52 protein-coding genes and 1 tRNA gene (2 of these 53 only partly in view) are annotated in these 56240 nt (G+C 69.5%); 31 read left to right on the plus strand and 22 right to left on the minus strand.

Annotated features, from left to right (window positions below; translation table 11 throughout):
* The 5 genes from ACX12L_RS04945 to ACX12L_RS04965 form a co-directional block, all read left to right on the plus strand.
* Positions 1-667: the 3' portion of an AzlC family ABC transporter permease gene (locus ACX12L_RS04945; protein WP_459261573.1), read on the plus strand. Its footprint begins 83 nt before the window's first position; the window shows 667 of its 750 coding nt (coding positions 84-750); its start codon lies off the left edge, out of view; its stop codon occupies positions 665-667.
* Entirely contained in the window at positions 664-999 is a 336-nt protein-coding gene (locus tag ACX12L_RS04950) for an AzlD domain-containing protein (RefSeq protein WP_459261574.1), read from the plus strand. The genes ACX12L_RS04945 and ACX12L_RS04950 overlap by 4 nt, the downstream gene beginning before the upstream one ends.
* A 233-nt stretch (positions 1000-1232) precedes the next feature.
* Positions 1233-2426 (plus strand): phosphoglycerate kinase, encoded by a 1194-nt coding sequence (locus ACX12L_RS04955; RefSeq protein WP_459261575.1) that lies wholly within the window; start codon positions 1233-1235, stop codon positions 2424-2426.
* A 155-nt stretch (positions 2427-2581) separates the two neighbouring features.
* Positions 2582-3268 (plus strand): hypothetical protein, encoded by a 687-nt coding sequence (locus ACX12L_RS04960; protein ID WP_459261576.1) that lies wholly within the window; start codon positions 2582-2584, stop codon positions 3266-3268.
* A complete protein-coding gene (locus ACX12L_RS04965; protein ID WP_013521019.1) occupies positions 3265-3819 on the plus strand; it encodes a FlgO family outer membrane protein in 555 nt (184 codons plus the stop codon). The genes ACX12L_RS04960 and ACX12L_RS04965 overlap by 4 nt, the downstream gene beginning before the upstream one ends.
* 91 nt (positions 3820-3910) lie before the next feature.
* On the opposite strand, the gene ACX12L_RS04970 is transcribed toward ACX12L_RS04965, so the two are convergent.
* Entirely contained in the window at positions 3911-4792 is an 882-nt protein-coding gene (locus tag ACX12L_RS04970; protein ID WP_459261577.1) for a DMT family transporter, read from the minus strand.
* Between the two features lie 49 nt (positions 4793-4841).
* Between ACX12L_RS04970 and pyrF the strand changes: the two genes are divergently transcribed.
* The 5 genes from pyrF to ACX12L_RS04995 all read left to right on the plus strand — a co-directional run bounded on the left by pyrF (position 4842) and on the right by ACX12L_RS04995 (position 10755).
* Positions 4842-5666, plus strand: a complete 825-nt coding sequence (gene pyrF, locus ACX12L_RS04975) for an orotidine-5'-phosphate decarboxylase (protein ID WP_459261578.1) — start codon at positions 4842-4844, stop codon at positions 5664-5666.
* Positions 5667-5682: 16 nt separating this feature from the next.
* Positions 5683-6576 (plus strand): LysR family transcriptional regulator, encoded by an 894-nt coding sequence (locus ACX12L_RS04980; protein ID WP_459261579.1) that lies wholly within the window; start codon positions 5683-5685, stop codon positions 6574-6576.
* Between the two features lie 119 nt (positions 6577-6695).
* Complete coding sequence (locus ACX12L_RS04985) at positions 6696-7688, plus strand: Bug family tripartite tricarboxylate transporter substrate binding protein (protein ID WP_459261580.1); 993 nt, start codon at positions 6696-6698, stop codon at positions 7686-7688.
* Entirely contained in the window at positions 7685-8659 is a 975-nt protein-coding gene (locus tag ACX12L_RS04990) for a M14 family metallopeptidase (RefSeq protein ID WP_459261581.1), read from the plus strand. The genes ACX12L_RS04985 and ACX12L_RS04990 overlap by 4 nt, the downstream gene beginning before the upstream one ends.
* 128 nt (positions 8660-8787) lie before the next feature.
* Positions 8788-10755 (plus strand): methyl-accepting chemotaxis protein, encoded by a 1968-nt coding sequence (locus ACX12L_RS04995; RefSeq protein WP_459261582.1) that lies wholly within the window; start codon positions 8788-8790, stop codon positions 10753-10755.
* Between the two features lie 40 nt (positions 10756-10795).
* Here ACX12L_RS04995 and uvrA read toward each other — a convergent pair whose 3' ends face one another.
* Positions 10796-13858 carry an excinuclease ABC subunit UvrA gene (uvrA, locus tag ACX12L_RS05000; RefSeq protein ID WP_459261583.1) on the minus strand — a complete coding sequence of 1021 codons (3063 nt, stop codon included), beginning with the start codon at positions 13856-13858 and terminating at the stop codon, positions 10796-10798.
* A 183-nt stretch (positions 13859-14041) separates the two neighbouring features.
* Here uvrA and ACX12L_RS05005 point away from each other — a divergent pair, with 183 nt between their 5' ends.
* The 8 genes from ACX12L_RS05005 (at position 14042) to ACX12L_RS05040 (ending at position 24662) form a co-directional block, all read left to right on the plus strand.
* Complete coding sequence (locus ACX12L_RS05005) at positions 14042-15247, plus strand: MFS transporter (RefSeq protein ID WP_459261706.1); 1206 nt, start codon at positions 14042-14044, stop codon at positions 15245-15247.
* A 145-nt stretch (positions 15248-15392) separates the two neighbouring features.
* On the plus strand, positions 15393-18473 hold the full coding sequence (gene fdnG / locus ACX12L_RS05010; protein WP_459261584.1) for a formate dehydrogenase-N subunit alpha: 3081 nt from the start codon (positions 15393-15395) through the stop codon (positions 18471-18473).
* Between the two features lie 3 nt (positions 18474-18476).
* Positions 18477-19385: a formate dehydrogenase subunit beta gene (fdxH, locus tag ACX12L_RS05015; protein WP_459261585.1), complete on the plus strand. Its 909-nt coding sequence runs from the start codon at positions 18477-18479 to the stop codon at positions 19383-19385.
* A complete protein-coding gene (locus tag ACX12L_RS05020) occupies positions 19382-20026 on the plus strand; it encodes a formate dehydrogenase subunit gamma (RefSeq protein WP_459261586.1) in 645 nt (214 codons plus the stop codon). The genes fdxH and ACX12L_RS05020 overlap by 4 nt, the downstream gene beginning before the upstream one ends.
* Positions 20027-20109: 83 nt before the next feature.
* Complete coding sequence (gene fdhE, locus ACX12L_RS05025) at positions 20110-21108, plus strand: formate dehydrogenase accessory protein FdhE (protein ID WP_459261587.1); 999 nt, start codon at positions 20110-20112, stop codon at positions 21106-21108.
* Entirely contained in the window at positions 21108-22565 is a 1458-nt protein-coding gene (gene selA / locus ACX12L_RS05030) for an L-seryl-tRNA(Sec) selenium transferase (RefSeq protein ID WP_459261588.1), read from the plus strand. The genes fdhE and selA overlap by 1 nt, the downstream gene beginning before the upstream one ends.
* A gap of 23 nt (positions 22566-22588) precedes the next feature.
* Positions 22589-24541 (plus strand): selenocysteine-specific translation elongation factor, encoded by a 1953-nt coding sequence (gene selB, locus ACX12L_RS05035; RefSeq protein WP_459261589.1) that lies wholly within the window; start codon positions 22589-22591, stop codon positions 24539-24541.
* Between the two features lie 25 nt (positions 24542-24566).
* Positions 24567-24662, plus strand: a tRNA-Sec gene (locus tag ACX12L_RS05040).
* Positions 24663-24667: 5 nt separating this feature from the next.
* Here the strand turns inward: ACX12L_RS05040 and ACX12L_RS05045 are convergent.
* Both ACX12L_RS05045 and ACX12L_RS05050 read right to left on the minus strand, forming a co-directional pair.
* Positions 24668-25060 (minus strand): DsrE family protein, encoded by a 393-nt coding sequence (locus tag ACX12L_RS05045; protein WP_459261590.1) that lies wholly within the window; start codon positions 25058-25060, stop codon positions 24668-24670.
* On the minus strand, positions 25057-25518 hold the full coding sequence (locus ACX12L_RS05050) for a glycine cleavage system protein H (RefSeq protein WP_459261591.1): 462 nt from the start codon (positions 25516-25518) through the stop codon (positions 25057-25059). Before ACX12L_RS05050 ends, ACX12L_RS05045 begins: the two co-directional genes overlap by 4 nt.
* 188 nt (positions 25519-25706) lie before the next feature.
* Here ACX12L_RS05050 and ssb point away from each other — a divergent pair, with 188 nt between their 5' ends.
* Together ssb and ACX12L_RS05060 are read left to right on the plus strand one after the other, a co-directional pair.
* Complete coding sequence (gene ssb, locus ACX12L_RS05055; RefSeq protein WP_459261592.1) at positions 25707-26237, plus strand: single-stranded DNA-binding protein; 531 nt, start codon at positions 25707-25709, stop codon at positions 26235-26237.
* Positions 26238-26464: 227 nt separating this feature from the next.
* Positions 26465-27220 (plus strand): IclR family transcriptional regulator, encoded by a 756-nt coding sequence (locus ACX12L_RS05060; RefSeq protein ID WP_459261593.1) that lies wholly within the window; start codon positions 26465-26467, stop codon positions 27218-27220.
* Positions 27221-27334: 114 nt separating this feature from the next.
* On the opposite strand, the gene ACX12L_RS05065 is transcribed toward ACX12L_RS05060, so the two are convergent.
* Genes ACX12L_RS05065 through ACX12L_RS05100 form a run of 8 tightly spaced genes read right to left on the minus strand, consistent with a single transcriptional unit; the run spans position 27335 to position 34713 of the window.
* Positions 27335-28516: a CaiB/BaiF CoA transferase family protein gene (locus tag ACX12L_RS05065; protein ID WP_459261594.1), complete on the minus strand. Its 1182-nt coding sequence runs from the start codon at positions 28514-28516 to the stop codon at positions 27335-27337.
* Between the two features lie 10 nt (positions 28517-28526).
* A complete protein-coding gene (locus tag ACX12L_RS05070) occupies positions 28527-29510 on the minus strand; it encodes a Bug family tripartite tricarboxylate transporter substrate binding protein (protein WP_459261595.1) in 984 nt (327 codons plus the stop codon).
* Positions 29511-29544: 34 nt separating this feature from the next.
* Positions 29545-29988 carry a PaaI family thioesterase gene (locus tag ACX12L_RS05075; RefSeq protein ID WP_459261596.1) on the minus strand — a complete coding sequence of 148 codons (444 nt, stop codon included), beginning with the start codon at positions 29986-29988 and terminating at the stop codon, positions 29545-29547.
* 15 nt (positions 29989-30003) lie between these two features.
* The gene (locus ACX12L_RS05080; protein ID WP_459261597.1) at positions 30004-30981 is read right to left on the minus strand and encodes a tripartite tricarboxylate transporter substrate binding protein; all 978 of its coding nucleotides are present in this window, start codon (positions 30979-30981) and stop codon (positions 30004-30006) included.
* Between the two features lie 31 nt (positions 30982-31012).
* Positions 31013-31780 (minus strand): glucose 1-dehydrogenase, encoded by a 768-nt coding sequence (locus ACX12L_RS05085; protein ID WP_459261598.1) that lies wholly within the window; start codon positions 31778-31780, stop codon positions 31013-31015.
* 29 nt (positions 31781-31809) lie between these two features.
* Positions 31810-32292, minus strand: a complete 483-nt coding sequence (locus ACX12L_RS05090; protein WP_459261599.1) for a MaoC family dehydratase — start codon at positions 32290-32292, stop codon at positions 31810-31812.
* A gap of 20 nt (positions 32293-32312) precedes the next feature.
* Positions 32313-33461 carry an acyl-CoA dehydrogenase family protein gene (locus tag ACX12L_RS05095; protein ID WP_013521036.1) on the minus strand — a complete coding sequence of 383 codons (1149 nt, stop codon included), beginning with the start codon at positions 33459-33461 and terminating at the stop codon, positions 32313-32315.
* Between the two features lie 7 nt (positions 33462-33468).
* On the minus strand, positions 33469-34713 hold the full coding sequence (locus ACX12L_RS05100; protein ID WP_459261600.1) for a CaiB/BaiF CoA transferase family protein: 1245 nt from the start codon (positions 34711-34713) through the stop codon (positions 33469-33471).
* A 204-nt stretch (positions 34714-34917) separates the two neighbouring features.
* On the opposite strand from ACX12L_RS05100, the gene badI reads away from it, so the two are divergent.
* Complete coding sequence (gene badI, locus ACX12L_RS05105) at positions 34918-35700, plus strand: 2-ketocyclohexanecarboxyl-CoA hydrolase (protein ID WP_459261601.1); 783 nt, start codon at positions 34918-34920, stop codon at positions 35698-35700.
* A 166-nt stretch (positions 35701-35866) separates the two neighbouring features.
* Here badI and ACX12L_RS05110 read toward each other — a convergent pair whose 3' ends face one another.
* The 4 genes from ACX12L_RS05110 to ACX12L_RS05125 form a co-directional block, all read right to left on the minus strand.
* Positions 35867-37528 (minus strand): L-lactate permease, encoded by a 1662-nt coding sequence (locus tag ACX12L_RS05110; protein ID WP_459261602.1) that lies wholly within the window; start codon positions 37526-37528, stop codon positions 35867-35869.
* A 242-nt stretch (positions 37529-37770) separates the two neighbouring features.
* On the minus strand, positions 37771-38892 hold the full coding sequence (gene mnmA / locus ACX12L_RS05115; RefSeq protein WP_459261603.1) for a tRNA 2-thiouridine(34) synthase MnmA: 1122 nt from the start codon (positions 38890-38892) through the stop codon (positions 37771-37773).
* Positions 38889-39167 carry a hypothetical protein gene (locus tag ACX12L_RS05120; RefSeq protein WP_459261604.1) on the minus strand — a complete coding sequence of 93 codons (279 nt, stop codon included), beginning with the start codon at positions 39165-39167 and terminating at the stop codon, positions 38889-38891. Before ACX12L_RS05120 ends, mnmA begins: the two co-directional genes overlap by 4 nt.
* A gap of 15 nt (positions 39168-39182) precedes the next feature.
* Positions 39183-40166, minus strand: a complete 984-nt coding sequence (locus ACX12L_RS05125) for a Bug family tripartite tricarboxylate transporter substrate binding protein (protein WP_459261605.1) — start codon at positions 40164-40166, stop codon at positions 39183-39185.
* Between the two features lie 1061 nt (positions 40167-41227).
* Here ACX12L_RS05125 and ACX12L_RS05130 point away from each other — a divergent pair.
* The 8 genes from ACX12L_RS05130 (at position 41228) to ACX12L_RS05165 (ending at position 48468) form a co-directional block, all read left to right on the plus strand.
* A complete protein-coding gene (locus tag ACX12L_RS05130) occupies positions 41228-42184 on the plus strand; it encodes a LysR substrate-binding domain-containing protein (RefSeq protein WP_459261606.1) in 957 nt (318 codons plus the stop codon).
* A gap of 132 nt (positions 42185-42316) precedes the next feature.
* Positions 42317-43756: an FAD-dependent tricarballylate dehydrogenase TcuA gene (gene tcuA / locus ACX12L_RS05135; protein WP_459261607.1), complete on the plus strand. Its 1440-nt coding sequence runs from the start codon at positions 42317-42319 to the stop codon at positions 43754-43756.
* Positions 43743-44930 carry a tricarballylate utilization 4Fe-4S protein TcuB gene (tcuB, locus tag ACX12L_RS05140; protein ID WP_459261608.1) on the plus strand — a complete coding sequence of 396 codons (1188 nt, stop codon included), beginning with the start codon at positions 43743-43745 and terminating at the stop codon, positions 44928-44930. Before tcuA ends, tcuB begins: the two co-directional genes overlap by 14 nt.
* Positions 44931-45015: 85 nt before the next feature.
* Entirely contained in the window at positions 45016-45993 is a 978-nt protein-coding gene (locus ACX12L_RS05145) for a Bug family tripartite tricarboxylate transporter substrate binding protein (protein ID WP_459261609.1), read from the plus strand.
* Positions 45994-46173: 180 nt separating this feature from the next.
* Complete coding sequence (locus ACX12L_RS05150) at positions 46174-46710, plus strand: superoxide dismutase family protein (protein ID WP_459261610.1); 537 nt, start codon at positions 46174-46176, stop codon at positions 46708-46710.
* Positions 46711-46870: 160 nt separating this feature from the next.
* Positions 46871-47242 carry a VOC family protein gene (locus ACX12L_RS05155; RefSeq protein ID WP_459261611.1) on the plus strand — a complete coding sequence of 124 codons (372 nt, stop codon included), beginning with the start codon at positions 46871-46873 and terminating at the stop codon, positions 47240-47242.
* Positions 47243-47255: 13 nt separating this feature from the next.
* Entirely contained in the window at positions 47256-47681 is a 426-nt protein-coding gene (locus ACX12L_RS05160) for a PaaI family thioesterase (RefSeq protein WP_459261612.1), read from the plus strand.
* A gap of 70 nt (positions 47682-47751) precedes the next feature.
* Positions 47752-48468: a helix-turn-helix transcriptional regulator gene (locus tag ACX12L_RS05165; protein ID WP_459261613.1), complete on the plus strand. Its 717-nt coding sequence runs from the start codon at positions 47752-47754 to the stop codon at positions 48466-48468.
* An 86-nt stretch (positions 48469-48554) separates the two neighbouring features.
* On the opposite strand, the gene ACX12L_RS05170 is transcribed toward ACX12L_RS05165, so the two are convergent.
* Positions 48555-49040: an NUDIX hydrolase gene (locus ACX12L_RS05170; RefSeq protein ID WP_459261614.1), complete on the minus strand. Its 486-nt coding sequence runs from the start codon at positions 49038-49040 to the stop codon at positions 48555-48557.
* A gap of 291 nt (positions 49041-49331) precedes the next feature.
* Between ACX12L_RS05170 and ACX12L_RS05175 the strand changes: the two genes are divergently transcribed.
* Positions 49332-49760 (plus strand): PaaI family thioesterase, encoded by a 429-nt coding sequence (locus ACX12L_RS05175; protein ID WP_459261615.1) that lies wholly within the window; start codon positions 49332-49334, stop codon positions 49758-49760.
* 49 nt (positions 49761-49809) lie between these two features.
* A complete protein-coding gene (locus tag ACX12L_RS05180; RefSeq protein WP_459261616.1) occupies positions 49810-50688 on the plus strand; it encodes an IclR family transcriptional regulator in 879 nt (292 codons plus the stop codon).
* Between the two features lie 33 nt (positions 50689-50721).
* Here the strand turns inward: ACX12L_RS05180 and ACX12L_RS05185 are convergent, their stop codons facing one another.
* The 5 genes from ACX12L_RS05185 to ACX12L_RS05205 all read right to left on the minus strand — a co-directional run.
* Positions 50722-51699 (minus strand): Bug family tripartite tricarboxylate transporter substrate binding protein, encoded by a 978-nt coding sequence (locus ACX12L_RS05185; protein WP_459261617.1) that lies wholly within the window; start codon positions 51697-51699, stop codon positions 50722-50724.
* A gap of 39 nt (positions 51700-51738) precedes the next feature.
* A complete protein-coding gene (locus ACX12L_RS05190; protein WP_459261618.1) occupies positions 51739-52932 on the minus strand; it encodes a CaiB/BaiF CoA transferase family protein in 1194 nt (397 codons plus the stop codon).
* Between the two features lie 5 nt (positions 52933-52937).
* Positions 52938-54074 (minus strand): FAS1-like dehydratase domain-containing protein, encoded by a 1137-nt coding sequence (locus ACX12L_RS05195; RefSeq protein ID WP_459261619.1) that lies wholly within the window; start codon positions 54072-54074, stop codon positions 52938-52940.
* A 42-nt stretch (positions 54075-54116) separates the two neighbouring features.
* Positions 54117-55676: an acyl-CoA synthetase gene (locus tag ACX12L_RS05200; protein ID WP_459261620.1), complete on the minus strand. Its 1560-nt coding sequence runs from the start codon at positions 55674-55676 to the stop codon at positions 54117-54119.
* A gap of 246 nt (positions 55677-55922) precedes the next feature.
* On the minus strand, positions 55923-56240 hold the final stretch of the coding sequence (locus ACX12L_RS05205; protein ID WP_459261621.1) for a riboflavin synthase subunit alpha. The gene runs 390 nt beyond the window's last position; only the last 318 of its 708 coding nucleotides appear in the window; its start codon lies off the right edge, out of view; its stop codon occupies positions 55923-55925.

Raw genomic sequence — 56240 nt, forward strand, 5'->3', positions numbered from 1 at the left:
CATAGGCGCCTGGGGCCTGGTCACGGGCGTGGCCATGGTCAAGGGCGGAATGTCCACGCCGCTGGCGCTGTTCATGTCGCTCACGGTGTACGCGGGCAGCGCGCAGCTGGCCGTGCTGCCGCTCATGGTGGCGGGCGCACCGCTGTGGGTGGTGTGGCTCACGGCCACCTGCGTGAACCTGCGCTTCGTGATCTTCAGCAGCATGTGGCGCAGCTACTTCGCGCACCTGCCGCGCCGCCAGCGGCTGCTGCTTGGCTACTTCAGCGGCGACGTGATCTTCGTGGGCTTCATGAAGCGCTTCCCCAAGCCCCGGCCCGAGCCCGCGCAGCTGCCCTACTTCTGGGGCGCGGCCACGACCAACTGGCTGGCCTGGCAGGTCCCGTCGGTGACCGGCATCATCCTGGCCAACGCCATCCCGCTGTCCTGGGGCCTGGGCTTTGCCGGGGTGCTGGCGCTGCTGGGCATCCTGCTGTCCATGCTGGCGGACCGCGCGAGCTGGCTGGCCACGGCCGTGGCCTGCACCGCGGCGGTGGCCACGTTCGCGCTGCCGCTCAAGCTCAACATCCTGGTGGCCATCGCCGCGGCCGTGACGGCCGGGCTGGCGATGGAGGCGGGCGAGCGCGCGCTGCGGCGGGCGCGCGCCCGCGCCGCGGGAGGCGGCACATGAACGGCGCCTGGCTGGAGCCCACCGTCGCCATCCTGGGGCTGGTGGCCATCACCGTGGTCACGCGCGCGTTCTTCATGATTCCCGAACGCGACCTGCCCATGCCCGACTGGCTGCGCCGGGGCCTGAAGTACGCGCCGCTGGCGGCGCTGGCGGCCGTGATAGCGCCCGAGCTGCTCATGGCGCAGGGCGCGCTGATCCAGACCCTGGCCGACGCGCGCCTGCCCGCCGTGGCCGCCGCCACCGTCTACTACTTCTGGCGCCGCGGCATCCTGGGCACCATCGTCGTGGGCATGGCCGTGTACCTGCCGCTGCACATGGGGCTGGGCTGGTGAGAGCGTGTTCAATGTCTTTTCATGGTGCCCGTTGCCCCTCAAAAACAGTGGATGCAAGACGCAAACCGCAGCCGGGCTGGTGGCCCGGCGAGGATTTGCAACGCCGCAGACGCTGCTTTTGAGGGGCAACGGGCACCATGAAAAGACATTGAACACGCTCTGGGCCGGTTACGGCGCGGTTACCACGGCGCCTACAATGCGGCGCGATTTCCATCCCCCCAAAGACCCGCCACATGCACATTCTTCGCTTCTCCGACCTCTGCGCCCAGGGCAAGGCCCGCGGCCAACGCGTGTTCATCCGCGCCGACCTGAACGTGCCGCAGGACGACGCCGGCCGCATCACCGAGGACACGCGCATCCGCGCGTCCGTGCCCTGCATCCGCATGGCTCTGGACGCTGGCGCCGCCGTCATGGTGACCAGCCACCTGGGCCGCCCGACCGAGGGCGAGTTCAAGCCTGGGGACTCCCTGGCGCCCGTCGCCCGCCGCCTGTCCGAGCTGCTGGGCCGCGAGGTGCCGCTCGTCGCCGGCTGGGTCGATGGCGTCCAGGTGCAGCCCGGCCAGGTCGTGCTGCTGGAGAACTGCCGCGTGAACAAGGGCGAGAAGAAGAACAGCCCCGAACTCGCGCGGAAGATGGCCGCCCTGTGCGATATCTACGTGAACGACGCCTTCGGCACCGCGCACCGCGCCGAGGGCACGACCTACGGCATCGCCGAGTACGCCAAGGTGGCCTGTGCCGGCCCGCTGCTGGCCGCCGAGATCGACGCCATCACCAAGGCCCTGGCCAACCCGAAGCGCCCGCTGGTGGCCATCGTGGCCGGCAGCAAGGTGAGTACCAAGCTCACCATCCTGCAGAGCCTCTCGAAGAACGTGGACGGGCTGGTCGTGGGCGGCGGCATCGCCAACACCTTCATGCTGGCCGCGGGCCTGCCGATCGGCAAGAGCCTGGCCGAGCCCGACCTGCTGGGCGAGGCCAAGGCCGTGATCGCCGCCATGGCCGCGCGCGGCGCCGAAGTGCCCATCCCCACCGACGTGGTCGTCGCCAAGGCCTTCGCCGCCGACGCGCCCGCCACCGTGAAGAAGGCCGCCGACGTGGCCGAGGACGACATGATCCTGGACATCGGCCCCGAGACCGCCGCGCGCCTGGCCGCGCAGCTCAAGGCTGCCGGCACCATCGTCTGGAACGGCCCCGTGGGTGTGTTCGAGTTCGACCAGTTCGCCGGCGGCACCCAGGCGATCGCCCAGGCCATCGCCGAATCGAGCGCCTTCAGCATCGCCGGCGGCGGCGACACGCTGGCGGCCATCGCCAAGTACGGCATCGAGGACCGGGTCGGCTACATCTCCACGGGCGGCGGCGCCTTTCTGGAGGTGCTGGAGGGCAAGACGCTGCCGGCGTTCGAGATCCTGCAAAAACGCGCCGCCGGCTAAAGCGCTTGCGGGCAAAACAACACATCGCGCCCCGCGAGGGCGGCCAAAACCGGCATCCCCCTTGTTTTTGGCCGCCGCACCGCTCAGAATCGTTCCCAAATGTGTAAGACATGAGTATTCGTGTTTCGCGCAAATCACCAATTCAGGAGGGAACCATGTCTTTCACCAAGGCACTCGGGTGGACCGTGGCGGCAGGCGCCGCATTCATGCTGGCAGGCTGCGGCAGCGCTCCGATACCGCTGTCCAAGAACTTCGAACTGACCAGCCAGTACAAGGTGCGCTCGGCCGGCCACTGGGAACTGCTGTCGCGCGACGTTGTGGCGCAAACCCGCGCCACGCTGGAAAAGGCCGGCTATGCCCCCAATACGCCCCTGCATGTGGCGGCCCCGGCGCAGCCGAGCGCGTTCGACCTGGGCTTTCGCGACTTCCTGATCACCGAGTTCGTGCAGGAAGGGGCCACCGTGCAGCAGGGCCCCGGCGCCGCGCTGGAGGTGAGCTACAACACCCAGGTGGTGCGCCACAACAGCGACCGCCCGCACTTCATCCCCGGCCAGTTCACCATGCTCGCCGCCGGCGTGATGGCCGCCTACGGCCTGCGCCACGAACACCTCGACACCAAGCTGCTGGCCACGCTGGGCCTGACGACGGCCGCCGACTATGCGAGCAGCATCAATTCCGGCGGCCCGACGAATACCGAGCTGATCCTCACCACCACCGTCTCGCGCGCCGGCCAGTACGTGGCCCGCAAGACCGACGTGTATTACCTCGAGAACGCAGACACGCCCCTGTTCCTGCGCCCCGCGCACTACCGCGCCGTCAACATGAAGGTGGTCTCGCAATGAAGCGCACACTCGCACTGGCCCTCGTGTCCGCCCTGTTCGCGGCAGGCTGCGCCCAGAAGGCGCCGCAGCTGCGCGTGGAGCCCACCTACCAGGAAGCGGCCAACGCCCCCCTGCTGCAGAACAGCCGCGAGGCGGTCGGCCGCCTGGTGGCCGGCCTGGACGTGGCGGCCACAGGCCCCGGCCCGGTACTGGTGGCCACGGTGGTCAACGTGAACGACCTGAGCCGCTCCGCCCCGCTGGGGCGCACGCTGTCCGAGCAATACGCCAACAACATGGCCGCCATCGGCTTCGACGTCAAGGAGATCAAGCTGCGTGGCGACGTCTTCGTCAAGGAAGGCGCCGGCGAGCTGCTGCTGTCGCGCGAGATCAAGGACATCGCGCGCCATCACAATGCCTCCATGGTGCTCGTGGGCACCTACTCGCCCGCCGCCAACTTCACCTATGTGAGCATGAAGCTGGTGCGCACGGAGGACAGCCGCATCATCCGCGGGCATGACTACGCACTGCCCAACGACCGCGACGTGCAGCGCCTGCTGGCGGTGGCGCGCTGAACCGCCTGCAGCCGCCGGCGATTTCTTCGTTCCATGAACGCGTGCTGCCGGCACCCTGCGGGCAGGCGCCGGATGCCGTCTGGCACTCTGCTTACTTTTTATTCGCCGGCCACAGCACCGAGGCAATCGCCACCGCCATCAGCGCCACGGCCGTCCAGTCCTGCCAGCGCAGCACCTCGCCCAGCCACAGGGCGCCGCTGAACACGCCCAGCACGGGGATCATCATCACGCTGAGCGTGGAGGCCACGGGCGGCAGCGTGCGCACCAGGAAGAACCACGCCGTCTGCGCGAAGCCCAGCACCAGCAGGCCGTTGTAGAGAATGGCGGCCCAGGCCTGGCGGTCGGGCATCTGCCAGCGCTCGTGCTCGAACAGCGCCGCCAGCACCGTGAGGCAGGCGCAGGTGATGGCCACCATCCAGAACGACAGCGTGATCAGCGGCACGGGCACCGGCAGGCGCCGCAGCAGCTGCGTGCCCAGCGCCCAGCTGGCGGCGGAGACCAGCATCAGCGTCACCCCCATGGGCCGGCTGCCCAGGGTGCCCATCTCGTGCCACAGCAGCAGCACCACGCCCAGCAGCGCCGCGCCCACGCCGGCCCAGCCGCGCCGCGCCAGCCGGTCGCCGAAGAACAGCGCCCCGATGACGGCCGAGAAGATGGGCATGGTGTAGCCGAGGATGGCCGCGCGCCCGCTCGACAGCAGCGGGATCGCCAAGATCATGAGCACGTGCCACAGCACCATGTTGGTGAGCGCCAGCAGCGCCACGCGGCCCCAGTGCGCGCGCGGTATGGCAAGCGGCAGGCCTTGCTGGCGCACCAGCAGCGCCAGGATGGGCAGGCCCAGCCACAGCGAGGCCATGCGGAAGGTGAGCGGCGGGAAATGCGCCACGCCCATCTTCATCACCGGCCAGTTGAAGCCCCACACCAGGGTCAGGAGGACGAGGACGACGAGCTGGCGGCGAGAGAAGGCAGGCATGGCGCGCGATTGTGCCGGGCCCGCGCAACGCCTGCCTAAAATCACGGCCATGACCTTTCTCGACATGCTGCGCGACGCCACGGCGCGCAATGACTCCCTGCTGTGCGTAGGCCTGGACCCGGAGCCCACGCGCTTTCCCGAGTCGGTGCGCGGCGAGGCGCACAAAATCTACGACTTCTGCGCCGCCATCGTCGATGCCACGGCCGACCTGGTATGCGCCTTCAAGCCGCAGATCGCCTACTTCGCCGCGCACGGCGCCGAGGACCAGCTCGAACGCCTGATGCAGCACATGCGCGCCAATGCGCCGCACGTGCCGGTGATCCTGGACGCCAAGCGCGGCGACATCGGCTCCACGGCCGAGCAGTACGCGCGCGAAGCCTTCGAGCGCTACGGCGCCGACGCCGTGACGCTCTCGCCCTTCATGGGCTTCGACTCCATCGCGCCCTACCTGGAGTACCACGGCAAGGGAGCCTTCCTGCTGTGCCGCACCTCCAACCCCGGCGGCGACGACCTGCAGACCCAGCGCCTGGCCAGCGTGGAGGGCCAGCCGCTGCTGTACGAGCACGTGGCGCGCCTGGCGCAAGGGCCGTGGAACAAGAACGGCCAGCTGGGCCTGGTGGTGGGCGCCACCTACCCGGCCGAGATCGAGCGCGTGCGCGCCCTGGCGCCCACGCTGCCGCTCTTGATCCCCGGTGTGGGCGCGCAGGGCGGCGACGCCGCCGCCACCGTGCGCGCCGGGCTGCGCGAGGACGGGCCGATCATCGTCAACTCGTCGCGCGCCGTACTCTACGCATCGGGCGGGGCCGACTTCGCCGCGGCCGCGCGCAGCGCCGCCCAGGCCACGCGCGCCGCGCTCAACGCCGCGCGCGGCTAGCCACCCGCCTCCGGCCATGCAACTCAAGTGGCTGGAGGACTTCATCGCGCTCGCCCATGAGCGCAGTTTCACCCGCGCGGCCGAGCTGCGCCACGTGACCCACCCCGCGTTCGGCCGGCGCATCCGCGCTCTGGAGGCCTGGGCCGGCACGCCGCTCACCGAGCAGGGCGGCGGCCCCGTGCGGCTCACGCCCGCGGGCCTGGCCTTCCTGGAGGCCGCGCAGCAGATGACGCAGGACCTGGCCCATTCGCACGAGGAGCTGCGCACCATCGCCGGGCGGCAGGCGCGCACCGTCACCCTGGCCACGGGCCGCACCCTGGCGCGCACGGTGGTGGCCGACTGGCTGGCCCGCATCCAGCCCGTGCTGGAGGGGGGCGAACTGCGCGTGCGCACCTGCGCGCTGGCCGAGTCGGTGGCGATGATCGAGCGCGGCGAGGCCGATTTCACCCTGGCCTACCACCACACCTCGCTCGCCGTGCGCCTGGACGCGCGGCAGTTCACCCACCTCACGCTCGCCTCCGACCGCCTGGTGCCCGTGGCGCGCGCCCGCGCGGGCGGCGCGCCGCTGCACCACTTCGGCGGCGCGGACGCGGTGCCCTACCTCGCCTATTCGCACACGCTGGCGCTCGGCCGGCTGGTGGAGGACCACCTGGCGCACGACCCGCTGGCACCGCGCCTGGCGCGCGTGGTGGAGTGCGACTCGGCCGACGCGCAGCACGAATACGTGCTGCGCGGCCTGGGCGTGGCCTGGCTGCCCTGGTCCATGGTGCATGCCGACTGCCAGTCCGGCCGGCTGGCCCGTGCGGGCGACGAGCGCATGGAGGTGCGCTTCGACGTGCGCATGTACCGGCCCAAGCGCCGGCTCTCGCCCTGGGCCGAGGCGCTGTGGGGCACGCTGGCGCGCAAGTAGCCCCCGCACAAACCCGTATGCCGCGTGCACAGAATGCACGGCCTGGTGCCACTTCGGCACCGTATGGCGACGGTGCGCTTCCACAATGCAGGCACCCCACCCTGCCCATGGAGAACGCCATGCATCCTTCCCGCACCCCCGCCCCGCTGCGCCGCGCGCTGCTGGCCGGCGCCGCGCTGCTCGCCGCCGCCAGCCCCGCGGCCTTCGCCCAGACGCCGGCCTACCCCAGCAAGCCCATCACCATCGTCGTGGGCTACCCGCCCGGCGGCAGCACCGACCTGACGGGCCGCGCCGTGGGCGCGGAGCTGTCCAACCGCCTGGGCGTGCCCGTGGTGATAGAGAACCTCGGCGGCGCGGGCGGCGCCATCGGCGCGCAGAAGGTGGCCAGCAGCGCGCCCGACGGCTATACGCTGCTGGTGGGCGCCAACAACGAGATCGCCATCAACAAGCTGGTCACGAAGAAGGTCAAGTACGACATCAAGGACTTCACGGCCATCGGCCTCGTCGCCTCGCAGCCGCTGGTGCTGGTGGCCGGCACCCACACCGGCGTGAAGAACATCGCCGAGTTCACCGAGCGCGTGCGCAAGAACCCCGGCAAGTTCAGCTACGGCAGCTCGGGCGTGGGCACCTCGCTGCACCTGGCGGGCGAGATGATCAAGGAACAGGGCAAGCTGTTCATGACGCACATCCCCTACCGCGGCGTGGCGCCGCTCACCAACGACCTGGTAGGCAACAACCTGGAGTTCGGCGTGTTCGTGCTCTCCAGCGGCCTGCCGCACATCAAGAGCGGCAAGGTGGTCGCGCTGGGCACCACCGAGGCCAGGCGCTCGGCGGCGGCGCCCGACATCCCCGCGCTGGCCGAGTCGGCGCAGTACAAGAACGTGGACATCGGCACCTGGTTCGCCCTCATGGCGCCGGCCAACCTGCCCAGGCCCGTGGCCGAGCGGCTGAAGAAGGCGCTGAACGAAACGCTGGAGTCGCCCGACTTCCGCAAGCGCATGGAGGCCTCGGGCTCCACCGTGGCCTCGGCCGGCGTGGACGTGGACCAGTTCCTCGCCGCCGAGGTCGCCAAGTACAAGAAGATCATCGAGTTCGCCAGGATCGAGGAATGACGAGCGCTCCCCTGACTTTCGCGCTGCCCGCGCCCGATCTCGGCCCCTGGCGCGCCGGCAACACCGGCACCGAGGGCGTGTGGCGCTTCGACTCCGGCCGGCCGGGCCGCCACGTGATGATCAGCGCCCTGATCCACGGCAACGAGCTGTGCGGCGCCTGGGCGGTCAAGGGCCTGCTCGAAGCGGGCGTGCGCCCGCAGGCGGGCACGCTCACGCTGGCGCTGTGCAACCTCGCGGCGTTCGACCGGTTCGATGCCGCGGACCACGATGCCTCGCGCTTCGTCGACGAGGACATGAACCGCCAGTGGAGCGACGCGCGCATGGACGCCGCCGACACGCTGGAGCGCCGCCGCTGCGCGCAGCTGCGCCCCTTCGTTCGGGAGGCCGACTGGCTGCTGGACCTGCATTCCATGCACGAGCCCGGCGCTCCGCTGCTGCTCACCGGCATGCAGCCGCGCAACCTGGAACTGGCGCGCGCCATGGCCGCGCCCGAACATGTCGTGGTGGACGCCGGCCACAAGGACGGCACGCGCATGCGCGACTATGGGCGCTTCGGCCTGCCCGACGAGGCGGCCGGCGACAGCCGCTCGCTGCTCGTCGAATGCGGCTTCCACGGCGCCGCCGCCAGCCGCGCCGTGGCGCAGGACCAGTGCCTGCGCTTCCTGCAGGCGGCCGGCACGCTGGACGCGGACGCGCTCGGCCGCCTGCTGCCCGGCTGGCGCCTGCCCGACGCGCCACGCCAATGGGCGCTGGAGGTCACGGGTCCCGTGGTCGCCACAAGCGGGCGCTTCCGGTTCACCGGGCCGTTCAAGGGGCTCGAAGTCATCGCGAAGGCCGGCACCGTGATAGGGGACAACGACGGCGAGCCCGTGGCCACGCCGTACGACGACTGCGTGCTCGTCATGCCCAGCACGCGCCAGGCGCGCGCCGGCGTGACCGTGGTGCGCTACGCCACCAGGCGCGCGCTGTAACACCCCAGCCAAAATTTGGCCTGCATCAAGACTCACGCGTTTTAGGGAGTTGCGCACGCGCAACCGGCGGTCCTTTTACGAGGGCCGCCCTAAAATTTCGAGCAATTACTTACATTTGTATAAACATTATGCAATTGCTCGACCGCCTGCGCCTGTCGCACAAGTTCCTGGTCCTGGGCGGCATCGCCCTGGTCATGATCGCCCTGCCCGCCGGCCTGTACCTGCGCGGCATGACCGATCAGGTGCAGGCCCTCGGCACGCAGGCACGCGCCATGCCGGCACTGCAGCAGATGGGCCGCGCCATGCGCCTCGTGCAGACCCACCGCGGCCTGTCGGCGGCGCTGCTGGGCGGCGACGCGCAGCTGGCGGCACGCCGGCCCGCCGTGCGCGATGCACTGGACCAGGCACTGCAGGCCACGGCCGGGCAACTGGCCAGTGCCGCGCCCGAGCAGGCCGCGGAGCTCACGCGCCTGCTCCAGGACTGGCAGGCGCTGCAGCAAGGCGTGGCCGAGCGCGCCATCACGCCCGCACAAAGCCTTGCACGCCATACCCAGCTGGTGACGCGGCTGCTGGCCTTGAGCGACCAGCTGCTGCACGCGAGCGGCCTGAGCACCAGCAGCCGGCGCGACACCCAGGCGCTGATCCAGGCCGCGCTGCAGCAGCTGCCGCTGCTGGGCGAGCAACTGGGCCAGATGCGCGCCATGGGCACGGGTGCGCTGGCGCGCGGCGAGCTGCCCCCCGAAAACCGCGGCCAGCTGCGCGCCCTGCGCGCGCGCGCCGACGAGTTCGACACCGCCAGCCAGGCCAGCCTGCGGCGCGCCATGCAGCATGCCCCTGGCCTCACGGGCGCGCTGACGCAGGAACTGAGCGCCGAAAAGGCGCATGTCGCCGACGCCCTGCGGCTGGTGGACGAAGGCCTGCTGGAGGCCGACCCACTGCAGGTGCCCGCCACGCGCTATTTCGACACCCTCACGGACGCCATCGAGGCCGCGAACGCGCTCGGCGGCCGGGCCACCGACGCGCTGCTGGGCCTGGTCCAGGAGCAGGCCGCCGCCGCGCAGCGCGTGCTGTGGCTCATGGCCGGCGCGCTCGCGGCCCTGGTGCTGCTGGCCGTGGTCCTGGCCAGCGCCTTCGTGCGCTCCATCACCCATCCGGTGCAGCAGGCCGTGGAACTGGCCCGCGCCGTGGCCGGGGGCGATCTGAGCGGCGCCGACCGGCCGCATGGCAGCAACGAGGTCGGCCAGCTGATCGCCGCCCAGCAGCGGATGCGCGCGCAGCTGCGTCCCATCGTCGCACAGGTGCGCCACGGCTCCGAGGGCGTGGCCCTGGCCAGCAGCGAGATCGCCCAGGGCAACCACGACCTGTCGGGCCGCACCGAAGCCCAGGCCAGCGCGCTGGAGGAAACCGCAGCCTCCATGGAGCAGCTCAGCGCCACGGTGCAGCACAACGCCGAGGCCGCGTGCGAGGCCAGCCAACTAGCCGAGCACACCCGCGACATGGCGCGCCAGGGCGGCGCCAGCGTGGAGCAGGTGGTGGCCACCATGCGCGGCGTGCACGAGGCTGCGCAGCAGATGGCCGACATCATCCAGGTGATCGACGGCATCGCCTTCCAGACCAACCTGCTGGCCCTGAACGCCGCCGTGGAGGCCGCGCGCGCGGGCGAACAGGGCCGCGGCTTTGCCGTGGTGGCCGGTGAGGTGCGCAGCCTGGCCGGCCGCAGCGGCGAGGCGGCCAAGCAGATCCGCACGCTGATCGAGGCCAGCCGCGCCCGCGTGGACCAGGGCAACCAGCAGGCCGCCGCCGCGGGCCAGACCATGGCCGAGGTGGTGCACAGCATCCAGCGCCTAAGCGCCCTGGTCGGCCAGATCAGCACCGCCAGCCAGGAGCAGGCCAACGGCGTGGCCCAGGTGGGAGAGGCCGTCGCCGCTCTGGACCAGACGACGCAGCAGAACGCCGCCCTGGTCGAGCAGATGGCCGCGGCCGCCGACGGCCTGAGCGGACAGGCCCAGGGCCTGGTGCAGGCGGTGGCGGTGTTCCGCGCAGCGGACGGCGACACGCCCGCACGCCGGCCGGCAGCCCTTGCGCTAGCCTGTTGATAGCTACGAGCGCCCACCCACAGGGCGCCAAAGGCCTATTTCATCGCAAATACCGCCGCAGGTAGCGCCCGGTGTGGCTGGCCTCGTTGGCGGCCACCTCCTCGGGCGTGCCTGCAGCCACCACGGTGCCGCCGCCCGCACCGCCCTCGGGGCCCATGTCGATGACCCAGTCGGCGGTCTTGATCACGTCGAGGTTGTGCTCGATGACGACGATGGTGTTGCCCGCGTCGCGCAGCTGCAGCAGCACCTTGAGCAGCAGGGCGATGTCGGCGAAGTGCAGGCCGGTGGTGGGCTCGTCCAGGATGTAGAGCGTGCGGCCCGTGTCGCGCCGGCTCAGCTCCTGCGCCAGCTTGACGCGCTGCGCCTCGCCGCCCGAGAGCGTGGTGGCGCTCTGGCCCAGGCGGATGTAGGACAGACCCACGTCCAGCAGCGTCTGCAGCTTGCGCGCGATGGCGGGCACGTCCTTGAAGAAGGCGTGGGCGTCCTCCACCGTGAGCTGCAGGATCTGCGCGATGTTGCGGCCCTTCCACTGCACCTCCAGCGTCTCGCGGTTGTAGCGCTGGCCGTGGCACACGTCGCAGGGCACGTAGACGTCGGGCAGGAAGTGCATCTCCACCTTGACCACGCCGTCGCCCTGGCAGGCCTCGCAGCGCCCGCCGCCGGACGCCTGCGACACGTTGAACGAGAAGCGCCCCGGGCCGTAGCCGCGCTCTTTGGCGGTGTTGGTCTCGGCCATGAGCTCGCGGATCGGCGTGAACAGCCCCGTGTAGGTGGCGGGGTTGCTGCGCGGCGTGCGGCCTATGGGCGACTGGTCCACGTTGATGACCTTGTCGAAATAGTCCAGGCCCTCCAGCGCCTGGTGCGGCGCGGGCTCCTCGTGCGCGCGGTGGATCTGGCGCGCGGCGGCCTTGTGCAGCGTGTCGTTGACCAGCGTGCTCTTGCCCGAGCCGGACACGCCGGTCACGCAGGTCAGCAGGCCCACGGGGAACTCCACGCTCACGCCCCGCAGGTTGTTGCCCGTGGCGCCCAGCACGCGCAGGGCCTGCAGCCGCCCCTGCGCGGCGTGGTGTTCGGCCATACGCTCTTTTCTGCGCAGGCTGGCGGCCGTCTCGGGAAAGCGCGACTTCGGTTTTTTATCCCCCTCGGGCGGCGCGGCCTGCTCCGGCACCGGCAGCCAGGGCGTGCGCCGCGCGGGCACGGGCAGGCTGCGCGCGCCGCTCAGGAACTGGCCGGTGAGCGAGCCGGGGTTGGCGCACAGCTCGGCATAGGTGCCCTGGGCCATCACGCGCCCGCCGTGCACGCCGGCGCCGGGGCCCATGTCCACGCAGTGGTCGGCGGCGCGGATCATGTCCTCGTCGTGCTCGACCACGATGACGCTGTTGCCCAGGTCGCGCAGCCGCGTGAGGGTGGCGATGAGGCGGTCGTTGTCGCGCTGGTGCAGGCCTATGCTGGGCTCGTCGAGCACGTACATCACGCCCGTGAGGCCGCTGCCGATCTGGCTCGCCAGGCGGATGCGCTGGGCCTCGCCGCCGCTCAACGTCTCGGCGCTGCGGTCCAGGCTCAGGTAATTGAGGCCCACGTCATTCAGGAACTGCAGCCGCGTGGTGATCTCGCGCACCACCTTGCCCGCGATCTCGGCCTTGGCGCCCGCGAGGGCGAGCGCCTCGAACCAGCCATGCGCGTCGGCCAGCGTGGCATGGCTCACCTCGTAGATCGCTCGGGCCTGCCCGCCCTCGCCCACCTTGACGTGGCGCGCCTCGCGGCGCAGGCGCGTGCCGTGGCACTCGGGGCAGGGCTGGCTGCTGCGAAAGCGGGCGAGGTCCTCGCGGACCACCACCGAATCCGTCTCGCGGTAGCGCCGCGCCATGTTGGGCAGGATGCCCTCGAAGGGGTGCTTCTTGGAATACACCTTGCCCTTGTTGGCGCCGCTGTCGAGGATGTAGCGGAAGGCGATCTCCTCCTCGCCCGAGCCGTGCAGCACGGCCTGCTGGACCTTGGGCGGCAGCGATTCAAACGGCGCCTCCACGTCGAAGCCATAGTGCTCGGCCAGGCTCTCCAGCATGGCGAAGTAGTAGCCGTTGCGCCGGTCCCAGCCCTTGATGGCGCCGCTGGCGAGGCTCAGGCTGGGGAAGGCCACCACGCGCGCCGCGTCGAACACCTCGCGCTGGCCGATGCCGTCGCAGGCCGGGCAGGCGCCCATGGGCGAGTTGAACGAGAACAGGCGCGGCTCCAGCTCGGGCAGGGAGTAGCTGCACACGGGGCAGGCGAACTTGGCTGAGAACAGGTGCTCGCGCCCCGTGTCCATCTCCAGCGCCAGCACGCGGCCTGCTCCTTCAGCGCCGCCCACGCGCAGCACCGCCTCGATGCTCTCGGCCAGGCGCTGCTGGGCGTCCGCACGCACCTTCAGGCGGTCCACCACCACGTCGATGTCGTGCTTCTCGGTCTTCTTGAGCTGCGGCAGGCTCTCGTGCTCGTAGATCTGGCCATCGACGCGAAAGCGCACGTAGCCCAGCGCCTGCATGTGCGCGAACAGCTCGGTGAACTCGCCCTTTCTGGTACGCGCCACCGGGGCCAGCAGCATCAGGCGCGTGTCCTCGGGCAGGGCCAGCACGGCGTCGACCATCTGGCTCACGGTCTGCGCGGCCAGGGGCAGGCCGTGGTCGGGGCAGTAGGGCGTGCCCGCGCGCGCGTACAAGAGGCGCAGGTAGTCGTGGATCTCGGTCACCGTGCCCACGGTGGAGCGCGGGTTGTGGCTGGTGGCCTTCTGCTCGATGGAAATGGCCGGCGACAGGCCCTCGATCAGGTCCACGTCGGGCTTGTCCAGCCGCCCCAGGAACTGGCGCGCATAGGCCGACAGGCTTTCCACGTAGCGGCGCTGGCCCTCGGCGTACAGGGTGTCGAACGCGAGGCTGGACTTGCCCGAGCCCGACAGCCCCGTGATGACCACGAGCTGGTTGCGCGGGATGTCCAGGTCGATGTTCTTGAGGTTGTGCGTGCGCGCGCCGCGGATGCTGATCTGCCCGGCGCCGCGCAGCACCTGGGCCAGCGGGCGTCCGGCGTCCGGTGCGGGCGGGTGGGCGGGTGGTGGGGCGGTATCGGCCATCGCTGGGGTGCTCGAAGAAAACCTACCATGATAGGACAGCGCCCGATGCGCGCCAGGCCCCTGGCCGGAACCGGGAAACCCGCGCTGCGCCACAATGCGGGTTTTGCCTGAGCACCGATTGCACCCGTGTCGGACACCACCACCCCCTCATCCCCGCCCGCCGCTGCGGCCCCCGCCTCGCGCATGACGGCGCTGGAGCGGCGCTCCAGCCTCGGCCTGGCGGCCATTTTCGCCATGCGCATGCTGGGGCTGTTCCTGGTGCTGCCCGTGTTCATGCTGGAGGCGCGCAAGTACGCCGGCGGCGACGATCCCGCGCTCGTGGGGCTGGCCATGGGCATGTACGGGCTCACGCAGGCGTTCTTCCAGCTGCCGCTGGGCATGGCGTCCGACCGCTTCGGCAGGAAGCGCGTCATCGCGCTCGGCCTGCTGGTGTTCGCCGCGGGCAGCCTGGTGGCGGCGCTGGCCGACTCGGTCATGGGCCTGCTGGTGGGCCGGGCGCTGCAGGGCGCCGGGGCGGTGTCGGCCGCCGTCACCGCGCTGCTGGCCGACCAGACGCGCGACGCCGTGCGCACCAAGGCCATGGCGCTGGTGGGCATCAGCATCGGCCTGATGTTCGCCGTGGCGCTGGTGGCGGCTCCCTTCCTCACCGCCTACATCGGCCTGCAGGGCCTGTTCGTGCTCACGTTTGCGCTGGCGCTGGGCGGCGTGGCGCTGATCCTGTGGGTGGTGCCGCCCGAAACCCGCCACCACGGCGACACGCCGCAGGGCCGCCTGTCCGACGTGTGGCGCCATGCCGACCTGCTGCGCCTGAACCTGGGCGTGTTCGCGCTGCACACCATACAGATGGCCATGTGGGTGGCCGTGCCCGCCATGCTGGTGCAGGCGGGCCTGCCCAAGGACGTGCACTGGCACGTCTACCTGCCCGCGCTGGTGCTCTCGGTCGTCGCCATGGGGGGGCTGTTCGCCATGGAGCGGCGCGGGCGGCTGCGCGGGGCCCTGCTGCTGTCGATCGGCCTGATCGCGCTGGTGCAGGCCGCCCTGGGGGGGCTGGCGGCCGGCGGCGTCGTGCCCACCGTAACGCTGCTCGGCGCGCTGCTGTTCGTGTTCTTCTGCGGCTTCAACATGCTGGAGGCCACGCAGCCCAGCCTGGTCTCGCGCATGGCCCCGGCCCATCTGCGCGGCGCGGCCCTGGGCGCGTACAACACGCTGCAGTCGCTGGGCCTGTTCGCCGGCGGCGCACTGGGCGGCGCACTGGCCAAGTGGGCCGGCGCGGGCGGGCTGTTCGCCGCCACCGCCGTGCTGGCCCTGGCCTGGCTGGCCGTCACCTGGCCGCTGCAGCCCGTGGGGCGGGCCGGCGCGGGCAGCGCGAATCTGCGCCCCGGCACCTGACGGGCCAGCGCCGGGCGGTGCGCGTGGTTCTTAAGGGTTTACATGGTGTCTGCCCCGCACCCCCTTGCCTACACTGAATCGGCCCCTCGCCACGGGGGGCTCGCGCCATCCCCACGACGGCGCTCAACAATTCAGGAGACAAGTCATGGACATGCACCGCAGACAGTTCTTCCGCGTGAGCGCGGCGGGGCTGGTCGGGTCGAGTCTGGTGGCAATGGGCTTCTCACCCGCAGCCGCACTCGCTGAAACCCGCGCCTTCAAACTCGCCAGCGCCACCGTCGCGCGCAGCATCTGCCCCTACTGCTCGGTGAGCTGCGGCATGCTGATCTACAAGCTCGGGGACGGCGCCAAGAACGCCAAGAACCACGTGATCCACATCGAGGGCGACCCGGACAATCCGGTCAGCCGCGGCTCGCTGTGCCCCAAGGGCGCGGGCGTGATGGACATGATCAACTCTCCGGCGCGCATCAAGTATCCCTCGGTGCGCGAGGCGGGCAGCAAGGAATGGAAGCGCATCAGCTGGGACGATGCCCTGACCCGCGTCGCCAGGCACATGAAGGCGGACCGCGACGCCAACTTCCAGGCCAGGAACGACGCCGGCACCACCGTGAACCGCTGGACGACCACCGGCTTCCTGATGTGCAGTTCCTCGACCAACGAGTCGAGCTATCTCACCGTCAAGGTTGCGCGCAGCCTGGGGATGGTCGGGATCGATACGCAAGCACGCGTCTGACACGCGCCGACGGTGTCCAGTCTGGGCCCGACTTTCGGTCGCGGAGCGATGACCAATTCATGGACCGACATCAAGAATGCCGATCTGATCATAGTGATGGGCGGCAATGCCGCGGAAGCCCACCCGGTAGGCTTCAAATGGGTGGTCGAGGCAATGCAAAAGCGCAAGGCCCGGCTGATCTCGATCGACCCGCGCTTCAACCGCACCTCGGCAGTGGCCGACCTGTACGCGCCGATCCGCAACGGCACCGACATCGCCTTCCTGGGCGGGGTCATCAACTGGCTCCTGAGCAATGACAAGATTCACCACGAATACGTCAAGTTCAACACCGACGCCACCTTCCTGACCAAGCCGGAGTTCAAGCTCGACAACGGCATCTTCAGCGGCTACGACGAGGCCACGCGCAAGTACAACAAGTCCAGCTGGGGCTACCAGATGGGCCCGGACGGGTACGTGCTGGTGGACGAGACCATGCAGGATCCGCTGTGCGTGTACCAGCAGCTGAAGAAGCACTACAGCCGCTACACGCCGGAGATGGTGAGCAACATCTGCGGCACGCCGCAGGACAAGTTCCTGAAGATCTGCGAGATGCTCGGCGAGATGTCCGCGCCCGACAAGACCAGCACCATCCTGTACGCGCTGGGCTGGACGCAGCACACCGTGGGCAGCCAGAACATCCGCACCATGGCCATGATCCAGCTGCTGCTGGGCAACATGGGGCGCCCGGGCGGCGGCGTGAACGCGCTGCGCGGGCATTCCAACGTGCAGGGCGTGACCGACATGAACGCCTATGCCGAGGTGTTCTCGGGCTACCTGAGCGCGCCCACCGACGCCGACGACACCTACGAGAAGTACCTCAAGCGCTGCACGCCCAAGGCCATGCGGCCGAACCAGTTCAACTACTGGAGCAACTTCCCGCGCTTCTTCAACAGCCTGATGAAGTCGTACTACGGCAAGGCGGCGACGGCGGAGAACCAGTTCTGCTACGACTGGGTGCCCAAGCTCGCCGGCGGCTACGACGCCATGCACCTGTTCGAGCTGATGCACCAGGGCAAGATGAACGGCTTCATCTCGCAGGGCTTCAACCCGCTGGCCACGGTGCCCAACAAGAACAAGCTGTCGTCGGCGCTGGCCAAGCTCAAGTACCTGGTCATCATCGACCCGCTGGAGTCGGAAACGGGCGAGTTCTGGAAGAACTACGGCGCGCTCAACGACGTCAAGACCGAGAGCATCCAGACCGAGGTCTTCCGCCTGCCCAGCTGCTGCTTTGCCGAGGAGGAAGGCACGCTCACCAACTCCAGTCGCGTCGCGCTCTGGAAGGACCGCGCCGTCGATCCGCAGGGCGAGGCCAAGCCGGACTCGGAAATCATGGCGTTGCTGTTCCTGAAGCTGCGCGAGATGTACGCCAAGGACGGCGGCGCCCTGCCCGAGCCCATCCTGAACCTGACGTGGGACTATGCGCGCCCGCACGAGCCCTCGGCCCCCGAGCTGCTGCGCGAGATCAGCGGCAAGGCCCTGGGCGACGTGCTGGCGCCGGCCGATCCGGCCAACCCGTCGGCGCCGCGCGCAGTGCTGGTCAAGGCCGGCCAGCAGCTACCGGGCTTCGCCATGCTGCGCGACGACGGCTCCACGGCGTGCGGCAACTGGCTCTACTCGGGCTGCTGGAGCGAGGCGGGCAACCTGACCGCGCGCCGCAGCCTCGACGATCCGAGCGGCCTGGGCGTGTACCAGAACTTCGGCTTCGCCTGGCCGGCCAACCGCCGCATCCTGTACAACCGCGCCAGCGCCGACGCGAGCGGCAAGCCCTGGGCGCCGAACAAGAAGTACGAGTACTGGAACGGCAAGGCCTGGACGGGGGCCGACATCCCGGACATGCTGCCCACGGCGGCGCCCGAGATCGGCATGGGCTCGTTCATCATGAACCCTGAGGGCGTGGCGCGCCTGCACGCCATCGGCATGGCGGACGGCCCCTTCCCCGAGCACTACGAGCCGTTCGAGACCCCCATCGGCGTCAACCCCCTGCACCCGGACAACCCCAAGGCCGTCAGCAACCCTGCGGCGCGGGTGTTCAAGAGCGACATGGACGCCTTCGGCAAGAAGGAGGAGTTCCCCTACGCGGCCACCACCTACCGCCTGACCGAGCACTTCCACACCTGGACCAAGCACGCGCGGCTGAACGCCATCGTGCAACCCGAGTCCTTCGTGGAGATCAGCGAGGAGCTGGCCAAGGAGAAAGGCATCCGGCACGGCGACAGCGTCAAGGTGAGCAGCAACCGCGGCCACATCGTGACCAAGGCCGTGGTCACCAAGCGCATCAAGCCGTTCCCGGTCAATGGCCAGAAGGTGCACCTGGTGGGCATACCCTTCCACTGGGGCTTCACCGGCCAGACCAAGCCCGGCTACATCGCCAACACCCTGACCCCCTTCGTCGGCGACGCCAACTCGCAGACGCCGGAGTTCAAGGCCTTCCTCGTCAACGTTGAAAAGGTGTGAGCCATGTCCAGTCTGCAATCGCAAGACGTGGTCGCCCGCTCGGCCACGACCACCCCGGCGCCGCGGGCGCGCGCCCATGTGCCCGAGGTCGCCAAGCTCATCGACGTCTCCAAGTGCATAGGCTGCAAGGCCTGCCAGGTGGCGTGCATGGAGTGGAACGACCTGCGCGACGACGTCGGCAGCAACATCGGCGTCTACGACAACCCCAGCGACCTCACGCCCCAGTCCTGGACGGTGATGCGCTTTTTCGAGGTGGAGCCCGAGAAGGACAAGCTCGAATGGCTGATCCGCAAGGACGGCTGCATGCACTGCGAGGACCCGGGGTGCCTGAAGGCCTGCCCCTCGCCGGGCGCCATCGTGAAGTACGCCAACGGCATCGTGGACTTCATCAGCGAGCATTGCATCGGCTGCGGCTACTGCATCAAGGGCTGCCCGTTCAACGTGCCGCGCGTGAGCGAGAAGGACAACAAGGCCTACAAGTGCACCCTGTGCTCGGACCGCGTGGGCGTGGGCCTGGAGCCGGCCTGCGTGAAGACCTGCCCCACGGGCGCCATCACCTTCGGCACCAAGGAGGACATGGTGGCCAGCGGCCAGGAGCGCGCCGCCGAGCTCCAAGAGCGCGGCTGGCAGAACGCCGGCCTGTACAACCCGGCCGGAGTGGGCGGCACGCATGTCATGTACGTGCTCAAGCATGCCGACCAGCCCGAGCTGACGCACCTGCCCAAGGAACCCAGCATCAGCCCCTGGGTCTCGGCCTGGAAGGGCTGGACCAAGCCGGCGGCGCTGGCGGTGATGGCCGGCGCGGCCTTCACCGGCTGGTTCCACTACCTGCGCAAGGGTCCGCTGGAAGTGCCGGAGGAGGACGAGGAGTACGCCGCCGGTGACTCCAGGACACAAGGAGAGCAGTCATGAAAAAGCTTCAGCTGCAACGCTACAACGCCGGCCAGCGCTCCAACCACTGGGCCGTGGCGACCTGCTTCGTGCTCGCCGCCGTGTCCGGCTTCGCGCTGTTCCACCCGGCGCTGTTCTGGCTCACGGCGCTCGTCGGCGGGCCGCAGTGGGCGCGCATCCTGCACCCCTACCTGGGGCTGGCCATGTTCGTGCTGTTCCTGGGCCTGTTCTTCGCGTTCGTGCGCGCCAACGTATGGCGCGACGAGGACTCGGCATGGCTGCAATCGGCCGGCAAGATGGTGTCCGAGGGCAACAAGGCCGTCATGCCGCCGGTGGGCAAGTACAACGGCGGGCAAAAGCTGGTCTTCTGGGCCTTCGTGCTCTGCCTGCTGGTGCTGCTGGGCAGCGGCCTGCTGTTCTGGCAGGCCTGGTTCGCCTCCAGCGTGCCTATCTGGCTGCAGCGCATCGCCGTGCTGGCCCATGCCGTGGCGGCCTTCGTGCTGGTGCTGGCCGTGATCGTGCATGCCTACGCGGCCCTGTGGGTCAAGGGCACGCTGGGCGCCATGGTGCGCGGCAGCGTCAGCGCGGGCTGGGCCAAGCACCACCACCCCCTGTGGTACCGCGAGCAGATGCAGCGGCAAGCCCCGAAGGCCCACGAATGAACCTGTTCCACACCCCTTGACTGGCCCTGGCTGCCGCGCGGTGGTGCACACTGCCGGCAGCCTTTTTTGACCTTGTTGCAGCCTTGAACCCAAGCCCCACCACCCGCCAGAGCCCCAGCCCCGAGGACATCCGGCTGCGCTCGGGCCTGGAAATCCCCCGCCTGCTGCTGCCCGACCCCCGGCGCGTGTTCGCCGAGCGCGCGCTGCGCCTGCGCGAGCTTGCGGCCGGCCACGCCATGCGCGACTACCTGATGCTCATGGCCGTGGTCTGCGAGGCCCAGCACGCGCGCCTGCAGCAATACCCCGGGGTGCCGCTGCCCGATGCCGCGCAGATCGCCGCCGCGGCGCAGTCCGGCGCGCCGCTGCTGGCCACCGAGCGCTGGCCCCGCGCCTTGCAGTGGCGCGGCGAACTGCGCGCCCTGCTGCGGCAGGTGCTGGACAAGCTGCCCGCCGACAGCCCGGCGCGCCCCGGCGTGCAGGGCGTCATGGACCTGCCCGACGCGGCGCTGGAGCAGCAGGCCGACCGCCTGCTGGCCGGCATCACGCTGGGGCTGGACCTGGCCGCCGCGCCGCTGATCGCCGCCGGCCTGCAGCTGTACTTCACGCATCTGCTGGCGGCGACCGGGGCCGCGCAGCCCGAGGCGTTCCGCGTGCCGGCGGATGCCACCCGCTGCCCCTGCTGCGGCAGCCTGGCCACAGCCAGCATCACGCGCCTGGGCGGGCAGCAGGAAGGCCAGCGCTACCTGCACTGCGCGCTGTGCAGCGCCCAGTGGCACATGAACCGCATCCAGTGCACGCATTGCCTGGCGACGCAGGGCATCCGCTACCAGTCGCTGCGGGCGCTGGCCGACGACGGCAAGCCCTCGGCCGCGCGCGCCGCCGTCGAGGCCGAGACCTGCGACGGCTGCCGCCACTACCTCAAGACCATGCATGTGGCGCGCGACCTGCATGTGGAGCCGCTGGCCGACGACCTGGCCACGCTCACGCTGGACCTGCTGGTGTCCGAGGCCGGCTTCAACCGCCACGGCGTGAACCTCCTGCTGCTGTTTGGCGACGGCGACGCGGGGCCCGGAGGGAGCTGATGGCATTGCCCGAAGAATCCGTGGTCCACGGTTCCCCGGCCTCACCCAGCCCCCCGCCCGCCGCACGGCCCCAGGACCTGCCCGCGCTCGACAAGCTGCTGCGCCTGGACGCCTGCGCCGCCCTGGTCGAAACCCACGGCCACACGCTGGTGGCCGGCGAGGCGCGCGCGCTGCTGGCCGCGCTGCGCGCCCAGGCCCTGGCCGGCGCCCTGCCGCGCAGCCAGGTGGCGCCCGGCGCGCTGGCCGACGCCCTGGCCCGGCGCATCGGCCAGCGCCTGCAGCCTGCCATGCGCGCGGTGCTCAACCTGACCGGCACGGTCATCCACACCAACCTGGGCCGCGCCCTGCTGCCGCAGGCGGCGCTGGCGCACATGCAGGCCATGATGGCCGGCCCGAACAACCTGGAATACGACCTGGCCAGCGGCAGCCGCGGCGACCGCGACGGCATCGTCGAGAGCCTGCTGTGCGAGCTCACCGGCGCCGAGGCCGCCACCGTGGTGAACAACAACGCCGCCGCCGTGCTGCTCACGCTGGCGGCGCTGGCGCCGGGCAAGGAAGTCATCGTCTCGCGCGGCGAGCTGGTCGAGATCGGCGGCGCCTTCCGCATGCCCGACGTGATGGCCAGCGCCGGCGCCCGGCTGGTCGAGGTGGGCACGACCAACCGCACGCACGCGCACGACTACGAACGCGCCATCAACGAACGCACCGCCCTGCTGATGAAGGTGCACACCAGCAACTACGCCGTGCAGGGCTTCACCAGCGCGGTGGACGAAGCGCGGCTGGCGCCCATCGCCCACGCCCATGGCCTGCCCCTGGCCACCGACCTGGGCAGCGGCGCCCTCATCGACATGGGCGCCTACGGCCTGCCGCGCGAACCCACGCCGCGGCAGATGCTGCAGGCCGGCTGCGACGTGGTGACCTTCAGCGGCGACAAGCTGCTGGGCGGCCCGCAGGCGGGCCTGATCGTGGGGCGCAAGGACCTGGTGGCGCGCATCCGCCAGCACCCCATGAAGCGCGCGCTGCGCATGAGCAAGCTGCCCCTGGCCGCGCTGGAGGCCACGCTGCGCCTGTACCTGCGCCCGGAACGCCTGGCGCAGGACCTGCCCACGCTGCGCCTGCTCACGCGCCCGCTGGCCGACATCGAGGCCACGGCGCGCGCCGTGCTGCCCGCGCTGCAGGCCGCCCTGGCGCCGCGCTACAGCGTGCAGCCGGTGGCGCTGCAGGGCCAGATCGGCTCCGGCTCGCTGCCCGTGGAGCGCCTGGCATCCAGCGGCCTGGCGCTTGCGCCCGTGGATGCCCGGGGCGTGGGCCGCGCCCTCGCGCAGCTCGCCCAGGCGCTGCGCGCGCTGCCGCTGCCGGTGATAGGCCGCATACAGGACGACCGCCTGCTGCTGGACATGCGCTGCCTGGAAGACGCCCAGGCATTCATCAACCAAATCGGCCTCTTGCGCTTGTGAGATAAGCGCCAACAGCTATCAAAATGATTGTAGGCACCGCAGGCCACATAGACCACGGCAAGACCACGCTGGTGCGCGCCCTCACCGGCGTGGACACCGACCGCCTGCCCGAGGAGAAAAAGCGCGGCATCAGCATCGAGCTGGGCTACGCCTACCTGGACACGCCGTCGGGCGGGCGCATAGGCTTCATCGACGTACCCGGCCACGAACGCCTGGTGCACACCATGGTGGCCGGCGCCAGCGGCATCCAGTTTGCGCTGCTGCTCGTGGCCGCCGACGACGGCCCCATGCCGCAGACGCGCGAGCACCTGGCCGTGCTGTCGCTGCTGGGCATAGGCCGCGGCGCCGTGGTCATCACCAAGACCGATCGCGCCACGCCCGAACGGCAGGCCGCCGTGCACGCCGAGATGGCCCGGCTGCTGCACGGCACGGCGCTGGCCGGCGCGCCCGTCCTGGGCGTGTCGGCGCACACCGGCGCCGGCATCGACGCGCTGCGCCGCCTGCTGTTCGACGCCGCCCGGGCCGCACCACAGCCGGCGGCAGCCAGCGCAGCGCACGGCCTGCGCCTGGCCATAGACCGCGCCTTCACGCTCGACGGCACGGGGACGGTGGTCACCGGCACCATCCACGCCGGCAGCGTGCGCGTGGGCGACGAACTGGCCATCGGCCCCACCGCGGGCGGCGTGCCGCTGCAGGCCCGCGTGCGCAGCCTGCACGCGCAGAACCGGCCCGTGCCGCAGGCCCACGCCGGCCAGCGCTGCGCCGTGGCCCTGGCCGGCCTGGCGCGCGAGGCGGTGGCGCGCGGCCAGTGGCTCACCTCGCCCGCCGTGGCCCTGGCCAGCGCGCGCCTGGACCTGCGGCTCACGCTGTGGCCGGGCGAGGCGCAGGCGCTGCGCTCCGGCGCGCATGTGCAGGCCCACATAGGCGCGGCGCACTGCAACGCCACCGTCGCGCTGCTGGATGCCGACCCGCTCGCCCCCGGCGCCACGGCGCTGGCGCAACTGGTGCTGCAGGCGCCCCTGGGCGCCTGGCATGGCGAACGCGTGCTGCTGCGCGACGCATCCGCCAGCCGCACCATCGCCGGCGGGCAGGTGCTGGACCCGCAGGCGCCCACGCGCTACCGGCGCACACCGCAGCGCCTGGCGGAACTGGCGGCGCTGCAGCAACCCGGCGCCGGGCAGCGCCTGGCCGCATTGCTGGCCGTGGCGCCGCAGGGCGTGGACCTGGCACGCTTTGCCGCCGCGCAGGGGCTGGCGCTGCCGCCGGCGCCGCCCGATGGCAGCCTGGGCCGCGACGGCTGGGCCTTGGGGGCCGCGCAGGCCGAGGCACTGGCCGCCGCCGCGCTGGCGGCGCTGCAGGGCTTTCACGAGCAGCACCCCGACGAGCTCGGCCCCGACGCCGCCCGCTGGCGCCGCCTGGCCGCGCCGCGCCTGGCGCCCGCCCTGTGGCAAGCCCTGCTGGCGCGGCTTGCGCAGGCGGGCCGGGTGGTGCAGCGCGGCGCCGTGGCGCACCTGCCCAGCCACGGCGCGCAACTGTCGGCCACCGAGGAACGCATCGCGCAAAAGGTCGGGCCCGCCCTGGCCGCCGCCGGCTTCGAGGGCGCCTGGGCGCGCGACCTGGCGCGCGACGCCGGCGAGCCCGAGCCCCTGGTGCGCACCACCCTGGCGCGCCTGGCCCGCCGCGGCGAACTGCACCAGGTGATCAAGGACCTGTTCTACCCCCCGCCCGCCATGCGGCGCCTGGCCGCATTGACGCGCCAGGTGGGCGCGGCGCACGACGGAGTGGTGCTCGCGGCCGGTTTCCGCGACGTGACCGGCCTGGGGCGCAAACGGGCGATACAGATTCTGGAATACTTCGACCGCGCGGGCTTCACGCGCCGCGTGGCGGATACGCACCGGCTGCGCGGCGACTGCATGCTGTTCGGCGGCGAAGAAGACGGTACAACAAGTACGGCCACAGCGAAGCCGACAAAGTAATCGGCTGATTTAGAAATGGATAAGAGGAAGGGCAACCATCCTGGTGGGTGGGCCGGGCTTCAAACCCGGTGGGCGGCGCCAAGCGCCGCCGGGTGGGTTCGACTCCCATGCCCTTCCGCCACCTATTCAAAACACCAGGGCGCGCCAGCGCAGGTCGATCGCCCGCGCCATGAACTGCACCGCGCCGCCGCGCTCGCAGCCCGGCATCAGGTCATCCGGGCCCAGGCCCTGCGCCGCCAGCGCGTCGGCACAGGCAAACAGGCGCGCGCCCAGGTCCACCGCCTCGCGCAGGTTGTCGGCAATCGTCTTGTCCGCCCGACTGCTGGCGCGCAGGCCCGCCGCCACCGCCGGGACCAGCAGGCGCACGCTGGCGGCGCTGAAGTAGACCTCCACCGGCACATCCATGGCCGCGGCCGCCGCGGCATGGAAGAACGGCGTCGCCAGCCGCTGCGGGCAGGACGCATCGGCGGCCCACAGCAGGATGGCCACGCCGGCGGCATCGTGCGCGGTAAAGCTCATGGCGCGGCCCCGCCGGCGCCGGGCGGCGCGATGTCATGGCCAAAGGCGCGCGCATGCCGGGCCATGGCGGCTGCCACCGCGTCGCCATGCACCAGCGCGCCCTGGTCGGCGGCCCAGTCGCCCAGCGCCAGGCGCGCGATCCAACCCTCGCCATAGGGGTCGGCATGCACCAGGCCGGGGCGCTGCTCCAGGGCCGGGTTGACGGCGACGATGCTGCCGGACACGGGGGTCTTCACCGCGACGATGGCCTTGGCCAGTTCCACCACCGCCACCGTCGCGCCCTGGACCAGGGTGGTGTCCAGGCGCTTGGGCCGGCACATGTAGATCTCGCCCGACAGGGCAATGCCCAGCGCCGTGATGCCCACGGTGGCCGTGCCGTCGCCCTGCAGCCGCGCCCAGACCTGATGCTCCATCAGGTAATGCAGGTCGGGCGGGAAGTGCAGGTGCAGCGCGGTCATGGGGCGGCCGATGATGTGGTCTCCAGGGGCATGATAGCCACGGGCCCGAATTCTCGAAACACGCTGTAAACAATAGGGCATCTGTGCGCTATGCTGCACGCCTGCGGCCTCGCAGGGGCCGTTTCTGGCTCATCTGGCCCGGAAACCCTCCCCCTGCCGTCCGGGCTGACGCACAAAGGATTTTTTTCATGGCATCCGTCAACAAAGTCATCATCGTCGGCAACCTCGGCCGCGACCCCGAAATGCGCACTTTCCCCAGCGGCGACCAGGTAGCCAACGTGCGCATCGCCACCACCGACCGCTGGCGCGACAAGAACACCGGAGAGAACAAGGAAGCCACGGAATGGCACAGCGTGGTCTTCAATGGCCGCTTGGCCGAGATCGTGGGCCAGTACCTGCGCAAGGGCTCGCAGGTGTACGTGGAAGGCTCCCTGCGCACGCGCAAGTGGACCGACCAGAGCGGCCAGGAGCGCTACACCACCGAGATCCGCGCCGACACCATGCAGATGCTGGGCAGCCGCGCCGGCTCCGGCGGCGGCTCCGGCGGCGGCTATGACGACGGCGGCTACGGCGAGGGCGGCGGCTACGAGGCACCGCGCCGCGCCGCGCCCGCGCCGCGCCCGGCACCGCCCGCGGCCCGCCCGGCCCCAGCCCCCGTGGCCCAGCCGCCGCGCGCCGCATCGGGCTTTGACGACATGGATGACGACATTCCGTTCTAGAGCCGGTTTTCAGAGCGTGTTTACGATCTTTTGTTGACCGAGTGGATGTATCCGGGCCGATGGACTGCCAGGCAGCGGAAGGCTGCCCAGGAAATGGCTCTCTATAGAATGCGACAGCTTATTTCACAAGGCAGATGACCCAAAGTACCGCTTCGGACGAGCCTCTCGCCCCCGCCGAGGCAGCCACCTCAGACCCCGTTTCTTCCGGACCGCGTTCGCTCGTTCGCGTGCTCAGCATCTTCGGGCTGCTCGCGAAGGCCGAGGAGGGCATGACGCTGACGGAGCTGAGCCAGGCACTCAGCTCGCCCAAGAGCAGCCTGTTGGGGCTCCTGCGTCCACTGGTGGGTACGGAATATCTCGTTCAGTCGGGCAACCGCTATCGGCCGGGGCCGGCCATCCTTCAGTTGTCCATGAGTCTCATGGCCGGGCACTCCTACAGCAGTCTCGCGCGTGGGTTTGTGCAAGAGCTCGCCACCCGGAGCAACGAGAGCGCCTACCTCACGGCACTCGACCGCCAGCACCGGATCGTGACGTACATCGATGCCATCGAGAGCAAGCAGGCCGTGCGGTACGCCGTCGGCGTCGGCGCGGTGCGGCCGCTGTTCGTCTCCGCTGCGGGCCGTGTCCTGCTTGCGTATCAGCCGCCGGAGTGGATCGAGTCCTTCCTATCCACGGGCCCCTTCCACAGCCCCGTCAGCGGCGAAGCCGTCGAGGTCTCGCGGCTGCGCGAGGATTTGCAGAGGATCCGCGGGGAAGGCTGCGCCGTCAGCCTGAGCGAAGCCGTCGAGGGGGCTGCAGGGATTGCGGCGCCCCTTTTCGACGCCATGGGCCAAGTCTCCCATGCCCTGCTGCTGGCCGCCCCGCTGGACCGCATGACGAAGTCGCTGCCGAAGATGCGGGAGCTTGTCATCGACGTTGCCGGCCGGGCTTCGCGCACGCTCGCGAACGCGCGCACGTACCAGGCGGCCGGCCAGCGACTCTGATTCCATTGCTCGATCAGCCGAGCACGCGAAGGCGAAGCGCAGACCGTACAACCCGTACGGCCAGCGAAGCCGACAAAGTAATCGGTTGATTTAGAAATGGAATGAGGCGCAGCCTCAGGCACCGGCCTTCGCAAGGTGGCCGGACCACCTGCCCGCACCCTCCTCCCCCAGCCAATCGCGCAAGGCGTTGAGGCTGCCGCGTTCGGTCGGCGTCTCGGGAGGCTTGGGCGCCTGCGGCGCGCTGCGGGAAAAGCGCGGCGCCGGCGCCGGCTGGACGACGCCGTCGACCTCCACGAAAGTCTGCCGCGCCTTCAGGTGCGGATGCTCGGCGGCCTCCTCGGGCTCCAGCACCGGAGAAAAGCAGGCATCGGTCCCCTCCAGCAAGGCGCACCATTCGTCCCGCGTCTTGGACGCGAAGATCTGCCGGAGTTGCTCCTTCGTCGCCCCCCATGCTTGCCGGTCCTGCTGGAGCCCGATGGCTTCGATGGAATGTCCCAGCAGACGGCAGAGCTCCGCGTAGAACTTCGGCTCGATGGGCGCAACGCAGACGTACTTGCCGTCCTTGCAGCGGTACACGTCATAGAACGGAGCCCCCCCGTCGAGGATGTTGCTGCCTCGGGGCCCCAACAGCCCCGCAGCGTGCATGCCGAAGACCGAGGTGGCCAGGGATGCGGTGCCGTCGATGATGGCGGCGTCGACGACCTGGCCGTGTCCGCGGATGCGGCTCTCCAAGATGGCGGCGAGCATGCCGAGCGCCAGATAGAGCCCGCCTCCGCCGAAGTCGCCGACCAGGTTGAGCGGAGGCACCGGACCTTGCTCCGGCCGTCCGATCCAGGACAGGACTCCCGTCATGGCGATGTAGTTGAGGTCGTGTCCGGCCGCCTGGGCCAAGGGGCCCTCCTGCCCCCACCCTGTCATGCGCCCGTACACCAATCGCGGGTTGCGGGCCAGGCATGGGTCGGGCCCCAGCCCGAGGCGTTCCGTGACGCCCGGCCTGAAACCCTCGATGAGCCCATCGGCCCTTTCCACGAGTTCCAGGACAAGCGCCCTGCCAGCCTCGCTCTTGAGGTCGATCGACAGGTTCTGCCGATTGCGCAGCAGCAGGTTGAACTTCAGGGGGCGCTCGATGCCGAGCTGGGCCGGGACGGGCCGGTCGATCCGGAGCACGGTTGCACCGAGGTCCGCCAGCAGCATGGCCGCGAAGGGTGCGGGCCCGATGCCCGCGAGCTCGATGATCCTGACGCCGTGCAGCGGCCCCCTGCCCCGGCTCTCCTCGGCAGTGGATGATGAAGACATCGCGCCGCCCCTAGTCCAGCTTGACGCCGGAAGTCTGCACCACCTTCTCCCAGCGCTTGATCTCGGAGTCCATGAAGGCCTTGAGTTCCTCGCCGGAAGAGCCGATGGCCTCGGCCCCGTCGGACGCCAGCTTGGCCTTGATGGAAGGATCCTGCAGCGCGACGCCGTAGGCCTGCCGCACCTTCGCGACGATCTCGGGCGGCGTGCCGGCCGGGGCGAAGACCGCCTGCCAGGCGCCCATGGTGAATCCGGGCAAAAGAGACTCGTTGACCGTCGGCACGTCGGGTGCAAGCGGCGAGCGCTTCTCTCCGGTAACGGCCAGGGCGGTCACTCGCTTCTCCCGCACATGCGGATAGGCGGAATTGATCGGATCGGAGAACAGGTCTACGCGCCCCGCGATGAAATCCGGAAAGGCAGCGGCACCGCCCTTGTACGGAACGTGCGTCGCGTCGGCTTTCAGCGCATTCAGGATCACGTACATCGCCAGGTGCGTGAGATTTCCGTTCCCCGACGAGGCGTAGGTGACCTTGTTGTCGTGCTTGCGGAGATATTCCCGCAGGGTTGCCGCATCGACGATGCCGGACTGCAAGCTGGACATGACCAGCAGCGGCTGGTTGATCGCCAGGGTCACCGGCTGGAGATCCTTGGCCAGGTTGTAGTGAACCTTCTGCTTGAAGGCTGCGGTGAACGCGATGGACGAGGTCGTGTGGAGGAAGGTGTAGCCGTCGGGCGCCGCCTTCGCGACGAGGTCGGCGCCGATGTTGCCATTCGCTCCGACACGGTTGTCGACGACGACCGTCGTGCCCAGCACCGCGCCCATCTTCGAGGCGACGAGGCGCGCGACCTGATCCGTCGCACCACCGGCTGCAAAAGGAACGATCAGCTTGATCGGCTGACTGGGCCACTTGTCCTGGGCGGCCGCAGGCAGCGCAAAGCCAAGACCCAAGATGGCCGCGCTCACCCACTTGCCAACGCGCATTCTGGTAATTCCCATGATTGTCTTTCTGTCAATGAGGATGGTCCGGCCATCAGTGCGGCGCGGGAGGCGTCGACGCCGGACGGGCCGCTGCCATGTAGAGCCCCCGGCCACTCGCCACGAGCCTGCCCTGCCCGTCCGTGACCCTGGCGGTCGCGACGCCCATGGTGGAGCCCAGGTGCGTGATGCGGGCTTCCGCCATGAGGTCGCCCGGCCGGGCCACACGGTGGTAGTCGATGTGCAGATCGATCGTCGGCACCGCATGGCCCAGATGGGCCGCGATCACGTAGTCGGCCGCGCAATCGATGAGCGCTGCGATGACGCCCCCATGGATCGACTGCCGCTCGGGGCTCGAAATCAGCTCGTCGCGCCAAGTGATCCTCAGGCACACGCTGTCTTCGAGGACCTTGTCGACTGTCATGCCAAGCCACCGGTTGAACGACGAGCGATCCACGATGGCCTGCAGTTCTTCCTTGCTCAGGTGAATGGAACTCATATGGACCTCTTGCAGCTAGTCGATCCGCACGTTGTTGGCCTTGATGATCTGGGACCAGCGCGACAACTCGGCCTGGATGAAGGCGCCATACTGCTCGGATGTTCCGTGCCTGGGTTCCGCGGCCTGGACCGCGAACTTTTCGAGCAGGACCTTGTCCTGCAGGGCAAGGCCGATGGCGGCATTGAGCTTCTGGATGACTTCCGGCCTGGTTCCCGCGGGGGCCATGATTCCGGACCAGGCGCCGAGCTCCAGGCCCTTGGCGACCGTTTCCGACAGCGTGGGGAGATCCGGTACGGCCGGCATCCGCTTGAGCGAGGCCGTGGCCAGCCCCTGAACACGGCCGTCCTTCATGAGCGGAATGACGCCCGGCGACGTCCCGAGGTAAAAGGAGACTTGGCCCCCGGCCAGGTCGGTCATGGCCGGGGCTTCGCTGCGGTAAGGAATGTGATTCGCCACCGTGCCGGTCGCCTGCAGGAACAGCAGGGCCGACAGGTGCGTAATGTTTCCATTGCCTGCCGATGCATAGTTCAGCTGCCCAGGGTGCTTCTTCAAGTGCGCAACGAAGTCCTGCGCCGACGTGATGTTGAGGTTCTTCGCCGCCACGAGCACGATGGGCAGGTTGGCCGTGATCGACACCGGGGCCAGGTCCTTGGTCACGTTGTACGTGAGTTTGGGATAGAGACCGGGGCTGATGGCGATGGACGATGTGTTGTAGAGCAAGGTGTACCCGTCGGCAGGCGCACGCGCCACCATTTCGGCCGCGATGTTGCCGTTGGCGCCGGGCTTGTTGTCCACGACCACGGGCTGGCCCAGAACGGCGCCTATCCGGTCGGCCAATGCCCGCGCAATCACATCCGTTCCTCCTCCCGCGGCAAATCCGAGGAGCATGCGAATCGGCTTCGCCGGATACGCCTCCTGTGCGTGCGCGGAAAGCGTCGTCGCTCCAACGCCTGCTGCAAGCAGCAGCGACGACATGATCGACTTGAGGTTCATCGTCTGTCTCCTGAAAAGTATCGTCGTGCCCTTAGCCAGCCATGGTCAGTCCGCCCGAGACGGAGAGCACCTGGCCCGTGATGAAGGCGGCGTCGTCCGAGGACAGGAAGCACACCGCGCCCACCACGTCCTGGGGCTGGCCGAGGCGGCCGAACGGGATGGCCTTCGTGAGCGCACCGCGCAGCTTCTCGCCGGATTCGCCGGCACCGGCGAAGTCGCGGAACAGGGCCGTTTCCGTCGGGCCGGGGCAGACCACGTTGACGGTGATCTGCTTTCTCGCGACTTCGCGGGCCAGGGTCTTGGAAAACGAGATGACCCCGCCCTTGCAGGCCGAGTAGACGGACTCCCCGGAAGAGCCGACGCGGCCCGCATCCGAGGACACGTTCACGATCCTGCCGAAGCCGCGGGCGATCATGCGCTTGACCACCGTGTGCTGCAGGTTGAGCGGTCCGACCAGGTTGATGGCGATGAGCTTCTGCCAGAGCTGCGGATCCGTATCGACGAAGCGCGCCGCATGGTCCCAGCCCGCGTTGTTGACCAGGATGTCGATCGGGCCGAGCGTGGCCTCGATGTCGGCGACCGTCGCCTCGACCTGCTCGTAGCTGGTGATGTCCACGCCATAGGCCTTGGCCTCGACGCCGCTGCGTCCCAGTTCGCCGGCCAGCGAGGCTGCCGCGTCCCGGTTCAGGTCCAGGATGGCGACCTTGACGCCCTCCTCGTTCATCCGGCGGCACAGTGCGGCGCCGATGCCGCCTGCCCCGCCCGTGATCACGGCCACGCGGTTGCTGAGTCCCTTCATGCTTTTCTCCTTCAGGCTGGGTTGGACGATCAGGCGGCGGCGCTCTTGCACTTGACCATGCGAAGCGGCGTGTAGCTCAGCACCACCTGCCCCTTCTGGTTCACCACCTTGTTGGCCGTGCGCACCAGCGCACGGCCCGGCCGGCTCTTGGACGCGCGGGACTCGACCACCTCGCACTCGACGTGCAGGGTGTCGCCCGCGAAGACCGGGCTGTGCACGGTCAACTCCATGTTGATGAAGGCATACCCAGTCTTCTGCATCGTCGACTGGGCCAGCAGCCCCTCGGCGACGCCGTAGATGAAGGCGCCCGGCGCGATGCGGCCCTTGATGTCCGACTCGTTCTTCACGAACTCCATGTCGGTGAACAGCACCTCGGTCATGTGGATCACGTTGCAGAACGCGCAGATGTCCGCGTCCATCACGGTCCGTCCCAGGGACTTGAATTTCCGGCCCACGGGAAGGTCCTCGAAATAGAGGCCCAGGCCGACCGTCGGCATGTCGTTGTCGCTCATGAGTTGTCCTTTGGAAGTGGTCAGTTGGAACGCGAGACGCGGCCAAGCAGGCTGTTGGCCACGATGTTTCGCTGGATCTGGTTGGTGCCTTCGATGATCTGGAGCACCTTGGCGTCGCGGAAGTACCGGTTGATCGGGTACTCGGAAGAGACCCCGGCGGCGCCGAAGAGCTGCACCGCGTCCGTGGCCACCTTCATGGCCGTGTCGCTGGCGAAGCACTTGGCCATCGCTGCGATCGGGGCCAGCTCGGCGCTCGGTGCGGCCTGGTCGACGAGAGAGGCGGCGCGATAGACGAGATGGCGCGCGGCCTCGGTCTGGATCGCCATGTCGGCCAGCATCCAGCGCACGCCCTGGAAATCGCAGATCTGCTGGCCGAAGGCGCGGCGCTCCTTGATGAAGGCGCTGGCGTGGTCGATGGCGCCCTGGGCCAGGCCGACGCCGCGCGCGCCGATCAGCGGGCGGCTGGCGTTGAAGGCCTCCATCACGGCCTTGAAGCCCCCGCCCACCAGGTTGTGCTCGGGGACGAACACATCGTCCAGGAAGAGCGGGCAGGAGGGCACGCCGCGCGCGCCGATCTTGTCCTCCTTCTTGCCGACGGTGAAGCCGGGCGTGCCCCGCTCGACGATGAACAGGCTGATCCCGTCCTTGCCGCCCTGCTCGTACTTGGCGGCGACCAGGACGAAGTCCGCGAGGTCGGAATTGGTGCACCATATCTTGGCGCCATTGATCCGGTAGCCCCCCTGCACCTTCACGGCGCGCGTGCGGATCCCGCTGACGTCGGAGCCGCTCTGGGCCTCTGTCGTCGAGAACGCGCCGCGCATCTCGCCAGACGCCAAGCCCGGAAGGAGCCGGCCCTTCTGTTCGTCGGTGCCGCCGTGCAGGATGGCGCCGAAGGGAACCCACTGGACGAGCAGCAGGTAGGCCGTGTTGTAGCAGACGCGCGCCAGCTCCTCGATGGCGATGCACGCCGACAACATGCTTCCCGTGCCGCCGTACTCGGTCGGGAAGGGCAGCGTGAAGAGCCCCAGTTCCTTGAGCAGGGCGTACATGTCGTGCGGGTATTCGGCCGTGCGGTCGATTTCGTCGGCCCGTTGGGCCACCTTCTCCCGGGCCACCCGGCGCAGGAGGTCCTGGATCTGCCGCTGGTCCTCGGTCAGTGCGTAGTACATGGCTGTCTCACTTGTCCTTCTTTGCGATTTCAATGACCCGGGCAGCCTCGAGCCGTCCGAGTTCCTGCTCCGACAGATCGAGCACGCTGGAAAGCACCTCTTGCGTGTGCTGCGCGCGCAGCGGCGGGGGACGGAGGTACTCGATGGGCGTCTTCGACAGGCGGATGGGGTTTCGCACCGTGGTGATCTCGCCGCCCGCAGCGTGCTGCTGCCGGACCTTGAGCTGGCGCGCGACGACCTGCGGATGCTCGAAAACCTTGTCGTAGGTGTTGATGCTCCCGTTGGGCACGTCGCAGTGCTCCAGGGCCTTCAACCAGAAAGCCGTCGTTTCCTTCTCGAAGATGGCCGAGAGCTGCGCGATGAGAGGCTCGCGGTTGATGTTGCGGTCGGCCATGCGCGCAAAGCGCGGGTCCCGGGCCCATTGCTCCCGGCCGAGCGCTGCGCACAGCTTGACGAACTGCCCGTCGTTTCCGCAGGCGATGATCAAATGGCCGTCGCTCGTGCGGAACGACTGGTACGGGGTGAGGTTGGGGTGGGCGTTGCCCCAGCGCTTCGGGACCTCGCCGCTGGTGAAGTAGCTGACGATCTGGTTCGAGCCGAAGTGCACGATCGTGTCCAGGAGCGAGACGTCGATGTGCTGCCCCTCGCCCGTGTTGCGCCGGTGCTCCAGCGCCGCGAGGATGGCGATGGTCGCATTCAGGCCGGTCAGGACGTCGGTGATCGCGATCGAGGTCTTCATCGGGCCGCCGCCCGGCTTGCCGTCTTCCTCGCCGTTGATGCTCATCAGGCCACCCTCGCCCTGGAAGATGAAGTCGTAGCCGGGCTTCTCGGCGCAGGGGCCGTCCTGGCCATAGCCGGTGACCGAGCAATAGATCAGGGCGGGATTGACGGCCTTCAGATCCTCATAGGACAGGCCATGGCGCTTGAGGTCGCCGACCTTGTAGTTCTCGACCAGCACGTCGCAGCCCTTCGCCAGCTCCCTGATCAGGCGCTGGCCATCCGCCTTCGACAGGTCGATGGCGATCGAGCGCTTGTTCCGGTTGGTCGAGGAGAAATACGCCGAATCCGTCGTCGGCTCGCCCGCCTCGTCCTTGATCCACGGGGGCCCCCAGTGCCGGGTGTCGTCACCGAGGACCGGACGCTCCACCTTGATCACGTCAGCCCCCAGGTCCGCCAGCATCTGTGTCGACCAGGGCCCCGCCAACACACGGGTCAGATCCAGCACGCGCACCCTGGATAACGGTCCAGCCATCTATTCACTCCGAAAGTTCTTATTTACGAACATTTATCTAATATGCGAACAATCATCGCCGATATCCACGATGTACCGCATAGGGAAAAATACCTATATTTGAACAATGATCAAATATATGAACAATAGATGGCTGCCATTTGCGCAAGCAGCAGCTTGAGCCGGGCCGCTTCCATCACCACCCATTCACACGAAAGAGCACCAATGACCGACTACACAGACATCCAGTACGCCGTGAAGGACGGCGTGGCCACCCTTTGCATCAATCGGCCCGAGAAGTACAACGCCTTCCGCGGCAAGACCTGCGATGAACTGATCGATGCCCTCCACCGTGCGGGCTGGGACAAGTCGATCGGCGCGATCGTCCTCACCGGCGCGGGCGACAAGGCCTTCTGCACCGGGGGAGACCAGTCCGCGCACGACGGCGGCTACGACGGCCGCGGCGTGATCGGCCTGCCGGTCGAGGAACTGCAGGGGCTCATCCGCGAAGTGCCCAAGCCCGTGATCGCGCGCGTGAACGGATTTGCCATCGGTGGAGGCAATGTGCTGGTGACCTGCTGCGACCTGGCGATCGCCTCGGACAAGGCGGTCTTCGGCCAGGTCGGCCCGAAGGTCGGCTCCGTGGACCCCGGCTTCGGCACGGCCTTCCTCGCGCGCGTGATCGGCGAAAAGAAAGCGCGCGAGATCTGGTACCTGTGCCGGCGCTATAGCGCGCAGGAGGCCCTGGCCATGGGCCTGGTGAACGCAGTCGTGCCGCACGACCAGCTGGACGCGGAGGTGGAAAAGTGGTGCGCCGAAATCCTGGACAAGAGTCCGACGGCCATCGCGATCGCCAAGCGATCCTTCAACGCGGACTCGGACTCCATCCGCGGCATCGCGTCGCTGGGCATGCAGGCGCTGGCCCTGTACTACAACACCCCCGAGTCCCACGAGGGCGTCGAGGCTTTCCTGCAAAAGCGCAAGCCCAACTTCCGCAGCAAGCTGTGACACGGGAGGGGACGCCGCCCGCATGACCGTGCGGGCCACGCCCGACCGTTCTGGGCCGCACCGCCCTCCCCAAGGCACAGCGGGCGCCAAAAGCGCCCGTTGCTATTTTTACAATAGCTATTAGCGCCCGCCACACAAGCGCCAAAGCCTGAAAACGCTCACACCATCAGTGCACGACCATGAGCGAGAACGGCCAGACGTAGGCCTGCAGGGTCACGTACAGGCCCACCAGGCAGGCCAGCGCGATGGAGTGGAAGAACACGTAGCGCAGGATGTCGCCCTCGTGGTCGAACCAGCGCGTGGCGGTGGAGGCCACGACGATGGACTGCGCGTCGATCATCTTGCCCATCACGCCGCCCGAGCTGTTGGCCGCGCCCATGAGGTTGGGCGAGAGGTGCAGCTGCTCGGCCGCCACCTTCTGCATTCCGCCGAAGAGCACGTTGGACGCCGTGTCCGAGCCCGTGAGCGCCACGCCCAGCCAGCCCATGAGGGTGCCGAAGAACGGGTAGAGCACGCCGGTGTTGGCGAAGGCCAGGCCCAGCGTGGTGTCGGTGCCCGAGTAGCGCGTGAGCGTGCCCAGCGCCAGCATCAGCACGATGGTCAGCAGCGAGTACTTCACCAGCCACAGCGTCTTGAAGAAGGTGCGCACGATGGCGACCGGGTTGTACTTCATGACGAAGGCGCTGACGATGGCCGACAGCAGGATGCCCGTGCCGGTGGCCGACAGCAGGTTGAGCACGTAGACCGCGCCCTCCTTGGTGGGCTTGGCGACCACGGGCGGCACCTTCTCGATCATGTTGTGCAGGCCCTCCATGGGGAAGGCGGGCGCGAGGATGCCGTTGAGCCAGGTCTTGACCGAGGGCAGGCCCCAGATGAAGACGAACACCGACAGGATCACCCAGGGCGTCCAGGCCGCCACCAGCGCCTGCGTGCTGTGGCGCGTGACGGGCTTGGCCGGCTTGGCCTCGGCGGCGCTCACGTCATGGTGGCGCAGCGAGGCCGAGGTCCAGACCGTCTTGGGCTTCCACACGCGCAGGAAGGCCACGAGGCAGACCATGGAGACGATGGCGGCGATGATGTCCACCAGTTCCGGCCCGATGTAGTTGGACACCAGGAACTGCGGGATGGCGAAGGACACGCCCGTCACCAGGATGGCGGGCCAGATCTCCATCATGCCCTTGCGCCCGGCGAAGGCCCAGATGAGCCAGAACGGCACCAGCAGCGAGAAGAAGGGCAGCTGGCGGCCGATCATGGCCGTGACCTCCATCAGGTCGTAGCCGTGCACCTTGGCCAGCGTGATCACCGGCGTGCCCAGGGCGCCGAAGGCCACGGGCGCCGTGTTGGCGATCAGCGACAGGCCCGAGGCCGCCAGCGGCGAGAAGCCCAGGCCGATGAGGATGGCCGCCGTCACCGCCACCGGCGTGCCGAAGCCCGCCGCGCCCTCGAAGAAGGCGCCGAAGCAGAACGCGATCAGGAGCAGCTGGATGCGCCGGTCCTCGGTGATGCCCGAGAGCGAGTCCTGCAGCACGGCGAAGCTGCCGTTCTGCTCGGTGAGCTGGTGCAGGAAGATGATGTTGAGCACGATCCAGCCGATCGGCAGCAGCCCCGTGAAGCCGCCCAGCAGCGCCGCGCGCCCCGCCATGTCGGCCGGCATGCCGTAGACGAAGATGGCCACGAGCAGCGCCGCGGCCAGGCCCATGCCCGCGGCGATGTGCGCCTTGATGTGGAAGAAGCCCAGAGCCGCGAGCATGACCACCACCGGCACCGCTGCCAGCGCGGTGGAGATGACCATGTTGCCCAGTGGGTCGTAGATTTGTTGCCAGACCATAGCCTGTGTCCCCTTGTCGTTGTCCTGGTTTTGGAAGGAAGAACGCCCGTACGCCCAGGATCGGTGGATTACCGGCTGGCGTGGCGCGACGCGGGTGAGACTGTAGAAAGCCCGTCAGCAGTGCAGCGTGAAAAATCCGGAGACCGGCCCTGAAGCAATTTCACACCATAGCGAAGACCCGGGTCCGGCGCCCGGCCTATTCGGGTATTCACCAATCCCGCCGGGCCCCCAGGCGCAGGCGCTCAGCCGTCCACCGTCGCAATCACGCCACCGCCCAGGCATACCTCGCCGTCGTACAGCACGGCGGACTGGCCCGGCGTCACGGCCCACTGGGCCTCGGGGAACTGCAGGCTGAAGGTGCCGCCCTGCGCGGCCAGCACGGTGCAGGCCGCGTCCTGCTGGCGGTAGCGCGTCTTGGCCGCGCAGGCGCCCGGGGCGGGAGGATGGCCGGCGATCCAGCTCGCGCCCTGCGCGGCCAGCCGGTGCGACAGCAGCCAGGGATGGTCATGGCCCTGCACCACGCGCAGGGTGTTGGTATCGAGCTCCTTGCGCGCCACGAACCAGGGCGCATGCTCGCCGCCGCCGCGCTGCGCCCCCTTTTCCTTCACGCCGCCGATGCCCAGCCCCTGGCGCTGGCCCAGCGTGTAGAACGACAGGCCCACGTGGCGGCCCAGCCTGCGGCCCCGGTCGTCCAGGATGGGGCCGGGCTCGTGGCTGATGTAGCGGTTGAGGAACTCGCGGAACGGCCGCTCGCCGATGAAGCAGATGCCGGTCGAGTCCTTCTTCTTCGCATTGGGCAGGCCGATCTCCTCGGCGATGCGGCGCACCTCGGTCTTCCTCAGCTCGCCCACGGGGAACAGCGTGCGCGCGAGCTGCCCCTGGTTCAGCCGGTGCAGGAAATAGCTCTGGTCCTTGGCCGGGTCCAGCCCCTTGAGCAGCTCGAACAGGCCCGTGGCCGGGTTGTGGCGCACGCGCGCGTAGTGGCCCGTGGCGATCTTCCCGGCGCCCAGGCGCATGGCATGGTCCAGGAAGGCCTTGAACTTGATCTCGGCGTTGCACAGAACGTCGGGGTTGGGCGTGCGCCCGGCCTGGTACTCGCGCAGGAACTCGGCGAACACGCGGTCCTTGTACTCGGCCGCGAAGTTCACGTGCTCGATCTCGATGCCGATCACGTCGGCCACGCTGGCGGCGTCCAGGAAGTCCTGGCGGCTGGAGCAGTACTCGCTGTCGTCGTCATCTTCCCAGTTCTTCATGAAGATGCCGACCACCTCGTGGCCCTGCTGCTTGAGGAGGTGGGCCGTGACGGCCGAATCGACGCCGCCCGAGAGGCCCACGACGACGCGCTGCTTGGATGGTGCATTCATCGCGCCGATTGTATTTTCCGGCCTGCAGCCTCCCCTGGCCGGGCCTGTGCGGCGGCGATCCTGCGGCAATACGCCAAGATGCCGGCATCCACGACGGCTCCGAGCTGCAGCGCATCCGCCAGCCGGAGAAGCGCCAGCCGGTCATGCCCCATCGCCACGCTGCGTTGCAGCAGCGCGAGCGCGGCTTCCTGCGCGACATGCACCGCTTCGCCGGTGGCGCCGGGGCACATTCCCGCGCGCGCAGCACGCTTGAGCTCCCGGATCGCCGCGCGCATCGCTCCTGGTCTGGCCTAATCGACGCTCGCGCCCGAAGTCCGGACCACTTCGCTCCACTTGGCGACATCGGCCTTGAGGATGGCATCGAACCGCTCCGGCGTGTTGGCATAGGGTTCCGCGCCCTGCGCGGCCAGGCTGTCGATCACTGCCTTCGACTTCAATACGTCACCGACATCCTTATTGATCTTCAGGATCACGTCGTGCGGCGTCTGCTTGGGCGCCATGAGGCCGAACCAGGGGTTGACGTCGAAGTCCTTGAACCCCGCCTCCGCGATGGTGGGGATGCTGCCGAAGGACTGCGCGCGCCGACCGCTCGTGACCGCAATGGGATGCAGCGCGCCGCTCTTGATCGAGCCCGCTACCGAGGGCAGGCTCGTGAACACCACGTTGATCTGGCCTCCCATCAGGTCCTGCAGTGCGGGCGCCGCGCCGCGGTAGGGTACGTGGACCATCTTCACCTGCGCGGCCGTGTTGAACATCTCGCCCACGAGATGGTTGACCGACCCGTTGCCTGCGGAACCGTAGGTGATGCTGCGGGATTTGGCGGCCTCCACGAGCTGCGCCACCGTCTTGAAGGGCGCGTCCGGCCGGCTGACCATCACGAAAGGCAGTGTCGCGATCGTGGCCACGGGAGCGAAGTCACGGCCCGGATCGAACGGGAGCTTCTTGTACAGCGCGCCGTTGATGGCCTGGGTGGCGACGTAGCCCATGAGCAGCGTGTAGCCGTCGGGCGGTGCGCCCAGAACCACCTCCATGCCGACATTGCCGCCGGCCCCGGCACGGTTGTCGACGATGACGGGCTGACCCCATTTCTCGCCGAGCTTCTGGCCGATGATGCGGGCCAGTGCGTCGGAGGCGCCGCCGGGCGTCTGGGGCACGATGATCTTCACCGGCTTGTTCGGAAACGCCTGCGCGAAAACGGCTGCGGGGGCGGCCGCCGCCACGGCGATGGTGAGCGCGAGGACGCGCAAGGCATGGAAAAGGGATGGACGGTGCATGGTTGTGTCTCCTGGTGATGTCTTTCTTCATGTCGGGCTGCTTTTCTCCACCGCCTGCGCCAGCGCGAGCGCCATCTGGCGATCGAGCGGCGCCGCGAAGAAGCGCTCGCCCGCGCCGGTGGGCACGATGAAGCGCGTGGCGGGGTCGGCGCCGGCCGCCGTGGCCGCGGCGGCCAGTTCAACGAGTACGGAGCGGGCCAGCGCGTTGTGTTTCGAGGCCCGATGGATCGGGACCCAGCAGGTGCCGGAGTCCCTGCGGCCGGTCGCGATGTGGTTGCCTGTTAGGTACGCTGCTTGTCTCCTGAAAGTGATGGAGACGCAGTGTTATTGGCAACTTTTCCTATAACAAGAACATTTATTCCGTATTTGGAACAAAACAGCGAACTGGGTGCAACCAGGACGCCAAAAACGCGCTTTGTTCAGCCAGCCGAACCGACTCCAATGAACCGCCCTGCAAGGAGTCCCATTCCGCCCTCACTGCCACCTCCGCCGAACGCATCCCCGACATCTCGATGCCCTCCAGTCGAACCAACGGCCCCGGGCGCTGCACCCCACCAAGCGCATGTACGATGTGGCGAACGGCATCGTGGGCAAGGATCCGTTCATCGAGCGCACCACACCGCCGCTGGAGCGGCTGCGCGACACGTCGAGAGACGGCCATTCCGGGCAAGCGGCAGGGCAGTGCGGTGGTGTACCTGCAGGCCGTCGAAAGCACGCACTCGATCCGCTACTCGGCCAAGCCAGGCGGCCTGAAGGAGGCCGAATTGCGCGAGTGGGCAGCCAACCACTCGCTGCCCGCCATCACCACGCACACGCTCGTCGATCCCGGAGCCCCCGTCGCGGGTATCCTCCAGGGACGGCGCGCGGGCTATTGCCAGTCGCGGGGCGAGAACGTCGGGGAAGTCTGGGCGATCGCGGCTTTTCCCACCGCCAACCGGGAAACACTGACAGCAGCCATCGCCGGCCCCGGCACCCCATGGAAGTCAGCCTGGCGGAATGCGCCAGTGTGCGAACATCCGGCCACCCTACCGTCGGGCACATGCCCCGAACAAGGACCCCCCATGGAACTGCGCCAGCTTCGCTACTTCGTCCACGTCGTCGAACGCGGCTCCATGAGCCGCGCAGCGCTGGAGCTGGACCTGGTGCAGTCTGCATTGAGCCAGCAGATCACGCGTTTGGAGGGCGAGCTGGCCACCCGCCTGCTGCACCGCACGCCGCGCGGCGTGGCGCCCACGGAGGCCGGCGTGGCCTTCTACCGTGAGGCCCAGCTCACGCTGCGCCATGCCGAGCAAGCCGTACGCGCTGCCCAGCAGGCGCGCCTGTCGGGCAGCGTGAGCGTGGGCCTGGCGCCCACCACCTCGGCGGTGCTGGGCCTGCCGCTGATGCGCACGATGCGCGAGCGCTACCCCGACGTGCGGCTGCACATGGTCGAGGGCATGTCGGGCCACCTTACGGCCATGCTCAACGCGCGGGAGCTGGACCTAGCCGTGCTGTTCGACACGCGGCTGCACCCCCGCAGACAGGCGGGCGGCGGGCGGCATTGGGAGATCCTGCCGCTCTTGGAGGAGGACCTGTTCCTGATCCGCGGCCGCGGCGCGCCGCCCCTGCCGCCCACCGTGACCGCGCAGGACCTGGCCGACGAGCCACTGATCCTGCCCACGGGCCCGCACGGGCTGCGCAGCACGCTCGACACCGCGTTCGCCCGCGCCCGCGTGGCACCGCGCGTAGTGCTAGAGGTGGATTCGCTCGCCATGGTAATGGCTGCCGTAGACGCGGGCCTGGGCTCCACGCTGCAGCCTTGGGCCGCGATGGGCCGCTACTCCGACGCGACCGAGCGCTTCCGCTCCGTGCGCCTGTCCGACGACCAGGCTCGGCGCGTGAACCTGCTGTGCAGCCTGTCGGACGACGAACTTTCGCCCGCGGCGCTGGCCGCGCGCGTGGTGCTGGCCGACTGCGTGCGCACGCTGGTCGAGGCCGGTCAGTGGGTGGGCACCACGCTCATCCCCGCGCCGAACTGATCACTGGGCCACTCAAAACCCCTTAGCCATCAAATTTCGTGATGCCCCCATGACCAGGGGGCCCTGCACGCGCGCGGCCACGCCGCCTACAGTTGCGCCTCCCCGATCCCCCACGAATAACCAGGAGACCCCATGGACCCCGATGTCCTGGTCATCGGCGGCGGCAACGCCGCCCTGTGCGCCGCGCTCATGGCGCGCGAGGCGGGCGCGAGCGTGCTGCTGCTCGAATCCGCCCCGCGCGCCTGGCGCGGCGGCAACTCCGCCCACACGCGCAACCTGCGCTGCATGCACGACGCGCCGCAGGACGTGCTCGTCGATGCCTACCCCGAGGAGGAGTACTGGCAGGACTTGCTGAAGGTGACCGGCGGCCTCACCAACGAGCACCTGGCGCGCATGGTGATACGCGCCTCGTCCACCTGCCGGCCCTGGATGCGCCGCCACGGCGTGCACTTCCAGCCCGCGCTGGCCGGCACGCTGCACGTGGCGCGCACCAACGCCTTCTTCATGGGCGGCGGCAAGGCCCTGGTCAACGCCTACTACCGCAGCGCCGAGGCGCTGGGCGTGCAGGTGCGCTACGAATCGCCCGTGGACCGGCTGGAGATCGTGGACGGCGGGTTCCGCGCCGCCTGGTGCCAGGGCGAGCGCATCGAGGCCCGCAGCTGCGTGCTGGCCGCGGGCGGGTTCGAATCGAACCGCGAATGGCTGCGCGAGGCCTGGGGCCAGAACGAACGCGGCGAGTGGCCGGCGGACAACTTCCTGATCCGCGGCACGGCCTACAACCAGGGCGTGCTGCTCAGGCACATGCTGGACGAGCACGGCGCCGACCGCATCGGCGACCCCACGCAGGCCCACATGGTGGCCATCGACGCGCGCGCGCCGCTGTACGACGGCGGCATCTGCACGCGCATCGACTGCGTGTCGCTGGGCGTGGTGGTGAACGCGAACGCCGAGCGCTTCTACGACGAGGGCGAGGACTTCTGGCCCAAGCGCTACGCCATCTGGGGGCGCCTGGTGGCGCAGCAGCCCGGGCAGACCGGCTATTCGATCATCGACAGCAAGGCCATCGGCCGCTTCATGCCGCCCGTGTTCCCCGGCGTAAAGGCCGACAGCCTGCCCGAACTGGCCGCCAGGCTGGGCCTGGACGCCAATACCTTCATGCGCACGCTGAACGCCTACAACGGCGCCTGCAGGGTGGGCCGCTTCGACCACACCGTGCTCGACGACTGCGCCACCTCCGGCCTCTCCCCGGCCAAGACGCACTGGGCGCGCCCCATCGATACCGCGCCGTTCTACGGCTACGCGCTCAGGCCCGGCGTGACCTTCACCTACCTGGGCCTGCAGACCGACGACACGGCCGCCGTGCGCTTCGGGGACCGCCCCAGCGCCAACCTGTTCGTGGCCGGCGAGATGATGGCCGGCAACGTGCTCGGCAAGGGCTACACCGCCGGCGTGGGCATGTCGATAGGCACGGCCTTCGGCCGCATCGCCGGACGCAACGCGGCCCTGGCCGCGCGAGGACAGAGTGCCGAGCACGGCGCCGTGAAAGACGAGGAAGCCCATGCAAGCGCTTGAAGCCCTGACCCGCGATGCCAAGGCGCTGGCCAACGGCACGCCCGTGCCCATGAGCGCCGCCGAGACCGAGGTGGCGCGCGTCATGCAGATCTGCAACGCCTGCCGCTACTGCGAGGGCTTTTGCGCCGTGTTCCCGGCCATGACGCGGCGGCTGGAGTTCGCCACGGCCGACGTGCACTACCTGGCCAACCTGTGCCACAACTGCGGCGCCTGCCTGCACGCCTGCCAGTACGCGCCGCCGCACGAATTCGCGGTGAACGTCCCGCAGGCCATGGCCACGCTGCGCGGCCAGACCTATTCCGACTACGCCTGGCCGCCGGCCCTGGGCAGCCTGTACCGGCGCAACGGCCTCACGCTGTCGCTGGCGCTCGCCGCCGCGCTGACGCTGTTCCTGGTGCTGGGCGCCGTGCTGCAGGGCGGCGGCCCGGCCGCGCTGTGGAAGACCGACCTGGGCAACGACTTCTACAACCTGTTCCCGCACAACCTGCTCGTGGGCCTGTTCGCGCCCGTGTTCCTGTTCGTGGTGCTGGCGCTGGCCATGGGCGTGCGCGCCTTCTGGAAGCACGTGAAGCCCGCCACCAGCGGCGCCGACGTGGGCGGCGCGGCCGCCGGCGAGGCCGCGCACGACGTGCTGCGCCTCAAGTACCTGGACGGCGGCCACGGCGACGGCTGCCACAACGAGGACGACGCCTACACCTTGAAGCGCCGCCGCGCCCACCACCTGACGTTCTACGGCTTCGCGCTGTGCTTCGCCGCCACGTCCCTGGGCACCATCTACCACTACGCCTTCGGCTGGGTGGCGCCCTACGACCTGCCGTCCGTTCCGAAACTGCTGGGCGCCGCGGGCGGCGTGCTGATGGTGCTGGGCACGGCCGGCCTGTGGCACCTGAACCGCACGCGCCACCCGCTGCACGGCGACGCTGCGCAAAAACCCATGGACCTGGGCTTCATCGCCCTGCTGTTCCTGGTGGCCGCCAGCGGCCTGGCCCTGTGGCTGGCGCGCGCCACACCGGCGCTGGCCCTGCTGCTGTGCCTGCACCTGGGCGCGGTGATGGCCTTGTTCGCCACCCTGCCCTATGGCAAGTTCGCGCACGGCGTGTTCCGCACGGCGGCGCTGCTGCGCTATAGCACCGAAAAGCGCCAGCCCAACCCCATCGGGCTGGGCAGCGATTGACCATCTACAAAAACGATAGCTGCCGGCGCTTGCCCCACCTGTGCCAGAGCCATATTTGACTTAAAAACGACCCAGGAGCCCCACCATGAAGAAACGCACCCTGATCCAGGCCGCCGCAGTGGCCGCAACCTCCCTGGCCTGGGCCGGCCCCGCGCTGGCCCAGGACTTCCCGCCGGCCAAGCCGGTGACGCTGGTCGTGGGCTTCGCGCCCGGCGGCGCGGCCGACGCGGCGGCGCGCCTGATCGCCAAGAAGCTGGCCGAGAACATCGGCCAGGCCGTGGTGGTGGAGAACAAGGGCGGCGCGGGCGGCAACATCGCCCACCAGCAGGTGGCCGCGGGCCCGTCGGACGGCACGGTGCTGCTGTTCGGCTCCGTGGGGCCGCTGACCATCGCGCCGCACCTCATGAAGCTGACCTACGACCCGTTCAAGGACCTGGCCCCCATCTCCGGCGGCGTGTACTTCCCCAACGTGCTCGTGGTGCACAAGGGCGCGGGCGTGAAGACGCTGGCCGAGTTCGTGCAGCTGTCCAAGACCAAGCCCGGCAGCGTGGACTACGCCTCCACCGGCGCGGGCTCGGCCTCGCACCTGGCGGGCGAGCTGTTCAACCAGCGCGCCGGCATCGACATGGTGCACGTGCCCTACAAGGGCGGCGCGCCCGCGCTGCAGGACCTGCTGGGCGAGCGCGTGACCAGCTACTTCGCCGCGCCCCCCACGGCCATGCCCCACGTGGAGACCGGCAAGCTGATCCCGCTGGCCACCACGGGCCTGTCGCGCCCGGCCTACCTGCCCAACATCCCCACGGTGGCCGAGTCGGGCTACCCGGGCTTCCAGGCGCTGAACTGGTACGCCTTCGTGGCCTCGGGCAAGACGCCCGCGCCCCTGCTCGACCGCTGGAACCAGGAGATCGTGAAGACGCTCAACGACCCCGGCGTGAAGGAGGCCCTGAACAAGCACGGCCTGTCGCCCCACCCCACGACGCGCAAGGAGTTCGCGGACTTCATGAAGAAGGAATACGACCAGTGGGGCGCGATCGTGAAGGAGCGCAAGATCACGGCGCAGTAAGCAAGAAAGGCCCCCGAGGGGCCTTTCCCGTTTCTGGGGCGCCCGGGGGCGCAAGACCAAGCCCCGGCTGACACGCCCGCCTGCGCGGGCGGTCTATGCTGCCGCATCCAGCCAGCCAGCCGGCCCAGGCCCGCCAGCCGTTTTGCCCGCATCCTCCGGAGAACCCTTGCAATGACCCGCATGAACACCCTCGCCACGGCCGCAGCCGTCATCGCCGCCAGCGCCACGCTGGCGGCCTGCGGCAGCATGGACGCCGGCCGCGCCACGGCGCGCGCCAGCCTGGCGCCCACCGCAGCCATCGCCCCCAACCCCACCACCGGCACGGCGACCTTCACCGCGCTGGCGCACGGCGTGCGCGTGGCCGGCGAGGTGCGCGGCCTGCCGCCGGGCAGCGAGCACGGCTTCCACATCCACGAGAAAGGCGACTGCAGCGACAACGGCAACGCCTCGGGCGGCCACTTCAACCCCGCAGGCGGCACGCACGGCAAGTTCGGCGCCCAGGGCTCCCATGCCGGCGAACTGCCCAGCCTGGTGGCCGATGCGGCCGGGGTGGCCCGCTTCAGCGCGGACGTGCCCTCGATCTCGCTGGCCGACGGCGCGGCCAACAACGTCGTCGGCCGCGCGCTGGTGGTGCACCGCGACCGCGACGACTTCACCACCCAGCCGGCCGGCAACTCGGGCCCGCGCATCGCCTGCACCGTCATCACGCGCAACTGAACGGGCGGAGGCCGGTAGCTACTCTATCGATAGCTGCCAGCGCTTGAACAGCAAGCACTGGAACCGTTTTTCACTCATGGCCTCAAGCTCCTGACAACACGCTGTCAGGAGCAGGCGCGCAGCATCGGGGCTCCAGAACTTCCCACGCAAGGAGCCCGCCATGCAGAACGCCAACACCTGGTTCGAGATTCCCGTCCGCGACCTGGCCGCCGCGCAGCGCTTTTACGAAACCCTGCTCGGCCGGCCGATGCGCGGCACCGAGGACGTGGGCGGCGAACACATGGCCGTGTTCGCCCACGACAAGCCCGGAGCCGGCGGCTGCCTGGTGCAGCGCGCCGGGCACCGGGCCGTGCCGGGCGGCACGCTGGTGTACCTGGACAGCGCGCCCAGCGTGCAGGCCGCACTCGGCCGCGCCCAGGCCGCCGGCGGCCGCGTGGTGACGCCGCGCACCCTGATCGCGCCGGGCATCGGCTATTTCGCCCACGTCGCGGACGTCGATGGCAACGTGGTCGGCCTGCATGCGGCCGACTGAACCACGCGCCGCCGTGGACCCGCAAGCCTTCTTCTGGCGCACGATGGCCGGCGAGCTACCGCCGTCCCCCGCCTTCCAGACCCTCGGCGGGAGGATCGTGCGCGTGGACCCCGGCGCGGGCGTCGCGGAGGTGGCGTTCCACGCCACCGAAGCCTTCGCCAACCCGATGGGCCACGTCCAGGGCGGCTTTCTGGCGGCCATGCTCGACGACACCCTGGCGCCGGCGCTGGCCGCGACCCTGGCGGGCGGCCAGTTCGCGCCGACGCTGCAGTTGAGCGTCACGTTCCAGCGCAGCGCGAAGATCGGCCCGCTCCACGGCACCGGTCGCATCCTGCGGCGCGGCCGGGATGTCTGCCACCTGGCTGGCGAGCTGCGCCAGGATGGCGAGGTGGTCGCATCGGCCCTGGCCACGGCGCTGGTGCGCCAGGCCAGGCCCTGACCCGGGCCCTGGCCACGCGGGGGCGATACATTCGGCCTCACCGCCGCCCCGCCCCCCTTCGCCCGCCCCCATGCGCCGCGCCGACCGCCTGTTCCAGATCGTCCAGCTCATCCGCGGCCGGCGGCTGACCACGGCCGCCTTCCTGGCGCAGCGGCTGGAGGTCTCCGAGCGCACCGTCTACCGCGACGTGGCCGACCTGCAGCGCCAGGGCGTGCCCATCGAGGGCGAGGCCGGCATCGGCTACCGACTGGGCGCGGGCTTCGAGCTGCCACCGCTGATGTTCACGCAGGACGAGGCGCGCGCCCTCGTGGCCGCCGCGCGGCTCGCGCAGAGCTGGCTGGACGCAGGCATGGCCGCCGACGTGGAAGGCGCGCTGGGCAAGATACTGTCCGTGCTGCCGCCAGCGGCGCGCGCCTCGGCCGAGTCGCTGGCGCTGTACGCGCCGCCCGCGTTCCTGGACGAAGCCGCGCGCCAGCGCCTGCAGACGCTGCGCGAGGCGGTGCAGTCGCGCCACAGGCTGCACCTGGACTACCGCGACGCGCAGGAGGCGCCCTCGCGGCGCACGGTGCGGCCGCTGGGGTGCTTCTACTGGGGCAAGGTGTGGACGCTGGCGGCGTGGTGCGAGCTGCGCGGCGACTTCCGCAGCTTCCGCATCGACCGCATCGATGCCGTGCAGGTCATGCAGGAGCGCTTCGCCGACGAGCCCGGCAAGACCCTGGCCGATCTGCTGCGCCGCCTGCGCGAGCGCAAGCCACCGTCGCAGTGTGCCGATCAGCTATCTCATTGATAGCCATTGACCCTTACCTGGAAAGCGCTGGAGGCCGATTTGGCTTGAAAATCCCCGCTGCGCGCCCCGGCGCTCGCCGTGGCTCGTCAAAGCGGCGGCTGCAGCACGCTCGCGTCGGTGTGGATCAGCTCCAGCGGCGCGCGCCGCCCTGCCAGATAGTCCTCGATGGACTGCAGCACCAGCGGGCTGCGGTGGCGCGCGCGGCAGCTGCGCAGTTCGTCGGGCGTGAGCCACACGGCGCGCACGATGCCGTCGTCGAGCGTGCGCCAGGCGTGGTGCGCGCCCACGTTGCCCGCGAAGGTGAAGCGCAGGTAGGTGATGTCGTCGCCCGTGCGCGTGCGCCTGAAGCGGTTCAGGTACACGCCCACCAGGGCCATGGGCTCGAAGTCGTAGGCGGTTTCCTCGAGCACCTCGCGCACGCAGGCATCGACGGGCGATTCGCCCGGATCCAGGTGGCCCGCGGGGTTGTTCAGCCGCAGCCCATCCGCCGTGTTCTCCTCTACGAACAGAAAACGCCCCTCGCGCTCGACGATGGCGGCCACGGTGACGTTGGGTTTCCAGCGGTTTGGCATGGCGGCGATTATCGCCAGCGCGTCTGACAGTTTTCTTGCCTGCTGCGCCGGATCAAGCGATGCCCGGCCCGGGACGGCGCCCTGCAGGGATGACGCCTGGGCACCGCGGCACTCGCGGTGTTCGCGCTCGCGTGGCTGGTTGCGCTGTTTACCGACGAATGTTGAGGCGCATATTTTTGTCTAAATACAAATACATTTCTCTGGTACATTTATTATGGATACCAGACCACGATTGCGCTACCGGCCTCAAGCCCCATGGAAGGCCTCGGCCGGTTCGCCATGGAGCGCTGCATGACCCCCGAAGAGCTCGTTCAGCAGAATTGGAAGCGCCGCGACCTGCCCGGCTTCATGGGCCGGGCGGGGCCGCTGTGGACGCGGCGGGAGGGCGATGCATGGGCCTACGCTGTCCTCGCGGACGAAGCGCACCTCAACCCCGCCGGCGTGGTGCACGGGGGCGCGCTGCTCACCCTGCTGGACCACGCCATCAGCAGCGTGGCCTGGGAGGCCTGCGGCCGCCTGCCCTGCCTGACGCTGCAGCTGGACACGCATTTCATCGGCCCGGTGCGCGCGGGCCAGCTGGCACAGGCACGCGCGCAGGTGGTGCGGCGCACCGGCACGCTGGTTTTCATGCAGGGCGAGGTCTCCGTGGATGGGCGCACCGCCCTCGCCGCGCAGGCCCTCATGAGGGTCGTGCGCACGCCGCGGGGCGACGCGCCATGACGGATGGCGCCCACGCTCTAAGATCGGCGCTGTCTCGCCGCCCTGCGCCATGACGGCTGCCTCCGCAAGCTGGCTGGGGCCCTTGGGACGGCTCAACCCGCGAAGCTCCGCCATGCCAGCAAAGAAACAGGCCACCGCCTCCGACAAGAAAAAACCGGCCGCGCGCACGGTGCGCGTGCGCCCCGTGCCCGCCGTCAGCCGCTCCATCGCCATCCTGCGCCTGCTGGGCCGCGTCGGCCAGCCCCTGGGCGTGAAGGCCATCGCCGACGAACTGGCCCTGGTGCCCAGCACCTGCCTGCACATCCTGCGCGTGCTGGTGGCCGAGGAGCTGGTCACCTGGGACCCGGCCACCAAGCGCTACGCGCTGGGCAACGGCATGATCAGCCTGGCGCGCAGCGTGCTGGACCGCAGCGGCTTTCCGCAGCTGATCCAGCCCGCGCTGGACCGCCTTGCGGGGCGTTTCGGCGTCACGGCCATGGGGGTCGAGATAACGTCCAAGGGCTCCGTAGTGGTGCTGGCGCTGTCCCACTCGAACCAGCCGTTTCGCGTGCACACGGACGTGGGCAGCCGCTTCGACACCCTGGTCAGCGCCACGGGCCGGCTCATCGCGGCGCATGGCGGCGAGAGCTGGACGGACCTGCGCAAGAAGTTCTCGCAGATCCATTGGGACAAGGCGCCGCGCTTCGATGTCTGGAAGAAGGAAGTGGAGCTGGCCCGCACGCAGGGCTTCAGCGTCGATCGGGACAACTTCATGGCCGGCCTGACGGTGGTCGCGGTGCCCGTCTTCACCTCGGACGGGCGGTTCGCCTACACCGTGGTGGTCGTGGGGCTGAGCAGCCAGCTCACGACCGTGGCCACCGATCTGCTGGCGCAGGAGATGATGCGCGAGGCCCGGGAGGTATCCGGCCTGCTGGTGGAAGGCATCTGATGTGCAGAGGGCCCGTATCGGGTCCCTGTTTTCTCAGTCCGCGCGGATGCCCGCCGCCTGGATCAGCGGCCCCCACTTCCTGCGCTCGGCGCGCGCGAACTCGGCGAGCTGCGCCGGCGTGCCGCCCGCAGGCTCGAAACCGAGGTCGAGCAGCTTCTGGCGCGTCTCGGGCCGCGCCAGTGCCTTGTTGAGCGACGCGTTCAGGGCCGCGATCACGGCGGCCGGCGTGCCCTTCGGGGCGTACAACGCGTTCCAGGCGATCACCTCGAAGCCGTCGATGCCCTGCTCAGCGATCGGCTTGACGCCCGGGACCAGGCCGCTGGGCTTGGCCGACGTGACGCCGATGGCCTTCACCTTCCCCGAGGCCAGGTGCGGGCGCAGGGCCGTGGGCGTGTCCACGATCACGGACAGCTGGCCGCCCAGCACGTCGGTCATCGCGTTGCCCGAGCCCTTGTAGGGCACGCCGAATAGTGCCGCACCGGTACGTTCCTTGAGCAGTTCGACCACCAGGCGCGCGGTCGTGCTCGGCATGGCGACGTCAGCCGACCTGGGGTTGCGCCTGACCGCCTCCAGCAGATCGTTCGCGGAGGCGAAGGGCGCCCCGCCGTTGGCGGCCAGGACCATGGGGAAGGTGCCCACCAGGCCGATGGGCTCGAAGTCCTTCTCCGCGTCGAACGGCACCTTGGAGTAGAGGAACTGGTTGAGCACGTGGGTGGCGTTGGTCCCCATGGTGAGCGTGTAGCCGTCGCCCGGCGCCCGCGCGGCGGCTTCGGTGCCGAGGTTGCCGCCGGCCCCGGGGCGGTTGTCGATGACCAGCGCCTGGCCGAGGTCCCTGGCCATCAGGTCGGCGATGTAGCGGGTCGCGATGTCCGTCCCCTGCCCCGCCGCATAGGCGACCACGACCCGGATGGGCTTGTCGGGATAGGCGGCATGTGGGCCTTGGGCATGGGCCTCGGGCGCTCCCGCGAGGAAGCAGGCTGCGGCCGCGAGCAGGAATGCAGATTTGCGCATGATTTTGTCTCCTTGTAGCTATCTTCAACAAACAGGTCCCTATGCCGCCGCGGGCATGGGTGCCGCGCCGCTGGCATGCAATGCCTGGCGCTGCGGCGCCGCGAATCCCAGCTCCTCCAGCACCTCGTCGGCGTGCTGGGCGAAGGCGGGGGGCGGGCTTCCCGGCGCCCCGGGCGTTCCAGCCAGCCACATGGGCGCGCGCAGGCCGGTGTAGTTGCCCGCGCGCACGACCATGGCCCGGTGCGCGCAATGCGGGTGCGTCAGCGCCTGCGGCACGGAAAGCACGGGACCAGCCGGCACGCCGGCACGCATCAGGGCATCGCACAGCGGGCCGCAGTCGAGGCGGGCGATGGCCGCCTCGATGGCCCCGCGCAATGCCTCGCGGTGCGCGAGGCGCGCGGTGTTGGACGCGAAGCGCTCGTCCTCCACCAGGCCCTGCAGACCGACGTGGCCGCAGAAGCGCCTGAACTGCCCGTCGTTGAGGATGCCGATGAACAGCTCGCCGTCGCGCGCGCGGAACTTGTCGTAGGGCGCGATGTTGGGGTGGGCGCTGCCCAGCAGCCCGGGGCTTTTCTGCGAGGCGAACCAGTTCGACGCATGCGGCAGCAGCAGGCTGAGCGCCGTGTCGTACAGCGTGGCCTCCACGCGCTGCCCCTGGCCGCTGTGCCCGCGTGCCAGCAGCGCCATGAGGATCGCCGACAGCGCCACGTAGCCGGTGAGGTGGTCCACCACCGGGATGCCCACGCGGGTCGCGCCCGTGGCGGCGTCGCCGTTGATGCTCATCACCCCGCACAGTGCCTGCAGCACGGCGTCGTAGCCGGGCAGGCCGCCCAGCGGCCCGTCGGCGCCGAAGCCGGTCACGCTGCAGTACACGAGGCGCGGGTAGGCAGCGGCCAGCGCCTGCTCGTAGCCCAGGCCCCAGCGCTCCATGGTGCCGGGCAGGAAGTTCTCGATGAGCACGTCGGCGCCCTCCAGCAGCCGGTGCAGCACCTGCTGCCCGCCGGGCGTGGACAGGTCCAGGCTGATGGAGCGCTTGCCCCGGTTGAGGGCCGAGAAGTAGGCCGCGTGGCCGTCCAGGTCGAACGGAGGGCCGAGCTGGCGGGTCTCGTCCCCGCCGGGCGGCTCCACCTTGACGACCTGCGCGCCATGGTCGGCCAGCATCTGGGTGCACAGCGGGCCCGCGAGCACGCGGGTCAGGTCCACCACTTTCAGGCCATGCAGCGCAGCGCCCATGGCCGTCAGCCCCGCGAGGGCAGGATGACCACGCCGCCGCCGACCACGGAGAGCTCGCCGTCCTGGTTGCGCGCCTCCTGCTCGATCTCGACCATGTGCCGGCCGTTCTCCACGAACTTGCGCTTGACGCGGCCCTTGATGAACAGCATGTCACCCTCGGGGTTGTGGCGGCGGATCTTGCAGCTGGCCTTGTGCAGGAAGCCCGTGTCGCCCATCCAGTTGGTCAGGTGGTGCGTGAGCCACGAGGTGCGCTCGGGGCCATAGTCGTAGGCGCCGGGCGCGCCGACTTCGAGCGCGAAGTCTTCCTCCCAGTGCACGCGCTCGGGGCAGTCCGGGATGCCGAAGCGGTTCTTGATGCCCACGCCCGGGTGCTGGTCGATGAGCTTCCACGCGAGCTTGTTGGCGCGGATGTACAGGCCCCCCCAGCCCTGGGCATAGGCGATGAAGCCGGTCACCGTCATCGGGCCCTTGAACATGGTGGGCAGTTCCTCGCCCTCCTGCACGTCCTCCCAGTAGCGCGGCGTGGCGCCGCGGATTTCCTCGTTGCGGTAGAGCTGGTAGGCCTCGCCCAGTTCCTCGTCGGTGTAGCGGCGCGGTTCGCGCGCGCGCACCTCCTGGTACTTGGTGCCCTGCTCGCGCGCGTGGTCGCGCTCGGTGCGGAAGCACCAGCTGTCGGCCTCGGCCACCTTGTCGCCGGTCTGGTTGAAGAAGTCCACGTGGTAGATCTGCTGCACGGCGCGGCCGGCGAAGCGGGTCTGGTGTTCGATCAGGTCCTTGAGGTGCGCCTCGGTGTGGATGGCGTCGTTGCGGCGGATGGGCTTGTGCCAGGTCCAGTCCGCGCCCGACCACATGGCGTGCACGCCCGGCAGGCCGCCCACGTAGCCCGAGACGATGCGGCTGGTGGCGAACAGGAAGCTCGGCAGCGCCACGATGCCGCCGTAGTGCGTCTGGGCCGCGTAGTCCGGGTCGCACCACAGCGGGTTGTCGTCGCCGATGCCGTGGGCGTAGTGGCGGATGTTGTCGCGCGTGGCCTCGTAGCACCAGGGCTCGACGGTGTTGCCGATCTTCTGGCCGATGCGCTCGCGCAGTTCGTCGAGGCCGCTTTCCGTGATCTTGGGGAAGCTGCGGGTGGTTGTGGACATGCTTGTCTCCTGTGGTGATGAACGGTTGTGAAAGGGAAACGGTCAGTGCGCGGCAGTCGCGGCGGCGGCTTCGCGCTCGCGCAGCACCTTGCGGTGCACCTTGCCGGCGGGGGTCTTGGGCAGCTCGAGCACGAAGGCCACGTGGCGCGGGTATTCGTGCTGGCTGAGCTTGGAGCGCACCAGCTCCTGTATCTCTTGCACGAACGGCTCGCCGGGCGCGCGGTCGGTGACGACGAAGGCCTTGACGACCTGGCCGCGCACCTCGTCGGGCACACCGATGGCGGCGGCCTCGAGCACGTCGGGGTGCAGCAGGATGGCGTTCTCGATCTCCACCGCGCTCATGGTCCAGCCGGCGGAGATGATCACGTCGTCGGCGCGGCCCGCGTGGTAGTAGTAGCCGTCCTCGTCCACGCGGCCCAGGTCCTTGGTCGGTATCCACTCGCCCTTGCGCAGCACCATGAGTTGGCCCGTGGCGCCGGGCGGGCAGGGGCGGCCCTCAGCGTCGTGCACCTCGATGCGCGTGCCCGGCACGGGCTTGCCGAGCGAGCCGCGCTTGACGGGGAAGTCGGGCGCGCCGGGGTAGCTCGCCAGCACCACGCCGATCTCGGTGGTGCCGTACATGCTGCACACCTCCAGGCCGAAGGTCCGGCGCACGAAGTCGGCCGTGTCGTCGTCGATGGGCTCGCCGGTGAACGAGAGCTTGTCGAAGCAATAGGCGTAGTCGCCCGCCTTGCCGCAGTTCTTCATCATGCGGTAGTGCGTGGCGGCGGCCGACATGTTGGTGAAGCGGTGCCTTGACAGCGCCTGCAGCAGCCGCTCGGGATGAAAGCGCCCGCTGTACGCGCCCACCGTGAGCCCCATGCCCAGCGGCGCCAGCGTGCCGTGCCACAGGCCGTGCCCCCATGCGGGCGACGAGGGGCAGAAGAACCGGTCGCCCGGCCGCAGGCCCGTGCCGTACAGCGCGGCCACCGTGAGCGTGACCAGCGCCCGGTGCGTGTGCTTCACGGCATCGGGCAGCTCGCGCGTCGTGCCCGAGGTGTACTGGAACACCGCTAGGTCGTCGGCGCGCGTCTGCACCGCGTAGCGCGGGGGCAGCCCCCGCAGGCCGGCGTGGAACGCGTCGTCGTAGACGAGCGCCGGCACCTGCGTCGCCGAGACGGCGACCGGCATCTTCTGCGCGTTGGTGACGATCAGCGCGGGCTGGCAGTCATGGACGCGCAGGCGGATGCCGTCGGGCCCGAACAGCGTGAACAGCGGCACGGCGATGGCGCCGCGCTTGATGACGCCGAACATCGCCGTGTAGAAGGCGCGCGACGGGTCGAGCATGATCGCCACGCGCTGCCCGCGCTGTATGCCGCGCTGCTCCAGGTAGTGCGCGAAGCGCGACGAATCCTCGGCCAGCTCGCGGTAGGTGATGACCTCGTCGGCGCCGTCCGCGTGGGCCACGATCAGCGCGTCGCGGCCGCTGTCCGCGTGCCGGTCCACGCACTCGTGGGCGATGTTGAGGCGCTCGCGGTCGCCATCGAAAAGCTCCCAGAGTTTCTCGGCCGAGAAATGCGCCTGGGCGTCCGCATAGCTCTGGTAATCGGTGAGTCGGGGCATGGGGTGCGTGTCTCCTTTGAGGTGCACCCAGTTTCTGGATCCGGCGAGTTATTGTCAAATACAACTTCTATTTGTACATAGACAAATAAAATTCAGCCAAAAGCATGCCTTGCCCGCCCCTGGAGGGGTATCGCTAATTCAAGGGAAATATGGCTCCAGCGCTTATCAGGCAATCGCATGAAGCTACATTTTCAGTAGCATCGCGTCATGAATGGAGAGGCACGGCCGCCGCGCCCCGCATGGGCATCAGCCCTTGGGCAGCGTCGGCACGCGCACGAAGTCTTCGAGCGACAGGCCGCGCTCGGCCAGCAGCGACTCGATGGCCGGGCGCAGCTGGCCCAGGCTTTCCTCCACGGCCTCGCGCACCGTGTCCACCACCACCTGGGTGCTGCGCTCGATCTCGATGTTGAGCGCGTCGCCCACGCGCTTGTCCTCGAACACCGTGGCGCGGCGCGTCTCGGGGATCAGCCAGACCTCGAACCAGCCCTCGGCGCGGTTCACCTCGGCCACCGTGAGGCTGGCGCCGTGGATGGCGATGTAGCCCTTGGCGAAGACGTAGCGGCG

It is taken from the genome of Alicycliphilus sp. T452, from assembly GCF_054512775.1.

Bases quoted from the DNA above. Each gene is read 5' to 3' on its own strand.
- ACX12L_RS04950 (WP_459261574.1), top strand. From the start codon at position 664: ATGAACGGCGCCTGGCTGGAGCCCACCGTCGCCATCCTGGGGCTGGTG.
- ACX12L_RS04955 (WP_459261575.1), top strand. From the start codon at position 1,233: ATGCACATTCTTCGCTTCTCCGACCTCTGCGCCCAGGGCAAGGCCCGC.
- ACX12L_RS04960 (WP_459261576.1), top strand. From the start codon at position 2,582: ATGTCTTTCACCAAGGCACTCGGGTGGACCGTGGCGGCAGGCGCCGCA.
- ACX12L_RS04965 (WP_013521019.1), top strand. From the start codon at position 3,265: ATGAAGCGCACACTCGCACTGGCCCTCGTGTCCGCCCTGTTCGCGGCA.
- ACX12L_RS04970 (WP_459261577.1), bottom strand. From the start codon at position 4,792: ATGCCTGCCTTCTCTCGCCGCCAGCTCGTCGTCCTCGTCCTCCTGACC.
- pyrF (WP_459261578.1), top strand. From the start codon at position 4,842: ATGACCTTTCTCGACATGCTGCGCGACGCCACGGCGCGCAATGACTCC.
- ACX12L_RS04980 (WP_459261579.1), top strand. From the start codon at position 5,683: ATGCAACTCAAGTGGCTGGAGGACTTCATCGCGCTCGCCCATGAGCGC.
- ACX12L_RS04985 (WP_459261580.1), top strand. From the start codon at position 6,696: ATGCATCCTTCCCGCACCCCCGCCCCGCTGCGCCGCGCGCTGCTGGCC.
- ACX12L_RS04990 (WP_459261581.1), top strand. From the start codon at position 7,685: ATGACGAGCGCTCCCCTGACTTTCGCGCTGCCCGCGCCCGATCTCGGC.
- ACX12L_RS04995 (WP_459261582.1), top strand. From the start codon at position 8,788: ATGCAATTGCTCGACCGCCTGCGCCTGTCGCACAAGTTCCTGGTCCTG.
- uvrA (WP_459261583.1), bottom strand. From the start codon at position 13,858: ATGGCCGATACCGCCCCACCACCCGCCCACCCGCCCGCACCGGACGCC.
- ACX12L_RS05005 (WP_459261706.1), top strand. From the start codon at position 14,042: ATGACGGCGCTGGAGCGGCGCTCCAGCCTCGGCCTGGCGGCCATTTTC.
- fdxH (WP_459261585.1), top strand. From the start codon at position 18,477: ATGTCCAGTCTGCAATCGCAAGACGTGGTCGCCCGCTCGGCCACGACC.
- ACX12L_RS05020 (WP_459261586.1), top strand. From the start codon at position 19,382: ATGAAAAAGCTTCAGCTGCAACGCTACAACGCCGGCCAGCGCTCCAAC.
- selA (WP_459261588.1), top strand. From the start codon at position 21,108: ATGGCATTGCCCGAAGAATCCGTGGTCCACGGTTCCCCGGCCTCACCC.
- selB (WP_459261589.1), top strand. From the start codon at position 22,589: ATGATTGTAGGCACCGCAGGCCACATAGACCACGGCAAGACCACGCTG.
- ACX12L_RS05045 (WP_459261590.1), bottom strand. From the start codon at position 25,060: ATGAGCTTTACCGCGCACGATGCCGCCGGCGTGGCCATCCTGCTGTGG.
- ACX12L_RS05050 (WP_459261591.1), bottom strand. From the start codon at position 25,518: ATGACCGCGCTGCACCTGCACTTCCCGCCCGACCTGCATTACCTGATG.
- ssb (WP_459261592.1), top strand. From the start codon at position 25,707: ATGGCATCCGTCAACAAAGTCATCATCGTCGGCAACCTCGGCCGCGAC.
- ACX12L_RS05065 (WP_459261594.1), bottom strand. From the start codon at position 28,516: ATGTCTTCATCATCCACTGCCGAGGAGAGCCGGGGCAGGGGGCCGCTG.
- ACX12L_RS05070 (WP_459261595.1), bottom strand. From the start codon at position 29,510: ATGGGAATTACCAGAATGCGCGTTGGCAAGTGGGTGAGCGCGGCCATC.
- ACX12L_RS05075 (WP_459261596.1), bottom strand. From the start codon at position 29,988: ATGAGTTCCATTCACCTGAGCAAGGAAGAACTGCAGGCCATCGTGGAT.
- ACX12L_RS05080 (WP_459261597.1), bottom strand. From the start codon at position 30,981: ATGAACCTCAAGTCGATCATGTCGTCGCTGCTGCTTGCAGCAGGCGTT.
- ACX12L_RS05085 (WP_459261598.1), bottom strand. From the start codon at position 31,780: ATGAAGGGACTCAGCAACCGCGTGGCCGTGATCACGGGCGGGGCAGGC.
- ACX12L_RS05090 (WP_459261599.1), bottom strand. From the start codon at position 32,292: ATGAGCGACAACGACATGCCGACGGTCGGCCTGGGCCTCTATTTCGAG.
- ACX12L_RS05095 (WP_013521036.1), bottom strand. From the start codon at position 33,461: ATGTACTACGCACTGACCGAGGACCAGCGGCAGATCCAGGACCTCCTG.
- ACX12L_RS05100 (WP_459261600.1), bottom strand. From the start codon at position 34,713: ATGGCTGGACCGTTATCCAGGGTGCGCGTGCTGGATCTGACCCGTGTG.
- badI (WP_459261601.1), top strand. From the start codon at position 34,918: ATGACCGACTACACAGACATCCAGTACGCCGTGAAGGACGGCGTGGCC.
- ACX12L_RS05110 (WP_459261602.1), bottom strand. From the start codon at position 37,528: ATGGTCTGGCAACAAATCTACGACCCACTGGGCAACATGGTCATCTCC.
- mnmA (WP_459261603.1), bottom strand. From the start codon at position 38,892: ATGAATGCACCATCCAAGCAGCGCGTCGTCGTGGGCCTCTCGGGCGGC.
- ACX12L_RS05120 (WP_459261604.1), bottom strand. From the start codon at position 39,167: ATGCGCGCGGCGATCCGGGAGCTCAAGCGTGCTGCGCGCGCGGGAATG.
- ACX12L_RS05125 (WP_459261605.1), bottom strand. From the start codon at position 40,166: ATGCACCGTCCATCCCTTTTCCATGCCTTGCGCGTCCTCGCGCTCACC.
- ACX12L_RS05130 (WP_459261606.1), top strand. From the start codon at position 41,228: ATGGAACTGCGCCAGCTTCGCTACTTCGTCCACGTCGTCGAACGCGGC.
- tcuA (WP_459261607.1), top strand. From the start codon at position 42,317: ATGGACCCCGATGTCCTGGTCATCGGCGGCGGCAACGCCGCCCTGTGC.
- tcuB (WP_459261608.1), top strand. From the start codon at position 43,743: ATGCAAGCGCTTGAAGCCCTGACCCGCGATGCCAAGGCGCTGGCCAAC.
- ACX12L_RS05145 (WP_459261609.1), top strand. From the start codon at position 45,016: ATGAAGAAACGCACCCTGATCCAGGCCGCCGCAGTGGCCGCAACCTCC.
- ACX12L_RS05150 (WP_459261610.1), top strand. From the start codon at position 46,174: ATGAACACCCTCGCCACGGCCGCAGCCGTCATCGCCGCCAGCGCCACG.
- ACX12L_RS05155 (WP_459261611.1), top strand. From the start codon at position 46,871: ATGCAGAACGCCAACACCTGGTTCGAGATTCCCGTCCGCGACCTGGCC.
- ACX12L_RS05165 (WP_459261613.1), top strand. From the start codon at position 47,752: ATGCGCCGCGCCGACCGCCTGTTCCAGATCGTCCAGCTCATCCGCGGC.
- ACX12L_RS05170 (WP_459261614.1), bottom strand. From the start codon at position 49,040: ATGCCAAACCGCTGGAAACCCAACGTCACCGTGGCCGCCATCGTCGAG.
- ACX12L_RS05175 (WP_459261615.1), top strand. From the start codon at position 49,332: ATGACCCCCGAAGAGCTCGTTCAGCAGAATTGGAAGCGCCGCGACCTG.
- ACX12L_RS05180 (WP_459261616.1), top strand. From the start codon at position 49,810: ATGACGGCTGCCTCCGCAAGCTGGCTGGGGCCCTTGGGACGGCTCAAC.
- ACX12L_RS05185 (WP_459261617.1), bottom strand. From the start codon at position 51,699: ATGCGCAAATCTGCATTCCTGCTCGCGGCCGCAGCCTGCTTCCTCGCG.
- ACX12L_RS05190 (WP_459261618.1), bottom strand. From the start codon at position 52,932: ATGGGCGCTGCGCTGCATGGCCTGAAAGTGGTGGACCTGACCCGCGTG.
- ACX12L_RS05195 (WP_459261619.1), bottom strand. From the start codon at position 54,074: ATGTCCACAACCACCCGCAGCTTCCCCAAGATCACGGAAAGCGGCCTC.
- ACX12L_RS05200 (WP_459261620.1), bottom strand. From the start codon at position 55,676: ATGCCCCGACTCACCGATTACCAGAGCTATGCGGACGCCCAGGCGCAT.